This window comes from Flectobacillus major DSM 103 (assembly GCF_000427405.1).
In the GTDB taxonomy this organism is placed as follows: domain Bacteria; phylum Bacteroidota; class Bacteroidia; order Cytophagales; family Spirosomataceae; genus Flectobacillus; species Flectobacillus major.
In genome coordinates, this window is the sequence record NZ_KE386491.1 from 1,220,073 (window position 1) to 1,277,743 (window position 57,671).

44 protein-coding genes and 1 tRNA gene (2 of these 45 cut by a window edge) are annotated in these 57,671 nt (G+C 37.6%); 40 read left to right on the forward strand and 5 right to left on the reverse strand.

Annotation, left to right across the window (positions count from 1 at the left end):
• The 10 genes from nanU to FLEMA_RS0106945 all read left to right on the forward strand — a co-directional run.
• Nucleotides 1–1,143, forward strand: the 3' portion of a protein-coding gene (gene nanU, locus FLEMA_RS0106895) for a SusD family outer membrane lipoprotein NanU (RefSeq protein WP_044171030.1). It extends 393 nt beyond the left edge of the window; 1,143 of the gene's 1,536 nt are visible here — the last part of the coding sequence; its start codon lies off the left edge, out of view; the stop codon is at nucleotides 1,141–1,143.
• Between the two features lie 111 nt (nucleotides 1,144–1,254).
• Nucleotides 1,255–2,184: a dihydrodipicolinate synthase family protein gene (locus tag FLEMA_RS0106900; RefSeq protein ID WP_026994831.1), complete on the forward strand. Its 930-nt coding sequence runs from the start codon at nucleotides 1,255–1,257 to the stop codon at nucleotides 2,182–2,184.
• 3 nt (nucleotides 2,185–2,187) lie between these two features.
• Nucleotides 2,188–3,330 carry a Kelch repeat-containing protein gene (locus FLEMA_RS0106905; protein ID WP_026994832.1) on the forward strand — a complete coding sequence of 381 codons (1,143 nt, stop codon included), beginning with the start codon at nucleotides 2,188–2,190 and terminating at the stop codon, nucleotides 3,328–3,330.
• 529 nt (nucleotides 3,331–3,859) lie between these two features.
• Nucleotides 3,860–5,080: an MFS transporter gene (locus tag FLEMA_RS0106915; protein WP_026994834.1), complete on the forward strand. Its 1,221-nt coding sequence runs from the start codon at nucleotides 3,860–3,862 to the stop codon at nucleotides 5,078–5,080.
• A gap of 101 nt (nucleotides 5,081–5,181) precedes the next feature.
• The gene (locus tag FLEMA_RS0106920; protein WP_218918519.1) at nucleotides 5,182–6,378 is read left to right on the forward strand and encodes an AGE family epimerase/isomerase; all 1,197 of its coding nucleotides are present in this window, start codon (nucleotides 5,182–5,184) and stop codon (nucleotides 6,376–6,378) included.
• A gap of 30 nt (nucleotides 6,379–6,408) precedes the next feature.
• Entirely contained in the window at nucleotides 6,409–7,563 is a 1,155-nt protein-coding gene (locus FLEMA_RS0106925) for a sialidase family protein (RefSeq protein WP_026994836.1), read from the forward strand.
• On the forward strand, nucleotides 7,554–9,509 hold the full coding sequence (locus tag FLEMA_RS0106930; RefSeq protein ID WP_026994837.1) for a family 20 glycosylhydrolase: 1,956 nt from the start codon (nucleotides 7,554–7,556) through the stop codon (nucleotides 9,507–9,509). The genes FLEMA_RS0106925 and FLEMA_RS0106930 overlap by 10 nt, the downstream gene beginning before the upstream one ends.
• 5 nt (nucleotides 9,510–9,514) lie before the next feature.
• The gene (locus FLEMA_RS67780; RefSeq protein WP_052353998.1) at nucleotides 9,515–11,056 is read left to right on the forward strand and encodes a sialate O-acetylesterase; all 1,542 of its coding nucleotides are present in this window, start codon (nucleotides 9,515–9,517) and stop codon (nucleotides 11,054–11,056) included.
• 45 nt (nucleotides 11,057–11,101) lie between these two features.
• Nucleotides 11,102–11,785, forward strand: a complete 684-nt coding sequence (locus FLEMA_RS0106940; RefSeq protein WP_026994838.1) for a GDSL-type esterase/lipase family protein — start codon at nucleotides 11,102–11,104, stop codon at nucleotides 11,783–11,785.
• A gap of 125 nt (nucleotides 11,786–11,910) precedes the next feature.
• A complete protein-coding gene (locus FLEMA_RS0106945) occupies nucleotides 11,911–12,540 on the forward strand; it encodes a YdcF family protein (RefSeq protein ID WP_026994839.1) in 630 nt (209 codons plus the stop codon).
• Between the two features lie 116 nt (nucleotides 12,541–12,656).
• On the opposite strand, the gene FLEMA_RS67785 is transcribed toward FLEMA_RS0106945, so the two are convergent.
• Genes FLEMA_RS67785 through FLEMA_RS0106960 form a run of 3 tightly spaced genes read right to left on the reverse strand, consistent with a single transcriptional unit; the run spans nucleotide 12,657 to nucleotide 20,420 of the window.
• Nucleotides 12,657–15,662, reverse strand: coding sequence for a PA14 domain-containing protein (locus tag FLEMA_RS67785; protein ID WP_081681271.1), 3,006 nt, complete (start codon nucleotides 15,660–15,662; stop codon nucleotides 12,657–12,659).
• An 11-nt stretch (nucleotides 15,663–15,673) separates the two neighbouring features.
• Nucleotides 15,674–17,401 (reverse strand): RagB/SusD family nutrient uptake outer membrane protein, encoded by a 1,728-nt coding sequence (locus FLEMA_RS0106955; protein ID WP_026994840.1) that lies wholly within the window; start codon nucleotides 17,399–17,401, stop codon nucleotides 15,674–15,676.
• Nucleotides 17,402–17,423: 22 nt separating this feature from the next.
• Nucleotides 17,424–20,420 carry a SusC/RagA family TonB-linked outer membrane protein gene (locus tag FLEMA_RS0106960; protein ID WP_218918520.1) on the reverse strand — a complete coding sequence of 999 codons (2,997 nt, stop codon included), beginning with the start codon at nucleotides 20,418–20,420 and terminating at the stop codon, nucleotides 17,424–17,426.
• Between the two features lie 250 nt (nucleotides 20,421–20,670).
• On the opposite strand from FLEMA_RS0106960, the gene FLEMA_RS0106965 reads away from it, so the two are divergent.
• From FLEMA_RS0106965 to FLEMA_RS0106990, 7 genes are all read left to right on the forward strand, one after another.
• Nucleotides 20,671–24,642 (forward strand): hybrid sensor histidine kinase/response regulator transcription factor, encoded by a 3,972-nt coding sequence (locus FLEMA_RS0106965; RefSeq protein ID WP_026994842.1) that lies wholly within the window; start codon nucleotides 20,671–20,673, stop codon nucleotides 24,640–24,642.
• Nucleotides 24,643–24,963: 321 nt separating this feature from the next.
• Entirely contained in the window at nucleotides 24,964–26,400 is a 1,437-nt protein-coding gene (locus FLEMA_RS0106970) for an NADP-dependent isocitrate dehydrogenase (RefSeq protein ID WP_026994843.1), read from the forward strand.
• A gap of 10 nt (nucleotides 26,401–26,410) precedes the next feature.
• Nucleotides 26,411–26,653, forward strand: a complete 243-nt coding sequence (locus FLEMA_RS0106975; RefSeq protein WP_026994844.1) for a hypothetical protein — start codon at nucleotides 26,411–26,413, stop codon at nucleotides 26,651–26,653.
• 95 nt (nucleotides 26,654–26,748) lie between these two features.
• The gene (locus FLEMA_RS0106980) at nucleotides 26,749–27,033 is read left to right on the forward strand and encodes a hypothetical protein (RefSeq protein ID WP_026994845.1); all 285 of its coding nucleotides are present in this window, start codon (nucleotides 26,749–26,751) and stop codon (nucleotides 27,031–27,033) included.
• 2 nt (nucleotides 27,034–27,035) lie between these two features.
• Nucleotides 27,036–27,218, forward strand: a complete 183-nt coding sequence (locus tag FLEMA_RS77195) for a hypothetical protein (protein WP_229359370.1) — start codon at nucleotides 27,036–27,038, stop codon at nucleotides 27,216–27,218.
• Nucleotides 27,219–27,225: 7 nt separating this feature from the next.
• Entirely contained in the window at nucleotides 27,226–27,870 is a 645-nt protein-coding gene (locus FLEMA_RS67790) for a DUF6671 family protein (protein ID WP_229359372.1), read from the forward strand.
• 7 nt (nucleotides 27,871–27,877) lie between these two features.
• Nucleotides 27,878–28,831, forward strand: coding sequence for an L-threonylcarbamoyladenylate synthase (locus tag FLEMA_RS0106990; protein ID WP_026994846.1), 954 nt, complete (start codon nucleotides 27,878–27,880; stop codon nucleotides 28,829–28,831).
• Nucleotides 28,832–29,131: 300 nt separating this feature from the next.
• Here the strand turns inward: FLEMA_RS0106990 and FLEMA_RS0106995 are convergent, their stop codons facing one another.
• A complete protein-coding gene (locus tag FLEMA_RS0106995; protein WP_026994847.1) occupies nucleotides 29,132–31,648 on the reverse strand; it encodes a M14 metallopeptidase family protein in 2,517 nt (838 codons plus the stop codon).
• A 280-nt stretch (nucleotides 31,649–31,928) separates the two neighbouring features.
• On the opposite strand from FLEMA_RS0106995, the gene FLEMA_RS0107000 reads away from it, so the two are divergent.
• The 21 genes from FLEMA_RS0107000 to FLEMA_RS0107120 all read left to right on the forward strand — a co-directional run bounded on the left by FLEMA_RS0107000 (nucleotide 31,929) and on the right by FLEMA_RS0107120 (nucleotide 56,192).
• A tRNA-Glu gene (locus FLEMA_RS0107000) sits at nucleotides 31,929–32,000 on the forward strand.
• 294 nt (nucleotides 32,001–32,294) lie between these two features.
• Nucleotides 32,295–32,945: a phage integrase SAM-like domain-containing protein gene (locus tag FLEMA_RS0107010; protein ID WP_159102659.1), complete on the forward strand. Its 651-nt coding sequence runs from the start codon at nucleotides 32,295–32,297 to the stop codon at nucleotides 32,943–32,945.
• Nucleotides 32,878–33,477: a site-specific integrase gene (locus FLEMA_RS0107015; RefSeq protein WP_144080052.1), complete on the forward strand. Its 600-nt coding sequence runs from the start codon at nucleotides 32,878–32,880 to the stop codon at nucleotides 33,475–33,477. Before FLEMA_RS0107010 ends, FLEMA_RS0107015 begins: the two co-directional genes overlap by 68 nt.
• Before the next feature lie 49 nt (nucleotides 33,478–33,526).
• Complete coding sequence (locus tag FLEMA_RS0107020; RefSeq protein ID WP_026994850.1) at nucleotides 33,527–33,970, forward strand: helix-turn-helix domain-containing protein; 444 nt, start codon at nucleotides 33,527–33,529, stop codon at nucleotides 33,968–33,970.
• A gap of 38 nt (nucleotides 33,971–34,008) precedes the next feature.
• Nucleotides 34,009–34,419 carry a hypothetical protein gene (locus FLEMA_RS0107025; protein WP_026994851.1) on the forward strand — a complete coding sequence of 137 codons (411 nt, stop codon included), beginning with the start codon at nucleotides 34,009–34,011 and terminating at the stop codon, nucleotides 34,417–34,419.
• Between the two features lie 7 nt (nucleotides 34,420–34,426).
• Nucleotides 34,427–34,624 carry a hypothetical protein gene (locus tag FLEMA_RS0107030; RefSeq protein WP_026994852.1) on the forward strand — a complete coding sequence of 66 codons (198 nt, stop codon included), beginning with the start codon at nucleotides 34,427–34,429 and terminating at the stop codon, nucleotides 34,622–34,624.
• A gap of 486 nt (nucleotides 34,625–35,110) precedes the next feature.
• Nucleotides 35,111–41,884 carry a DUF6443 domain-containing protein gene (locus FLEMA_RS0107035; protein ID WP_026994853.1) on the forward strand — a complete coding sequence of 2,258 codons (6,774 nt, stop codon included), beginning with the start codon at nucleotides 35,111–35,113 and terminating at the stop codon, nucleotides 41,882–41,884.
• The gene (locus FLEMA_RS0107040; RefSeq protein WP_044171033.1) at nucleotides 41,826–42,392 is read left to right on the forward strand and encodes a hypothetical protein; all 567 of its coding nucleotides are present in this window, start codon (nucleotides 41,826–41,828) and stop codon (nucleotides 42,390–42,392) included. Before FLEMA_RS0107035 ends, FLEMA_RS0107040 begins: the two co-directional genes overlap by 59 nt.
• Before the next feature lie 523 nt (nucleotides 42,393–42,915).
• On the forward strand, nucleotides 42,916–43,812 hold the full coding sequence (locus FLEMA_RS75970; RefSeq protein ID WP_052354000.1) for an RHS repeat-associated core domain-containing protein: 897 nt from the start codon (nucleotides 42,916–42,918) through the stop codon (nucleotides 43,810–43,812).
• A gap of 12 nt (nucleotides 43,813–43,824) precedes the next feature.
• The gene (locus FLEMA_RS0107055) at nucleotides 43,825–44,232 is read left to right on the forward strand and encodes a hypothetical protein (RefSeq protein ID WP_026994856.1); all 408 of its coding nucleotides are present in this window, start codon (nucleotides 43,825–43,827) and stop codon (nucleotides 44,230–44,232) included.
• Nucleotides 44,233–44,568: 336 nt separating this feature from the next.
• On the forward strand, nucleotides 44,569–45,138 hold the full coding sequence (locus tag FLEMA_RS0107060) for a hypothetical protein (RefSeq protein WP_044171035.1): 570 nt from the start codon (nucleotides 44,569–44,571) through the stop codon (nucleotides 45,136–45,138).
• A 12-nt stretch (nucleotides 45,139–45,150) separates the two neighbouring features.
• The gene (locus FLEMA_RS0107065) at nucleotides 45,151–45,741 is read left to right on the forward strand and encodes a DUF4304 domain-containing protein (RefSeq protein ID WP_026994858.1); all 591 of its coding nucleotides are present in this window, start codon (nucleotides 45,151–45,153) and stop codon (nucleotides 45,739–45,741) included.
• Nucleotides 45,742–45,978: 237 nt separating this feature from the next.
• Nucleotides 45,979–47,661: an RHS repeat domain-containing protein gene (locus tag FLEMA_RS0107070; RefSeq protein ID WP_026994859.1), complete on the forward strand. Its 1,683-nt coding sequence runs from the start codon at nucleotides 45,979–45,981 to the stop codon at nucleotides 47,659–47,661.
• A gap of 5 nt (nucleotides 47,662–47,666) precedes the next feature.
• Nucleotides 47,667–47,954, forward strand: coding sequence for a hypothetical protein (locus tag FLEMA_RS0107075; protein ID WP_026994860.1), 288 nt, complete (start codon nucleotides 47,667–47,669; stop codon nucleotides 47,952–47,954).
• A gap of 52 nt (nucleotides 47,955–48,006) precedes the next feature.
• Complete coding sequence (locus FLEMA_RS0107080; RefSeq protein WP_026994861.1) at nucleotides 48,007–48,528, forward strand: hypothetical protein; 522 nt, start codon at nucleotides 48,007–48,009, stop codon at nucleotides 48,526–48,528.
• Between the two features lie 309 nt (nucleotides 48,529–48,837).
• Nucleotides 48,838–50,547 (forward strand): DUF3238 domain-containing protein, encoded by a 1,710-nt coding sequence (locus FLEMA_RS0107085; RefSeq protein WP_026994862.1) that lies wholly within the window; start codon nucleotides 48,838–48,840, stop codon nucleotides 50,545–50,547.
• 481 nt (nucleotides 50,548–51,028) lie between these two features.
• Complete coding sequence (locus tag FLEMA_RS76520) at nucleotides 51,029–51,964, forward strand: RHS repeat-associated core domain-containing protein (RefSeq protein WP_262486531.1); 936 nt, start codon at nucleotides 51,029–51,031, stop codon at nucleotides 51,962–51,964.
• Nucleotides 51,964–52,416: a hypothetical protein gene (locus FLEMA_RS0107100; protein WP_052354001.1), complete on the forward strand. Its 453-nt coding sequence runs from the start codon at nucleotides 51,964–51,966 to the stop codon at nucleotides 52,414–52,416. The genes FLEMA_RS76520 and FLEMA_RS0107100 overlap by 1 nt, the downstream gene beginning before the upstream one ends.
• A gap of 191 nt (nucleotides 52,417–52,607) precedes the next feature.
• Nucleotides 52,608–54,350 carry an RHS repeat domain-containing protein gene (locus FLEMA_RS0107105; RefSeq protein WP_026994865.1) on the forward strand — a complete coding sequence of 581 codons (1,743 nt, stop codon included), beginning with the start codon at nucleotides 52,608–52,610 and terminating at the stop codon, nucleotides 54,348–54,350.
• Nucleotides 54,351–54,942: 592 nt separating this feature from the next.
• Nucleotides 54,943–55,854, forward strand: a complete 912-nt coding sequence (locus FLEMA_RS0107115; protein WP_262486532.1) for an RHS repeat-associated core domain-containing protein — start codon at nucleotides 54,943–54,945, stop codon at nucleotides 55,852–55,854.
• 5 nt (nucleotides 55,855–55,859) lie between these two features.
• Nucleotides 55,860–56,192, forward strand: coding sequence for a DUF7668 domain-containing protein (locus FLEMA_RS0107120; RefSeq protein ID WP_026994868.1), 333 nt, complete (start codon nucleotides 55,860–55,862; stop codon nucleotides 56,190–56,192).
• 210 nt (nucleotides 56,193–56,402) lie between these two features.
• Here the strand turns inward: FLEMA_RS0107120 and FLEMA_RS0107125 are convergent, their stop codons facing one another.
• The gene (locus tag FLEMA_RS0107125) at nucleotides 56,403–56,975 is read right to left on the reverse strand and encodes a hypothetical protein (protein ID WP_044171039.1); all 573 of its coding nucleotides are present in this window, start codon (nucleotides 56,973–56,975) and stop codon (nucleotides 56,403–56,405) included.
• Between the two features lie 354 nt (nucleotides 56,976–57,329).
• On the opposite strand from FLEMA_RS0107125, the gene FLEMA_RS77340 reads away from it, so the two are divergent.
• Entirely contained in the window at nucleotides 57,330–57,410 is an 81-nt protein-coding gene (locus FLEMA_RS77340; protein WP_081681273.1) for a DUF4113 domain-containing protein, read from the forward strand.
• Nucleotides 57,411–57,663: 253 nt separating this feature from the next.
• On the forward strand, nucleotides 57,664–57,671 hold the start of the coding sequence (locus FLEMA_RS0107135) for a class I SAM-dependent methyltransferase (RefSeq protein ID WP_044171041.1). Its footprint extends 1,249 nt past the window's final position; only the first 8 of its 1,257 coding nucleotides appear in the window; the start codon lies at nucleotides 57,664–57,666; the stop codon falls past the right edge of the window.

Here is a 57,671-nt window from a genome sequence, read left to right on the forward strand (position 1 = left end):
ATCGTAAGTACTACCAACAAGAATTACTACTTGGGAATAGCCTACGGTATGCGTGCCTATTACTACTTTCATTTGTATCGTACATGGGGTAACGTAGTGATTCAGACAGAGCCAGTGTTGTCTATTGATATTGCCAACTTGGCGAAAGAGGCTTCTCCAGAATCGGCAGTGATGGATTTGATAAAATCAGATATTGATAAATCTATTGCTAGTTTTGGTAGTGATTATTCTTTCAGAAATAACAAAGGCTATTGGTCAAAAGCCGCATCATTGATGCTCAAAGCAGAAGTATCATTATGGAATAGTCAACGAGGTGGTGGCGTAGCCGATGCCACAACGGCATTGAATGCTTTGAACGAAGTCAGAACCAATATCCCAAATCTTACGCTGTTACCAAGTTTTAGCAATGTTTTTGCCTCAAATAATAAAGGTAATAACGAAATCATTTTTGCCATTCGCTATGTATTGAATGAAGCAAGTATGGGTTTTGTATCGAGTAGCTTTGTTCCGCAAACAGGTTTGATTGCAAACTTTTATGACTTGAATGGCTCTCGCCAGTTCAACGTGAATACCGATAACTGGAGTGGCTTATTACGTGCTCCTGTGCGTATTGCCACATTCAAAAAGTTTGATGAAGCCGATACTCGTCGCTTATCTTCAATTCAGCCAGCTTTTGAAAAGCGTAGCACAGGTTTTGAGTTGGTAGGTTGTTTTACCAATAAATTCCAAGGCGAGCAAAATGCAGGCTCACGTGTATATACCAACGATTATCCGATTTATCGTTTTGCTGATTTGCTATTGCTTACTGCCGAGGCAAAAATACTATTAGGTCAAGACCCTTCTACCGAAATCAATCAGGTTCGTGCTAGAGCTTTTGGGGCTAATTATGTGGCTAGCAAATACGGCTTTCCGAATCAAGCCAGAGATAAAGACCCTAAAAATGCTATATTAGATGAGCGTTTGTTTGAGTTTATTTTTGAAGGAAAACGTTGGTACGACCTTCGTAGATTTGGCAATAGTTATGTTTTTGCCAATACAACTTTATCAAGCAACGAAGCTTACAAAGTGCTATGGCCAATCGACCGTAATTCCCTGACTAATAACCGTTCGTTGGTACAAACAGCAGGATATCCAAGCTTTTAATTTGAATTAAGTAAACTAAAATATAGGCAAGAGGTACAAGTGAAGAAGATTTTAGTGTAAAAATTTGTACCTCTAAGCCTTTGATTTATTGTCCCTAAAATAAATAATAATATGAAAATAGCTCATCTTCAAGGACTTATTGCTGCTCCTTTTACTCCTATGCACTCAGATGGAAGTTTGCATTTGGAATTGATTGAAGAATATTACCATTTGCTCAAATCTAATGGTGTGACAGGGGCCTTTATCTGTGGCTCAACGGGCGAAGGGGTTTCGTTGACGCATACCGAAAAACGAGCGGTTGCACAGGCATGGGCAAAGGCAACAGTAGGTGATCCAGATTTTAAAGTAATGCTCTTTTTGGGTGGTACAAGTATTGCCGATTGTAAAGAGCTAGCGCTATATGCTCAAGAATTAGGCTTGTATGCTATTTCGTTTACCTCGCCATTTTATTTTAAACCAAATTCTGTAGAAAAGCTCGCTGAGGCTTGTCTGGAAGTGGCTTCTGTAGTGCCAGATATGCCTTTTTACTATTATCATATTCCTGTGTTGACTGGCGTTAACTTTGCCATGTATGATTTGTTGAAAGCCATAGATGGAAAAGTGCCCAATTTTGCAGGAATCAAATATACCCACGAGGATTTCATGGATTATCAGTCGTGTTTAGAATTTCAAAATAGGAAATATGATATGCTTTGGGGGCGTGATGAAAATATGCTGGCAGCTTTGAGTTTAGGAGCCAAGGGTGCTGTAGGAAGTACTTTCAATTATGCCGCGCCTTTATACCATGATATGATAGAGGCTTTTGAAAAAAATGATTTACCCAAAGCCAGAGCTTTACAAATGCAATCTATCGAAGTGATTCGTTTGTTGGGCAAATATGGAGGAATCGCAACAGGAAAAGCCTATATGAAATTGGTTGACTTGGACTGCGGAACGTTTAGACTACCCGTTAGAAATATGACAGATACTCAATTCGAACTTTTCAAGAAAGATGTCGAAGCATTGAATTTCTCTGTATTTTGTTCAAAAATGCACGCTTAAACTATGAAAAATTTACTTATGTCTACGATTATTTCTTGCATAGGATATACCAACGATATGTCGAACGATGTGCCACCTCAACTTCAATGGTCGGTATTGCATTCATTGCCAGTGGCTAATGGACATACCAAACAAGCAGGCTTGGCTGGTCCAATCGTTGGCGTATCTCAAAATGTGTTGATGATAGCGGGTGGAGCTAATTTTGAAGATGCTTTGCCTTGGGAGGGTGGAAAAAAGAAGTATTTCGATGACATTTATGTATTACACAAAAATACTAACAAGGCATTCTTCTGGCATTCTCAGACTTTTCGATTGCCTCAAAAAATGGCTTATACAACCACTGTTCAGTCTGCACAAGGGCTGATTTGCATCGGTGGCGAAGACCAAGAAGGTTATCGAAAAGAGGTTTTTATCCTTAAATGGAATCCGAAGGAAGAACAACCAGCCATAGAACCTTTGCCTGATTTACCTCAAGGCATTAGTAATGCTGCCGCAACCATTGTACATGATTCGGATATTTACTTGGCGGGTGGCGAAACCAAAACTGGTGTTTCGAATCAATTACTCAAATTGGATTTGAAACATATATCGCTTGGTTGGCAACTCGTTGCGGAACTTCCTGTGAGCCTTTCGCACGCTTTACTGTTTAATCTCAACCATCAATTATATCTAGTTGGCGGACGCCAAAGGCAAGCCAACGGCATTAGCGACTTTTACAATTCTTGTTATGCTTTTGATGAGAATAAAAAAGTCTGGACTACGCAACAATCTTTACCTTATGCTATTTCGGCGGGTACTGGTGTAGCGATGGGTAAGCATCAATGTATGTTATTTGGCGGTGATAAAGGCGAAACTTTTCATCAGGTAGAGATTTTGTTGGCACAAATCGCCCAAGAATCTGACCCTGAGAAAAAGGCTAAACTTATTGCCCAAAAGAATCATCTACAAGTTAATCATCCTGGTTTTAGTCGAGAAATTTTACTTTTTGATTCCCAGAAAAATACATGGAAAAAGCTTGGCAAAATTCCTTTTATTGTACCTGTAACTACTGCGGCCATTATTTGGGACAACAAAATAATTATTCCTTCTGGTGAAATAAAAGCAGGCGTAAGAAGTGTAGAAATATTAGTAGGAGAAATAAAATAGGGTTTTAGCCATTGGCGCTCGACCAGAGGTAAGTGTTAGTGCTGAGTTGTGAATTTAAAATTAGTACTCTAAGAAAGTTGAGCTTTATCATTAAAATAAAATTGGTGTAGCGGTAACTCTTGCAGTTACCTCATTCAAAATGGCAACCGCAAGGGTTGCACCTACACCCCAAAAAACAATAAATAAGAACTCTGTCGAACAAAATAAAAACCTTCGTACAGTACTAGCTTTAAATATAGGATATTGATAATCAAAAGTGTAGCGGTAACGCTTGCAGTAACGCTTGGAGTTACCTCATTCAAAATGGCAACCGCAAGGGTTGCACCTACACCCCCAAAAAACAATAAATAAGAACTCTGTCGAACAAAATAAAAACCTTCGTACAGTAATGGTTTTAAATATAAAATATTGATAATAAAAAGTTTAAACTAAAAAATCAGCACTCATGCTTAATTCGTTTGTTCTGTTTTCATAGAACACAATACAGAGGTTGATATCCGCAATCTAAAATCCAAAATCACCAATCAAAATGTTATTTAATTCCAAAAACTATAAATGGCTCGTTGTAGCGCTACTTTGGGTGGTGGCCTTGCTCAATTACCTCGACCGACAGATGCTTTCGACCATGAAAGCAAGTATGCAAGTGTCGATTGTTGAGCTTCAGACTGCTACAAATTTTGGGCAATTAATGGCCATTTTTCTTTGGATATATGGTCTTATGAGTCCTATCTCTGGACTGGCTGCCGACCGTATCAACCGCAAATGGATTATTGTCAGTAGTTTGTTTGTATGGTCTGCGGTGACATTATTGATGGGCTTTGCTCAAAATTTTACTCAACTGTTGGCTCTTAGGGCATTAATGGGCTTTAGCGAATCACTGTATATTCCTGCTGCGTTGTCACTTATTGCCGATTATCATGATTCCAAAAGCCGTTCAATAGCCATTGGTATCCACATGACAGGCTTATATATAGGGCAGTCGCTTGGAGGATTTGGGGCTACTATTGCGGCTTCTTTTTCATGGCAGGCAACTTTCCAATTATTTGGCTTTGTAGGCGTTGGATATGCTCTTTTATTAATGGTTTTATTAAAAGAAAATCGGAAAAAAGAAGAATATAATATCACTGAAGTGTCAGAAAATAAGATAGTTCATAATTTAAAAAGTCTGTTTGGCAATACTGCTTTTATCTTGCTATTGCTTTATTTTACGATTCCTAGTCTGTCGGGCTGGGGTATCAAAAATTGGCTACCTACACTTTTTTCTCAAAGTCTAAAAATAGATATGGCTCAGGCAGGTCCGCTATCTACCATCACTATGGCTTTTTCCTCTTTGGTTGGAGTTCTTGCTGGTGGATATTTCTCTGATCGCTGGATACAAACACATATTCGAGGACGAATTTTTGTGAGTACCATTGGTTTAGGACTTACGATTCCTGCCTTGTTTTTGCTCGGTTTTGGTACAGAAGTTTGGCATTTGGTAGGAGCTGCTATCTGTTTTGGATTAGGATATGGCATGTTCGACGCCAACAATATGCCTATTCTTTGTCAAATCGTTTCCGAAAAACAACGTGGTACTGCTTACGGACTTATGAATATGTGTGGGGTATTTGCAGGGGCATTGATTACCAATATTTTAGGGAAATCTACCGACCAAGGAAATCTGGGATATGATTTAGCGAGTCTGGGAGGCTTAGTTTTTATCGCCTTAGGGATTTTTCTGGCATTAATAAAACCCAAAATAGCAAAGTGAAAATTGGATAGTTATGGACAAAGGGAAGAGCGGTTGATTACCTGATGTGTACATGCTTCATCAAGGTAAGGCTCTCCCTTTTCTTTCAATTTCTAAAAAATATGCAATCCAAAATGGACATCCAACTACTTACAACATTAAGAGATTTTTATAAAAAACAATTACTAGAAGATACCATACCCTTTTGGTTTCCTCGAAGTATAGATTGGGAATATGGCGGTTATCTGCTCATGAGAGACCAAGATGGTTCGCTCATTGATGACGATAAAGCCGTTTGGATTCAGGGACGAGCCGCTTGGACACTTTCGACTTTGGTAAATACTTTTGGCGAAAATGAAATGTGGCTCAATGGTGCCAAAAATGGCATAGATTTTCTGAACAAACATTGCTTTGATACCGACGGACAAATGTTTTTTCACGTAACTCGACAAGGAGAAGGTATTCGAAAACGTCGTTACTATTTTTCGGAAACCTTTGCTGTAATTGCGCACGCTGCCTATGCCAAAGCATCGGGTGATGAGTCAGCGGCACAAAAAGCTCGTGAGTTATTTGGCAAATGTTTGGAATATGCCAGCAATCCAACTTTACTACCAGCAAAGTTTACGAATACTCGTCCAACACGAGGAATCGGTGTGCCGATGATTATGATGAACACCGCCCAGCAACTTCGTGAAACTATTGGCGATGAGCGCTGTGATGTTTGGATTGAAACTTGGATTCAGCAAATAGAACAGTATTTTGTCAAAGACGATATTCGTTGTGTGATGGAAAGTGTGGCACTCGACGGCAGTATTATCGACCATATCGACGGGCGCACCCTCAATCCTGGCCATGCGATTGAAGGGGCTTGGTTTATTTTGCACGAAGCCCAATATCGCAACAATGATCCTCATTTGATTGAATTAGGCTGTAAAATGCTTGATTATATGTGGGAAAGAGGTTGGGATAAAGAACACGGGGGTATTTTGTATTTTAGAGATGTTTACGACAAACCTGTACAAGAATATTGGCAAGATATGAAGTTTTGGTGGCCGCATAACGAAGCCATTATTGCCACTCTATTGGCCTATTTGATGACAGGAAATGAAAAATACGCCCAGTGGCATCAAATGGTGCATGACTATGCCTACCAGCACTTTCATGACCCTGTTAATGGTGAATGGTTTGGATACTTGCATCGTGATGGAAGTCTTGCACAAACTGCCAAAGGTAATTTGTTTAAAGGACCATTTCATTTACCTCGCCAAGAGTGGTATTGCTATAAAATTTTGAATGACTTTTTAGAAAAAAGAGGATAGAACATCAGCTTTAGATATTTAACTATAACTATGAAAAAAATACTAGGAATCATTCTGAATGTCTTGTTAACAAGTCAATTGTGGGCACAAGTACCTGTTTTTACCTCAGGACAAGAGGGGCATAAATCTTTTAGAATACCTGCCATAATCGGTTTACCTTCAGGCGAATTATTGGCTTTCGCCGAGGGGAGAGTCAACGGAAGTGGCGATTTTGGAGATATTAATATTGTTCTGAAACGTAGCAAAGACCAAGGAAAAACATGGGGAAATATAGAAGTTGCTATCAATTATGATTCTCTTCAAGCGGGTAATCCTGCGCCAGTCGTTGACCTTACCGACCCAAAGTATCCCCAAGGGCGTATCTTCCTTTTTTACAATACTGGAAATAACCACGAAGGAGAAATTCGTAAAGGACATGGGATTCGAGAAGTTTGGTTTGTGACATCCGTAGATGCAGGACACACTTGGTCGAAGCCACAGAATATCACCACGCAAGTGCATAGACCCAACCAACCGAAGATTAATCCAGCCTATCAGTTTCAAGAAGATTGGCGTTCGTATGCCAATACGCCTGGGCATGCTACACAGTTTTTGAAAGGCAAATACAAAGGTCGCATCTATGTGGCTGCCAATCACTCGCAGGGTGAACCACAGGCACATTTTGTGGATTATTATGCTCATGGATTTTATAGTGATGACCACGGCAAAACCTTTCATTTGAGCGAAACTATCAATATCGCAGGAGGCAATGAGGCTACAGCCGCTCCTTTGTCGGGTGATAAATTGATGTTTAATGCTCGTAATCAAAAAGGGGATATTCGCCAGCGAATAGTAGCGATTAGTAACGATGGCGGACAACATTGGCACGATACCTATTTTGACCCAAACCTTCCAGACCCTGTATGCCAAGGCAGTATTTTAAGCTTTACAGAAGGGAAAAAGACCATTTTGGCTTTTTGTAATGCTGCAGATACCAAAAATAGAGATAACCTTACATTAAGAATTAGTTATGACGAAGGAAAAACTTGGGTGAAAAATTGGGTCATAGACAAAGCTGAGGCAGGACATACACGCGACAATGCCGCCTATTCGGATATTGTGCAAGTGGGAAAAAATCAAATTGGGATTTTGTACGAAAAAGACAATTACAAACAAATCATTTTTCATACCGTGTCATGGAAGTAAAAGTATTAATGGTAGGTTTGTTAACATTTTTGAGTCATTTTTTTGCATTGAGTCAAACGCCAACTTATCCAAGTTTAATACCCTTGCCCAGACAACTTACATGGACATCACGAGCATTTGACTTGACTCAGGCAAGGGCCGTTTACTACAATGATAGACGTTTAAAATCCGAAGCAATTTTTTTACAGAAACAGCTTTCAAAAAAGGGATACAAGGTAAAAGTGCTTTTTCAGAAAAATGCTCCTCTACAAGGCATTAGTTTGAGTTTAGGTCAAGTTATTACCAGCCATTTACCTGAAGAAGCTTATCAACTTGAGGTGTTTTCTCAAAAAGTGATGCTGAAAGCTAATACCTCGCACGGGGTTTTTAATGGCATACAAACCTTTTTACAGCTACAAAAAAACAAGGAGATTCAGGGTTGTTCTATCAAGGACAGCCCAGCTTTTGCATGGCGAGGCTATTTGGTAGATGTTGGTCGAAACTACCAATCTATACCTCAACTCAAAGAGCAAATCGACGTGATGGCCAGTTATAAGCTCAATGTTTTTCATTTCCACCTGACCGAAGATGTAGCTTGGAGATTAGCACTAAAAAAATATCCTCAACTTACCGATGCAAACACAATGTTGCGTCAAAAAGGGAAGTTTTATAGTCATGCTGACATGATGCAATTGATAGACTATTGCAAAGAACGACATATCGAATTTGTTCCAGAAATAGATATGCCAGGTCATAGTCAGGCATTTGAACGAGCGATGGGGGTATCGATGCAGAGCAAAGAAGGTGTACAAATTGTCAAAGAAATTATCAAAGAAGTTTGTCAAACATACCCTATCAACTATTTGCATATTGGTGGCGATGAGGTAAAAATTACCAATCATGATTTTTTGCCAGAAATGACTCAATATGTCAAAAGTTTTGGAAGAAAAGTGATTGGCTGGTCGCCTGGGGGGAATTTGCCCCAGGAGACCATCAGACAATTATGGATGGGACACGAGTCTATTCCTGAGGGAGAAGTTTACATCGATTCTCGACATTTGTACATCAATCATATCGACCCGCTGGAGGTTGTTACGATGCTTTTTCAACGAAATATTGGCGACCGTTCACAATCAGACAAACAAGTATTAGGAGCAACCTTATGTCTCTGGCATGATAGAAATATTCGTCAAGAAAAAGATTTATTGACTATGAATGCCTTATATCCTAGTATGTTAGCTTTTTCGGAACGAACGTGGGTTGGAGGTGGACAAACTCAGTGGGTGACCAATATCGATGCAAAAGAGGTGGATGCAGTTGCTAAATTTGACAATTTTGAAAAAAGATTACTTGTACAAAAAATACAAAACTTTAAGGATAAACCTTTTCCCTATCACCCGCAAGGACATATCCGTTGGCAACTGTTTGGTCCATTTTTTAATCATGGAAAACTTGATAGCGCTTTTGTCCCAGAACAAACCCATTTTCTAAATCAAAACCCCATACCTAACCAAGAAGCACTAGGCGGTACTGTTGTTTTACGGCATTGGTGGTCACCCGTTGTAAAAGGAGTATTAGCTAATCCACAAGAAAATACCACTTGGTATACTATCCAAAAAATCTGGATGCCCGCCGATACCACTGCCTATTGCTGGATAGGATTCAATAATATTTCTAGGTCGATGGCTACCGCTGTTCCGCCTTCATCTCAATGGGACACCCGTGCAAGTAAAGTTTGGGTCAATAATCAACTCATACAAGCTCCTTCATGGGCGAATGCAGGGCAGAATCCTACCTTGGAACAGCCCTTAACAGACGAAGGATATGAATATCGTCAACCGATTAGGATACAACTACATAAAGGCTGGAATGAAATAAAAGTTAAAGCTCCTGTAGGTACTTTTAAAGGAAGCGATTGGCAAAATCCCGTGAAATGGATGTTTACAGTTTTGCCATTTTTTGAATAACAATCATGAAAAAATATCTTTTTACACTTCTAGGCAAATTGCTGTGCTTGAGTCTAGTGGCACAAGCACAGCTTGAATTACCCGCTATTTTTAGCGATAACATGGTATTGCAGCAGAAAATGGCTATCCCTGTTTGGGGAAAATCATGTCGAGGTTGTGAAGTAAATGTTTCGTTTGATGGATTTTCACTAAAAACTAAGACAGATAAAAATGGTAATTGGAAAATCAATATGCCTGCTCACACCGCAGGAGGGCCTTTTCAACTACAGGTTAGCTCTCAAAAACAGCGCCTAGTTTTTCAAAATATTCTAGTGGGCGAAGTGTGGCTTTGTGCTGGGCAGTCCAATATGGAATTTCGTTTGGAGCAAACCAAAAATGCTAAACAGGAAATATCACAAGCGGATAATGCTCAAATTCGATTGTTTCGCATGACACCCCGTGCTAGTGCTCGTCCCTTGGCGAAGGTGGTATTTAGTGATACTCTTTTATCTGATTTACAAGCAGGTAAGTTTTATGAGCCTACGAGCTGGCAACTATGTACGCCCGAAACGGCTGCTAAGTTTTCGGCGGTGGGTTATTATTTTGGGAAACAGTTACAGCAAAAGCTCAATGTACCAATTGGGCTCATTTGTAATGCCGTTGGTGGCACTACTACCCAAGCCTATATCGATTCGGCAAGTTTGGCTTCGCATCCTCAATTACGGCAGTTTGTGGATAAAGATTGGCTACAAAAAGCTCAGGATATTCATCCTTGGGTATTGGAACGAAGCAATGAAAATCTGGCTCTTGTGCTACAGGATGCTACGCCCAATCGTAAATTATTACATCCTTTTGCGGGTTCTTTCTTGTTTAATAATGGCATAAAACCTCTAGCTCCATTTGCCATCAAAGGCGTGATTTGGTATCAGGGTGAATCCAATGCCACACATCCCGAAATTCATACACCTTTGTTTGAGACTTTGGTAAAAAGCTGGCGAAAAACATGGAATCAAAGTGATTTTCCCATTTATACAGTCCAATTGCCCGCCATTGCTAATCGTTCTGGCTGGCCTGCTTTTCGTGCGAGTCAGTTTGAGTTGAGTCAAAAAATCAGTAACGTTGGCATGATTGTGAGTATCGATACTGGGGACTCATTAGATGTCCACCCGACTGACAAAAAGCCCATTGGCGAGCGACTGAGTTTATTAGCTTTAGCCAAAACCTATCAGTTACCTCTTGATTATTCAGGACCGATTTTTAAAGAATATCAGCAAAAAGGCAATCAAGTTGAGCTATGGTTTGATTTTGCAAGTAAATTACAAACCAACGATGGCCTAAATCCCAAAGGTTTTCTCTTGCAAGGATTTAATCTGGGTGGTACAGAAGCATCTTTCTTTTATCCAGAAAAAATAACGCTCTTTTCTGATAAAATAATCCTTACTTTGCCCTCGGATAAACAGGTTACGCAAATCAATTATGCTTGGTTACCCAATCCAAAATGCAATATTGTCAACGAAGCAAATTTACCCTTGATGCCGTTTAAGATAGCATTAAAAGGAAATTTTTAAAACGTACTTTACGGTAGCAAAAAACTCATGTTTAACATATCTTCTATGAAAATCAAATTTGCAATAGGCTGTGTATTCGGCCTATTTTTTGCCTTTATGGCACAAGCACAACAAGTAAAGTATCGTTTTCCAGATTCTTTATTTTCAACCTATTACCATCAAAGAGTGGCGCTTTTTAAGGTTTTACCCAAAACTTCAAAAGACATTATTATGTTGGGCAACAGTATTACTGATGGCGGAGAATGGGCAGAAATGTTTCAAAATTCTCATATCAAAAATAGAGGTATCAGTGGCGATATTAGCGCAGGGGTTTTGAACAGAATCGATGAAGTGGCTGAACGAAAACCAGCTAAGGTATTTTTGTTAATAGGGACTAATGATTTGGCTAGAGGAATTTCGCCAGACAGTGTGGTCAAAAATATACGCCAGATTGTGACCATTTTGCATGAGACATCTCCTAAAACGCAGATTTTTGTACAAAGTATTTTTCCTGTGAATGAATCTTTTAAGAAATTCGGAGGACATACGAGCAAAAAGCCTGAAATCATCCAAGTAAATCAATCTTTGAAAAATCTAAGCAACTCATTGTCATTTGTGTATCTCGATGTATATACAAGTTTGGTAGACGAAACAGGTCGAATGAATCCCAAATTCACTAATGATGGACTTCATTTATTAGGAGAGGGGTATTTGGCTTGGAAAAAAGTGATAGAAGAGTATCTTAATTAGAAATTAAAAATAGCTCATTTATAAGTAATCGTGCAAAATAAGATTTAATCAATTGAAGATGTAAGACATTGATAATTAAAATTTTATATTCACAATTCACCACTCATAATTCAGCACTAATACTTATGTTGCCCGAAGAGAAAATTTATAATTATTTAAATAAGTGTTGTGTACCTCAACATCCCGATTTTATTTTGGTATTGGGTAGTAGCGATTTGCGAGTGCCGAAGTTTGCGGCTGAATATTTTTTAGAAAATCCTGTAAGCTACATCGTTGTTTCAGGAGGTTTGGGCAAAGTCACCAATGAAATCTGGACGGAGACAGAAGCACAAAAGTTTTCCAAAGTCATGATAGATTTGGGCGTTCCATCTGAGAAAATTTATTTAGAAGAAAAGGCCTCTAACACAGGTGAAAATATACTTTTTTCCAAAAAAATTATTGAACAATATGACTTACCGCACCGTGAAGGTTTGTTGATTGCCAAACCTTACATGACTCGCCGAGCTTATAATACCGCTGCTCAACAGTGGCCTGAGGTAAAATGGTCGACCTCAGCCGAACCACTGACTTATCATGAATATTTAGAATTGGTAGACAATCAAGAAACCTTTATTCACTTGATTGTCGGTGATTTGCAACGTATAAAAGTATATGGAGAATTGGGCTTTCAGATTCCAGAACAAGTACCTACGGATGTTTGGGAAGCATATAAAGAGCTGGTTGATAGAGGATATAATCGGTATGTGATGGCGTAATATATGTCTGAGTAACAATATTTGAAATATCAAGGCCATCAATAACAAAATAGCTATCATAAAGAGCAACTTTTGCCTTCAACTATGATAGCCATTTTGTTATGTGCTGGTCTATATTATGGTAAAACATTCATCGTGTACCAAGCTTCGGTACTCCACAGATTATTGCCATTTTGACTGACAATCGTTTTTCGGTTCAAATGGATATAAACGACGTGTTTACTTTTCATGCCAGCCAATTGTAGCGTTACTTTCTTGCGGTCGCTAGATACATTTACTGATTTTACAGGTAAGCTTTCATTATCTAATTTAGGGCCACCATAATCGCCAGTTGGCTTAAACCACCATTGACGAATGTCATAGTCTGACGCTTTTTCGCCAACACCTTCCTTCAATGGTTCTGTAAATTCAATTTCTACACCATCCGATTTGGCACGTACTGCCAGCATTTCAAAAGCTATGTTATTATTGAAAGTGAGTTTTTGTAAACCATAACTAAGTTTTCCAGCGTGTCCCCAGTTGCCAGTTGAACCCACACCGCCAATATACAATGTGCCGTCTGGACTCCACACAAGGCGATTTACACCAGCTTCTAAACCTTGCGTAAATCTAAATACTGCACCTTGATACGTACCGTTTATTTTTTCGGCAAATACTCTTTTGATTCCTCCGTGGGTTACATCGCCATGAATCATTTGGTTTTGATAAGGGCCAATATTAAGTTTAGCTGGCTGGCTTGGCGAATTACCAATTTCGTCTTGTGTAAGCCACACTACAGGCAGCGTTTCTTGACGATTGGCAGTACCTTCAAAATCTACCGAACGAGAACCATACCAAGCACCTTCTTGTAAATGAACAATTTTGTTGGCAGGTAACCAGTCTCCTTGATTATCAGCGATAAAAATTTCATTATCTACGCCTAAACCTATGCCGTTAGGTGTTCTTAAACCCGAAGCTACAAACGAGAATGAACCATCTTTCTTTGAAATTTTGATGGCTTTTCCACGGTCAGGAATTTGTGGTTTGGTACTTGCACCACCCGGGTTAATGGCTGTAGCGAGTGTTCCGTAGAAATAGCCATCTTTATAAACTAGCCCAAAAGCAAATTCATGGAAGTTGGCCGAGACTTTCCAGCCATTACAAATGGTTTGGTACTCATCAATAATCTCGTCTTTATTTAAGTCAACTAGTTTGGTGAGTTCTTGCTTTTGCATGATGTAAATTTCATCATCCACCACTTTCAAACCCAAAGGTTCGGCAAGCCCATAGGCAATGCGTTTCACTTGAATATCACTTGGCGAAGCCGCATTGCGTCCGTCAATAATATACACAGAGCCCAGAGAATCCCAAGTACTCACAACCATTCTACCATCAGATAGAAAATCCATTCCACCTACTTTGGGCTGAAAATTGTCTGGTCTTGCCTGCGATAAAGTAAAGCTTGGATGCACAGCAACCAATGGTGATTGGTCGCCCGGAATATCATTTTTCTGAACCTTAATAGCTGTTTGTCCTGTATTTTTAATGGCAGATTCTTTATAAGTAAACACAGAAGGCGGTACTACTACAAAAGCCTTGCTACCGTAAGGTCGCCATTGTAACGAAAGCCCTTTGCCGTACAAACCTTGGTAATATTCTAATCTGAATGGATGTTTACCCGGTTTCAAAATAATTTCGCCATCGGTAGGTTGCAGGCCGTGATTTACACCATTATCGATAATTAGTTTGTTATCAATAAAGAGTTTACCGCCATCATCACAAACTAATCTAAAGTCAATATTGGTTGTTTTTTTGATGTTGATAAAACCGCTGGCATAAATGGCAAAGTTATCTTTCATGTCACCAAAATCTTGTTCATCTAAGTGCAAAGCATTGATAGAACCAGATTTTATAGGTAACATTTCATCATTTACTTCAGGGACTTCACCAATAGCATTGGCAAATTGATACACGTTGATGGCGATACCTTGTTTTTCGGTTTTAGCGGATTGGTTTGGTTTTTCTGCTTTGAGAATAATCTTGTAGGCAGGTCTTGGCATCAGTTTACTTGCAGCTTGTTCTCTTTCTTTGGCTGCATCGAGACTCATGATGTAAGAAACCATTGCATCAGCATCTTCCTTTTTTAAAGTAGGGTGTGGCGACATCGGGATTTGTCCCCAATTACCAGCTCCGCCTTTGATTACCTTGGCAATAAGCGTATTGCGGTTTTGCTCATTGTTTTCGTAACGTTCAGCGATGGCTTTGTACGATGGCCCCACCGTTTTTACGTCCTGATTATGACAGGTATTACAATCACTTTTGGCAAAAAGATTCGCAATCATTTCTGACCTGCTCATCGTTTGCGAAGCTAGAGGTTGTTCTGGTTTTGGTGTTAGGTGAATAGAAAAAGTAGTTGTACCCGTATTGTTTAGCGTCAGTTTTCCATCAATTGCTTTAAAAGCCTGATTTTGGCTTTGCTCATCACGTTGATTACTTATTGTAAATTTCCCATCCGTTGAATAATCAGTGGTAGCCAGTAGCGAAGCCAAGTGCATATTTACAGATACTTTAGCATCAGTGGGTATATTTTTTACCGTAAATACACGTTCGTAACCCGCTTTGCCATTTCCAACCTCAAAGTATTCTGGTTTTTCTTCTACTAAAATTCTCTGACCTTGATAGGCTAATTCGTATTTCAGGATAACCTGATTGTTCAGAATAGTGTGACCTTTGTAGTTAACTTCGGGTGTAACTTGTTTGCCGTTTACTTCGATGCGCCACGGGTTTTCGTCAGGTTCTTCCATGTAGGTAATACCCGTTGAAATGGGTTGTGGGCCATGCGAAGAAGTGTAAACGGGGCCATTGAAATTGATTTTTCCAGACCAAGCTTTGTACAATGAGGCTGTTTTAGTATTGTAAGCAATCCAAAGATTATTGTGCAAGGAGATACTTAAAACTCTGGTTCTTGAATCAAGAACAGAGCGTAAAACCCATGCTTCACGAGGACGTGGAGTAGGGGCGATAGTTGGTTTTGTGGATGGTTTAAAGCCAGTAAAAGTACTGCCTGAACCAAGACTGGCCGTACCAAGTACCGCACATAAAAATGCGGTACTTAGCACAGCCATGGGCTTGTAAGATTTCATTAAAATTATATTTAGTAACCAGGGTTTTGCTTTAATTGTGGCGAAGCATTCAATACATTTTGTCCGATTGGGAAGATGTCTGTATGGTTATCTTTATCAGGATTTTTATCCCACCAAGTACCAGTGCTAAACACACCCCAACGTACTAAGTCGGTTCTTCTACGGCCTTCAGCCAAGAATTCACGCATCCATTCGTCAAGCATTTCGCGGTCTGTAAGTTCGCTACCGCTAGCACTATATAAACTTGAAGAACCCTCTGGATAGTTGCGTTTGCGGACAGTATTTAGTAATACCGCAGCACCAGCTTTGTCGCCAGCTCTGTATTTACATTCAGCTAAAGAGTAATAAATTTCAGCAAAACGAATTTCTGCATAAGCCGAAGAGATTTTATTTTGGTCGCTGCTTGGGTAATAAGGGTATTTTACTGGATAAAGCCCTGAATTATTATCAGCATTGTTCATATTTGAAACCTTATCGGCAATTTTTGTTCCTGGTTTGGCATCTAAGAACCGACCAACTTGATCTCTAAAGAAAAGAGGATAAGGGCCTTTAAAGCCTCTTACTGTATCTTGTTTCCCTGCCGAATTGATATAAGGCAAATAGCCATACAAGAACATCCCTTCACGCTTGCTATTTCCTAGGTTTTTGTATTTTTTCAAACGAAGGTCATCTTTGTATTTTTGGAATTTGATAAAAGGCTTACCCAAAGTGAAATTATACTCTACACTATCCACATCAAGGCCGGGTTGCATAGCATATTTAGGGTTGGCATTACCAAAATCAGTAAATCCAAAATAGCTTGGAGCTAGGTTGGGCAACATCCAAAAATACATACCGCCATCATACTGCCAGTGTGTTAAGCTGAAACTTCCCGGAAAGCCGAAAATAGTTTCTTTAGAGGTAGGATTGGTATAGTCGAATGGTGCATCCCAGCGGCTTTCAAGAGCATAAGTGCCATATTGTCCGCTGATTATATCCTGAGCTACTTTGGCACAATCGGCAAAGCGGTCTGTGCCAGTATATACTTTTGCATTCAAATAAAGCCTTACTAATAGTGCGGCTGCACCGCCTTTTGTCCAGCGTCCAGCTACGTTATTACCCAAAGTAGTATTGGTAGAAAGTTGTGGAATTGCATCTTTCAGTTCTTTTTCAATAAAGTTGAAAGCTTCCTGTGGAGGTACTTGTAGTCCACCAGCACTTTGTCCTTTTACTTTGGTAACGATTACGATATTTCTGTAAAAATCCAGTAAACGGATATTTAACCATGCACGAAGTACTTTTAGCTCGGCAATCATTCCGTCTAATTCGGCACGTGTCATCTCGAATTTGGCGGGGTCAGTGATACCCTCCAAGTCTTCAAGCGAATTCGTTGCTAGTGTTATACCGCCGTAAAGGGCATTCCAAGGGTCGCTAGTGAAGCCGTCGTTGGGTGTCCAAGTATGGTAGTGTACACGTTGAAACTGACCACCATCAAACCAGTCGCCTTGGCGGTTGGGTGTCATCATTTCGTCGGAGCTATTTTCTTGTAGCATAAATGTATTGCCACCTTGAATACTCCAATAACTATGCTCAAATGCACGCAAGAAATCTCGTGTTACGTCATCACGTGTTTGTAGGAAGTTTTCAGAAGTAATTCTATCGAATAATTCTTCGTCCAGATTGGTACAGCCTACCGTCAACGAGAGAATCGCACAGGCCGTAAATCGAGATAGGTATTTTGAAATAAGATTCTTTTTCATGGTTGGAATTTTAATCAGGAAATTAAAAAGTAAGTTGTAACCCCAGCAACAGTTGTGTTGTAGAAGGGTAGTAGTTCAACGAACTATTGACCCCTGGATATAGCCCGTTTACTTGTACAAGGTCAGGGTCGCCGCCTGTGTATTTCGTGAATGTTGCTAAATTTCTAGCAGTCGCATAAATACGTGCCGACTGTATAGCCTTGAGCTTTAGGGGTTTGGTATAGCTTAGTGTAACGTTATCAATCTTCAAGAATCCTCCTGGTTCTAAAAAGTAATCAGAAAGCGATGAATACGTTGAGGTGCTAGTCAGTTTTGAATATTTGCTACCATCATAAGCCGAAGAAAGTACATTGGCATTTTCCTGAGTGGCTGGAGTACCCAGATAAAAGGCATAAGTATTGAATAATTTATACCCAAATGCACCACGTAGGAATACACTCAAATCCCAATTTTTGTATTTGAAGGTATTTGAAATACCTGTTGTAAACTTAGGAAGACCATTTCCTACAAACTGCTTGTCATCGTTGTTGGCTTGGTTAGCAGGTATAATTTCACCTTTTTTGTTATACACCAACAACGCTCCGTTTTCATTCACTCCTGCAGATTTGAGTGCGTAAAAGCTTCCGATTCGTCTGTCTTCTTGCAAACGCTGAATCGTTCCTGGACTTCCTGGAGCGGGCATTCCTACGACATCAATGTAAGTCTGGCCTTTGAACAATTCATTAGAAAATGAAACAAATTTATTTTCATTATATGCACCTACTACGCTAAGGTTATAGCTAAAGTCGCCTTTGTTTAATACTGCGGCACTTAATTGTAATTCAATCCCTGTGTTTTTCATAGTACCCACATTGGCAAATGTACTTCCCTGAATATTGGGTGGATTAGGTACATTATATGAACCCAACAAATCTTTGTTGGTACGCTCGTAGTAGTTGATGCTACCGCTGATTTTGCTATCTAATAGCTCAAAGTCAACACCTGCATTGAAGTTGATAGCCTTTTCCCAGCGTAGGTTGTAGTTGGTATTCTGGTTAGGCCCCCAAACCTGAAAGGATGTTCCATTATAAGGATAATAACCATAGCCTCCGTAGGTGTCTAACGACAAGTAATTCCCAAAATCCTGATTACCTGTTTCGCCATAATCTGCACGTATCTTCAGTTCGTTGAGCCAAGAAATATTTTGCATGAATTTTTCTTGTGTCAAACGCCACGCCGCCGATGCCGCAGGGAAATAGCCCCATTTGTTGTCATAGCCAAACTTGGAAGAGCCTTCTCGGCGAAGACTTACTGAAAGGTAATATTTCTGGTCAAAATCATAATTGAGTCGGCCGAAGAAGGCAACTAATTTTGAGCTGTTTTTGTAAGAACCGACATTGTTAATACCTTTTTCTAAGTTCCATAAGCCCGTACCGAGTGAATTGTAGGTAAGTACATTGGATGGGAATTTTTCATTGGCAGCACTAAAACCCGATGATGTGAAATACTGGAATGAGTATCCAGCTAGCAACTTCAACGAATGCTTACTTATATCTAACGAATAGTTGCCAAGCCATTCTAAACTTTTCTGGTCGTTTTCGTCTAGCGATTGCGATGCCGTATTACGTCCACTACCATTAATTACAGGGGTAATGTTGGAAGGCGTGAAGTTCATGTTACGATACGAAGAGCTTACCTCTCCAAAAGTTACGCTAGTGCTAAGGTTATCAAGAATATTCAACTTAGCTGAACCATTGAAATCCAATAACTTAAATTCTTGGTCGGCCAAAATAGTATTGGCAGTTTCAACGGGGTTATTAGCAAAGAAACCCGACGTAATATAGTTGTATTTACCTGCTGCATCTCTAACCGAAAGGGTAGGGTTGAGCGTTAAAGCATAATTAAATCCGCTATAATCTGCTCTCTTTGTTTTGGCATAACGTGGTGCTGCATTGAATGTCAACGTAACCAAGTTGTTGGCAGTGGTATGGTTAATATTTACACGACCACCATATTCTGTTTTTGCCGAACGAAGATCAATTCCGTTTGCATCACGATAATCTATTGAGGTGAAGTAACTTGTTTGTCCATTCCCTCCCGAAAATTGTAAGGTATGCTTGTGTGAAAACGAAGGCTCACGACTCACTTCTTTCATCCAGTTGGTATTTCCGCCAAGGTCTACACCACGTTTGTTGGCCAAAAACTGGTCTTTAGAAAGAACCGATAATTGGTTGGCTAGGTAGTCAAAAGTGGTGTAGCCATCGTAGAATAGACGAGACTCGGACGAGCCTTTTTTAGTAGTGATTACGATAACCCCGTTACTACCACGTGTTCCATAAATTGCCGAAGCCGCACCACCTTTTAGTACGTCGATAGATTCAATTTCGTTTTGGTTGATGTTGTCGATATTTCCTCCAGGAATACCATTGATTACAAACAATGGGCCAAGGCCTGCACTACGTGAAGATGCCCCACGAAGCTGAATACTTGGCGAAGAGTTAGGGTCAGCACTTGCGGTATTGGTTACTGAAAGCCCTGCTACTTTTCCTTGAATAGCCATCAATGGGTTGTTACCGCCCACACGCAATAAATCTTTTGACCCTAAGTGGGTAATAGCACTAGAAACCTCTCGTTTGTTGAGCGAGCCATAACCGATTACCACTACTTCATTGAGGGTTTTCTGGTCTTCTTCTAGCGTAATTTCAATGGTTGTTTTGTTTTTTACATCTACATCTTGTGTAAAATAACCCACATGAGAAATGGTGAGTACCTTAGCTCCAGCCGAAAGCTGTAAGCTGAATTTTCCCTCCGAATTAGTAGTTGTACCGTTGCTAGTGCCTTTTTCTACTACCGAAACACCAGGTAAAACGCCTTGCTTGTCAGCCACTTTTCCCGAAATTAAGATGCCCTTCTGGGACTGGGCTACTCCTGATATAGCCACAAGCATACTTAAAAGCATAGCTATGGTCGTTGTGTTAGACCATTTCATCAGCGTCGACTTTTTTGCATCTTGTGCCAGTTTGTACAAGTTTTTTTTCATCAAAATTGTTGTTTAAACGGATTCTTTACATCCATTATTTGTTACTATTTGATTAAATTATTGGATTAATTTGAATTGGATACGAAGTTCAGGCTTTGTTAATTAATGGAATAATCTCTGAGTCTCAATTTTCAATCAAACTGTCTCAATCTTGCATTTTGTTAATAAACAGAGATTTTATAGAGATATATTTACAAAAGTTATTATGAAACTCCAGACTAGTATACAGAGGTCTGTTTGAAATAATTCAGTGAAAAATCTTCTTACTACGCTTAGTGGTTTACTACTTTGTCTGGCTTGTATGGGGCAGGCTGTTCCGTATTATTTCAAAAACTACAAGGTTTTGGATGGCCTATCGGGCAATGCAACCCATGATATTATTCAGGATAAAAAGGGCTTTATTTGGATTGCTAGTCGCAATGGACTCAACCGTTTTGATGGTAACTCTTTCAAAATCTTTAGAAATAAGCAAGGCGATTCGACTAGCCTAGGTAGTAATTCGGTAGCTTCATTGTATGAGGACGAACAAGAAACGTTATGGATTGGTACACATAAGGGGATTTATCTTTATAATCCTATCTCAGACCGATTTGCTCCCTTCAAGCCGATTCCGTCGGGGGATGTTCGTATGATTCGTGGAGATAAACAAGGAGGAATCTGGGTTATTTCCGATTATCAGCTATACCGATTTGATAGAAATACTGGCAAAGTTCAGTTATTTCCTTGGGGTAATAATATCGTTTCGGTTCATATTTCTCAACTTGGTAAGGTGTGGATTGCCACTAACAATGGTATTATGAGGTGTTATAACTCAAAAACAGACAGCTTTTTGGAGTATAATATTTCGGGCTTGACGGGTGGAAAAGAAATATTTACCAATATGGTTATTCACTCTGTTGCAGACTCAGCTATGCTAATCGGAAATATGAAGCGTGTTTGGCTATTTAATTACAAAACTGGTAAAATCGCTGATATTTCTGAGCAAACAGGACAAAAAGAGGGTATTCATCTTCATGCTATATTTGAAAACAATGGTCAATACTGGCTTGGCTCAGAATCAGGACTTTTTATTTTAGACCTTAAAAGGAAAAAAATGAATTATATTACCAAAGAAAAATATAATCCCTATTCGATTACCGATAATATTATCAATGCCATATTTAAAGACAGAGAGGGCGGAATTTGGATTAGTACACAGTTTGGGGGTATTAATTATTATTCTTCTGAATTTAACCGTTTTCAAAAGTATTTTCCACAACCTACCAACAGCATTAGCGGAAACCTGATTCATGAAATTTGTATGGATAAGTATGGCAAACTTTGGATTGGTACCGAAGATGCTGGCCTCAATCAGTTGGATTTGAAAACAGGGAGATTCAAATCTTTTCTGCCAGATGGTAAAAAAGGAAGTATTTCTTATCGAAACTTGCATGGACTAGTAGCCGACGGCGATTATTTATGGATTGGCACTTACGAGCATGGACTAGATGTAATGGATTTGAAAACTAATAAAGTTGTTCGGCATTATACCGCAAACTCACCACATTCTTTTGGTAGTAATTTCATCGTAACGCTATACAAAACCCGCGAGTCTGATATTCTGGTGGGTACTTGGTCGGGCTTGTACAAATACAATCGCGATTCTGACGATTTTTCTCGAATAGAGTTTTTCAATACTCAAATCCAAAGTATTCATCAAGATTCACAAGGAACACTTTGGGTAGCAAGTTATGGACGAGGAATATTTTATTTTAACCCCAAAACTAACAAAAAAGGTAGAATACAATACATTGCGGGTAATACCAATGGGCTGTTAGACAACTATATCAATAGTCTGTATCAAAGTAAAAATGGAGATTTTTGGTTTTGTACCGAACACGGGCTTTCGAGGTACAATGATATGACAAGAAAATTCAAAAACTATCGTATCGAAAATGGGCTTTTAGATAATCAGGTTTTTCGTGTGCTAGAAGACGATATGGGTAATTTCTGGATATCTACATCCAGAGGTTTGTGTATGCTAGATGACAAAACAGGAAAATTTACTTATTATAATGAAGCCAACGGACTTCCCAGTGAGCAGTTCAACTACAATTCTTCTTACAAAAATAAAGATGGCATGTTGTTTTTTGGCACTGTAGCAGGAATGATTAGTTTTAAACCCGATTCATTTGTCAAGAATACTTATATACCGCCCGTGTATATCACGGGGATTCAGGCCAATGGTCAAGGGCTTTCGATAGGAGATAAAAACTCGCCCCTCACTAGTTCACCGATTCATACAGCACGAATCAAGCTACCCCACGACCGTTCGAGCTTGAGCTTTGATATTGCAGCCCTTAGCTATGTTACTCCAACAATGAATAGCTATAAATATCAGATGGTAGGGCTTGATAATCAGTGGTATAATCTAACAAGCCAGAGGAAAATTTCGTTTTCTAAACTACCGCCGGGTCATTATGTGTTAAGAATTCAAGGGTCGAACAACGACCATATTTGGAATACCCGTGAAACAAGGCTGAATATCGACATTATGCCTCCGTGGTGGACATCTGTTTGGGCTTATATGTTTTATGTAACTTTTGCTGCTGTTATTACCGTTATTCTATTGAGGTATTACCATTTGGCAGTAGGTGAGAAAAGTAAACGAGAAATAGAAGCCATAGAAATTGGAAAAGAACGCGAGATTTATAATGCCAAAATAGATTTTTTTACAAACATTGCCCACGAAATTAGAACACCTCTAACATTGATTAAAATGCCGCTCGACAAGCTGCTGTCAGACCAAAGTGTTAACCCTGAAACATTTGCAAATTTGAATATGATTAATAAAAATGCCAATCGCCTTATTGACCTTACCAATCAGTTGTTAGATTTCCGAAAAGCAGAGGCGAACAATTTTAGTTTGAATTTCACCAAAACAGATATCAATGAGCTTCTTAGTGATGTTTTTGCTACCTTCAGGCCCGCAGCTGAACAGAAGAAGTTAGCCTATAAAATGGAACTTCCCAGAATAACCCTACATGCTTATGTAGATATTGAAGCCTGCAAAAAAGTTATCAGTAATCTAATCAATAATGCAGTTAAATATGCCGATAATACGGTTAAAGTAAAGCTTTTGCCTTTTAGTAGCGATGACCTGCTTTTTCATATTGAGTTTACCAACGATGGACTCATCATTGGTAACGAAAATAAAGACAAAATTTTTGAACCATTTTATCGATTAGATGCTAATCAAAAACAAGAAGGTACTGGTATTGGCCTTCCGTTAGCACGTTCGCTGGCCGAGCTTCATAAAGGTAAAGTAGAATTACATTATAGAAACGAGCAGCAGAATACTTTCCTGCTATCATTACCTATTCATCAGGATTATGAGATGGATTTGAAGGGCGATACCGATGATATTCCAACAGAAATCTTTCATAATGAAACCAATGACTCTGTAGATTCTGGAAAACCAATCATTCTGATTGCCGAAGATAATGTCGAAATCCTTAATTACCTGAGCCGTGAACTGAGTGTTTCTTACCATGTTATGCGGGCTTTGGATGGCAAGCAGGCCGTTGAGATATTGGAGCAAGAAAACGTACAGTTGGTCATTAGTGACATTATGATGCCTATCATGGACGGTATCGAACTTTGTAAAAGAATAAAAACGGATGTGCAGTTTAGCCATATTCCAATTATTTTTTTGACGGCAAAAAATTCTATCAATTCAAAGATTGAAGGATTGGAAGTAGGGGCAGATGCCTATATCGAAAAACCTTTTTCGCTCGACCACCTTGCCGCCCAAATCACAAACCTGATTAATAATCGAAATATTATTAAAGAGTTTTTTGCCCGCTCGCCACTGACACATATTAAAGGAATTGCATTTTCAACAGCCGATAAGCAGTTTTTGGAGCAGCTACACGCTATTATTGCCGAGCGAATTGCCGATACTAATCTGGACGTAGACTTACTGTCGTCTATGATGAATATGAGCCGCCCTACCTTATACCGAAAAATCAAGGGAATATCTGACTTGAAACCCAACGAGCTGATTAATTTATCTCGCTTGAAAAAAGCCGCAGAATTGCTGGCCGAAAATAAGTATAAAATCAACGAAGTGGCTGATATGGTGGGTTATAGTATTCCGACCAACTTTTCCAGAGATTTTCAAAAACAATTTGGCATTAGTCCGTCTGCTTATGTAAGTAAGCTACAAAATCAGACTCTATAATAATATTTACCATTCATGGTCTGAATCAATTAATCATATATTTCTCTTCATTGTTTTATTTTTGAGCTGTTCAAAATTGCTGCATTATTCATTAGCTAGCGAATTTATTCGCTAGCTAATACAAATTCTCCCAAAAAACGTCGTACTCGTAGTTTATCTAGCTTCCCTCAAGGTTTTTGTCTGAGCGATTTTTATCAATATCTGGATTTATTATTTTTTTATTTTATAAATTATATTAATGCTTTTCATTATAAATATAAATAAAAAATTATGAATAGGAATCCGCAACTTTGTGATGTTAATATAAAATCAAATATAAATATGACAAAAATAACAGTTGCAAAAGGCGATGGAATTGGTCCTGAGATAATGGACGCTACTTTGGAAATCATTCTGGCAGCAGGAGCCAAAATAGAAGTTGAAGAAATAGAAGTTGGCGAAAAAGTGTACTTGTCGGGCAACACATCGGGTATTGCTCCCGAATCGTGGGAAACAATCAGACGCAATAAAATATTCTTAAAAGCTCCAATCACAACACCACAAGGAGGAGGATATAAAAGCTTGAATGTTACTACACGTAAATTTCTTGGCTTATATGCCAACGTACGGCCTTGTACGAGCTTGCACCCTTTTGTAAGTACCAAACACCCAATCATGGATATTGTGATTATACGAGAAAACGAAGAAGACTTGTATGCAGGTATTGAACATCAGCAAACCGATGAGGTAGTACAATGTCTAAAACTAATAAGCAGACCAGGCTGCGAAAAAATTGTTCGCTATGCTTTTGAATATGCCAAACAACAAAATCGTAAAAAAGTAACCTGCTTTACCAAAGATAATATCATGAAACAAACAGATGGTTTGTTTCACCAAGTGTTTGATGAAATTGCGAAAGAATACCCCGAAATAGAAAACGAGCATTGGATTATAGATATAGGTGCTGCAAAAATGGCAGATACCCCCGAAGCTTTTGATGTGATTGTAATGCCCAACTTATACGGCGATGTACTCAGCGATGTAGCTGCTCAGATTACAGGTTCGGTTGGTTTGGCTGGTTCGGCCAATATTGGCGAAGAATGCTCTATGTTTGAAGCAATTCATGGCTCAGCACCAAGAAGAGCTGGACAAAATTTAGCAAATCCTTCGGGGCTGTTGCAAGGAGCTATTATGATGTTGAATCATATTGGACAAACCACCGTTGCAGAAAAAGTACAAAATGCGTGGCTCAAAACCTTGGAAGACGGTATTCATACCTATGATATTTTTAAGGAAGGAATTAGCCAGCAAAAGGTCGGAACAAAAGAATTTGCTAAGGCCGTAATAGCTAATCTTGGCAATAAGCCTGCTACTCTCAAGCCTGTTTCTTATGCCAATAATTCGGCCTTGAACCTACCAAAATACAAGCGTAAGCTCCCTGCCACAAAAGAATTAGTGGGTGTTGACCTATTTGTTCATTGGAATGGAACAGACCCAGACGAACTAGCAACCAAAATAAAAACTATTGAAAGCAATGGCGTTGAGCTCACAATGATTACCAATAGAGGTATTAAGGTATGGCCTGACGGATTCAAAGAAACATTTTGTACCGACCATTGGAGATGTCGTTTTAAGCCTAGCAAAAATACAACTATTCATAAAACCGATATTATTGAGCTATTGTCAAGGGGGGATGCCAACCAGATTGATATTATCAAAACAGAAAATCTTTATGCTTTTGATGGAAAAGCCGCTTACTCTTTAGGTCAAGGACAATAAATACACACTCATGAATATACAACTTATCCAAGGTGACTTTAGCTCTAGCGATGCACTAGAGCTAATCACCCAAATGGTACAATTAAAAATCAAGTATCACGAAAATGCTATCACAAAAGATGATACTGAAGAAACTATCAAATATAGTGAGTCAAAAATCAAACGCCTTCAGCAAGAACTTTTTGAGCTAAGAAACAGCATCAAGGCAAATCGTAAGAAGGTAACAGTCAAGGCCATTATTCATATAGGCTGATTTCTGAGAGTAGATATTAAGGTGTTGATAATAAATACTTTAAGTGTATTCCAAAAGTGCCATCCATATATTTATCCAGTAAAAAAACGAAAGCCATGAGCAAATTTGAAAAAGTAGAACTAATTGAAGGGATTTTTACACATGAAGATGCCAAAGAAATATTAATTAATATTTTCTCAACTAAAATCCAGTTTCATGAATTAAAAAACTTTAGTTCGCAAGAACGCTTTGGAGAGGACGATAAGGTAGCTCAAAAAAGAATCCCAGAACTAAAAAGAAGTGTTGGTAATATATTGAAAGTACTAGAAGAAGCTAAAAAACAAAATAAGTACTTAAAAATCACTTCTGAGATAAACATATCACTGATCGAACATCCCTAACAATGTTTCAAGGTAGGCGTTTGCTGATTGCGACTAAGCATCAAAAACAAAAAGTTATTGCTCCGATACTAGAAAAAGAATTAGGGGTAGTTTGTGTTGTCTTACCAGAGCTAGACACCGATAAGCTTGGTACTTTTACGGGCGAAGTCAACCGAAAAGACAACCCCTGCCACTGCCAGAAATAAATGTTTGATGGCAATGGAACTGGCCGATATTGATTTGGCAATAGCAAGTGAAGGTTCTTTTGGAGTACATCCATCGTTATTTTTTGTTCATGCAGATGATGAAATTTTACTATTTATTGACAAAAAGAATGGACTAGAAATTATTGTTCGAGAAATAAGTACCAATACCAACTTCAATAGGGCAACGATTACTAACCAAAAAGACTTTGAGTCTTTTGTTAATGTAGTACGATTTCCTTCTCATGGTGTCATCTTGAGAAAATCAGAACATGATTTTACTGACATAGAAAAAGGCATTTCAGACTGGAGTAGACTATGGCAGACTTACCACTATTTTATGAAGCAATATGGCAGCGTTTATGTCGAAACAGACATGAGGGCAATGTACAATCCTACCCGAATGACAGTAATAGAAAGTGCGACTCAAAAGCTTGTCTCTAAAATAGGCTCATATTGCCCCGCATGTGGCACCCCAGGGTTTGGTATTACCGATATTGAAGAGGGGCTTCCTTGCCAGCTTTGTCAATTGCCGACACGTTCTATTTTGAGTCATATTTATACCTGTCAAAAATGTTTTTATTCAAATAATGTCAAGTATCCCAACAACAGGTTTTTTGAAGACCCAATGTATTGCGATACCTGTAACCCATAATAGTAACATGATAACAACCGATATAAAACAAGCTGTACAATTACTCGCCAATAATGAGGTTATCGGTATTCCCACAGAAACGGTTTACGGTCTGGCGGGAAATGCCTATAGTAACGATGCCATCAAAAAAATATTTACCCTCAAAAATAGGCCTTTTTATAACCCTCTAATTGTACATATTAAATCTGTTGATTTTTTGAATGACGTAGCCTGCGATATTCCTGATATGGCTATCAAGCTTGCTGAAAAATTTTGGCCAGGCCCTTTAACTTTAATCTTAAAAAAACAGCCTCATATTTCCGATTTAATAACCTCAGGAAAAGAAACCGTTGCCATTAGAGTTCCCAATCATCCATTAACATTGGCTCTTTTAGCAAAAATACCTTTTCCATTAGCGGCTCCATCGGCCAACCCGTTTGGTTCTATTAGTCCTACAAGTGCCCAGCATGTTGCCAGCTATTTCAATGATAATTTAGCGATAATCCTAGATGGGGGTATCTGCGAAAAAGGTGTCGAATCTACCATTGTAGGTTTTGACAATAACCAGCCAATATTGTATAGACACGGAGCTATTGCTGTAGAAACCCTTGAACAAGTAGTTGGAAAACTCCAAACTCAAATCAGTAACGATACAAAGCCCACAGCACCAGGGATGCTCTCTCGGCATTATGCACCACATACACCAACTTTTCTAACCAACAATGTGGCCGAGCAATTGAGGGCGTTTTCAGGTAAAAAAATAGGTCTTTTATTGTTTGAAAAACAACATCTTGACCAACACGATATTCATCAAGAAATATTATCGCCAACAGGAGATTTGGAAGAAGCTGCCAAAAATCTGTATGCAGCTCTACATCGCCTCGACGGCAGTCGACTAGATGTTATTGTTGTTGAGGAATTTCCTGATAAAGGTTTAGGAAAAACAATCAATGACCGACTGAACAGAGCAACGAAAAAATAACATAGAACATCATTTTTGGAATCAGAATTTTAAGCATGATAGCGGTATAATACATCAGCTAGAAGGTGCATATTGAGGCAGAAGCTGGATTTTCAAAAAAGCGATCTTTAAAACCCAGATTCCGAATAGTATTTTAAAGAAGGAAGATTTATGATGAAAAAAGTTTAACTATTTCCATAAAAATAGCCAATCAGTGCCAAAATACATTGACACCGATTGGCTAAACTTCGCCCAAAACTTGAGATAAGCAATATGTTGATTATTAAGCGAATCTATTTGCTTATTTTTTTGGGCATTGATTTAGTTACCTACAACAAAAACTGCATTACCAAACAACAGTTTACCATTTTGCCAGAAACCTCTAAACAATGGATTATTGGCTAAATAAATGATATTACCACGTCCCATTTCTTGTGCTCCAAAAATCAAGGCGTTTTTGAGTTTTTCCTGAGCTTTTACACCCGCAAAACCCGCCACTAAATCTTTAGACTTGGTAACGCCTACATTCCAGCCATCAGAAAGATATTGATAGCCAGTACCTTCCAATACCAAACTAAAATAAGTGTTGCTATAACCAAAAGCCAAAGGATGCGTAGTGTCTAAAGTAACACGGTAAATACTACCAGGGGTATCTTCCGAAATAGATTCACGCTCGGCATTGCCATAGATTTTTAGTTTGCTTTCGTCAGACTCCTTCTTTTTATCATCCTCTTTGGTTTTTAGGTCAAAACCATCTTTTCCAGCCAAAGCCTTCAACGAAGTTTCGATAGCAATAAGCTTTCCACCAGCACGAATCCAATCTTTGATTTTATTAAGAGTACCATCTGTCAAGATTTTTCCATAATTGCCTGGAGCCAGAATTAATACATCAAACTGAGCCAAATTGGTATTGCCAAGGGTATTTTCACCCAAGACAGTGAGTGGATACTGAATTTGTTGGTCAAAGAAATGCCATACCTCGCCAAAGCCTGTTGTGCTAATACCTTCGCCAGCAATCGTTGCAATTTTTGGCATTTTCAAATAGGTAACATTTTCCGAGCCAAAATCTGACCCCTTGCTAGCCATACCCGTACTAACAGCCCCAAGATTTACCTGAAGCTTGGTAGCTTCCTCAACTAAAATTTGGTCAAACTTATCTCCGAGGCGTTCATTTCCTGTACGTGTAATCACTAGCGTTCCTGCGGGATACGTTTGGTTTTCAATTTCAAACGACTTGGCTGCATTACGTACCTTAATGCCCCTTTGCATGATATTCGATAAGAATTTTAGGTCTGCAAAAGACTGCCATCTAGCCAAATAAGCGTAAGGACGCTCGGCCTTGGTAATAGAATTAGCGAGATTTACTTTTCCATTAGGTGTTAATTTTTCTTTCAAAGCATAGGCCTTTAACCCATAAGCATACGGCAACGACCACGACGTAATATCGTAAGTCAAAGAATCTTCGACCATCGTTTTTGGTTCTAACAAGATTTTTAAGAACAAAGAACGAGGCTGATAAAGGTTTAAGACAACATCTTCAGGCTCGATTTTAAACGAAACAGCTTTGTCTTCAACATAGCTATAGCCATTGGCCAAATAGTCTTTTCCAGCAGTACCATATTGGAAGCCCTCTTTATCAAGATAAGCCAAAAACTCTTTTACACGAGCCTCTTCACCTTTGGTTTTGATAACATACGATTTATAAGGCCCTACAGGGCTTTTTTGTGTTTGCTCATGAAATTTATAAAACTCAGTAACCGCCTTGTCCGAATTGGCCGAGATAGCATCTAAACAAGCAAAAGACGTACTAAAATGATGGTCAATTCTTTGTTTAAGCGTAAGTGTATCGCCATCACGTTTGGCTATTCCCAAGCCAGCACGTCCCGAACCACCCTGTTCGTATGTCATACCAAAAGCACCATTATAAGTAGGGTAGGTGTCACCATAAGAAGGATAAAGTAAGTCAAAACGCTCTTTAGAGAAATATAACCAACCATTTTTATCAAAATCCTTTTTATTATAATCTCCAATAATCCTTTGGAACTCACGCTGCCAAGCTGTAATGTCCTCATGATAAGGCTTAGCTGCAGGCGAGAAATAATAAGGCGACTCTACCCCTTGCTCGTGAAAGTCGGCATGCAACTGTGGCATCCACTGACGATACAAAGCCATTCTTTCTTGCGATTCTTTTTGTACCTGCCATGCCCAGTCACGGTTAAGGTCAAAAATATAGTGGTTAAAACGTCCACCCGGCCAAGGCTCTTGATGTTCGAGAGCCGCAGGATTGGCATTAAACTTAGCACCTACCTTTTGGTTGTACCAGTTGGCATAGCGGTCGTAGCCATCGGGGTTGATAGAAGGGTCGAGAATCACGACAGTATTAGCCAAAATAGCCTTACTTCTAGCATTATTAGGATTAAGCAATTCATGAATTACAAACGGAGCGGTATTAGTACCACAAGATTCGTTACCATGCACATTGTAGCTCATCCAAGCAATAGCGGGTTGTTTTCGAGCAGTAGGTTTTCCATCGAGCAAACCAATAGCCTTCAAGTTATTGGTACGGATTTCTTCCAAAGCAGCAAAGTTTTCGGGCGAAGCCACAACCGCCGCCAACAAAGGACGGCCCTCGTTGGTAGCTCCATACTGAATAAGTTTCACTTGAGAAGGATTCTGAGCCGCCACATATTCGTAGTAGCTCACTACTTGGTGATGTCTTAGGAAACGTTCACCTTTTTTAAATTTCAAAAATTCCTCAGGCGACTGCGTTATTTGGGCTTGGAGGCCGCCACAAAGGAGCAGGAAGAACAAAAAGTTGATGAAAGTATTTTTTTGCATAATTAAAGCGTTTAATGTAAGAAACTCCAAAGATAAGGAATAAAGCCTATGAGAAAATCATTTTTTGGAGGGAAGTTTCTGCATCAATCAAGAAAATACAATACGGTTTTAGCTACTTGTAAATCAGGAAATTGTACAATATTTAGCACTAAAAAACAGAGAAAAGATAAAAAAAATCATAATTTTTTATTGAAAAGTTTGCTTAATAATAATAAACACTCTAATTTTGCATCACTAAAAACAAAAACAGCCTCAGTACTGTAGCAGTTTTTCCCCAATTGGTCCGTTCGTCTAGGGGTTAGGACACGTCCCTTTCACGGATGAAACACGGGTTCGATTCCCGTACGGACTACAAAATCTTTAGTTTTAAGCCATTTAGCACCATTTCAAAAGAAGTGGTGCTTTTTTGTTAGTAATGCACCTAAATAGTATGATTATGAAATGATTAAGTTGAAATTAATCCCTATTTTTTTGGGCTTTTTTTTGTCATTCTCCATTTCATTCTCCCTCATTCTCCAAAGGCCACCTCCATTCTCCATTTCTCAATCATGTGTATTTTTCATGAAGCAGAGTACGAATCTTCACTAAATAAATTTAGAGATTTGAATACTTCAACACCATGAATTCACACTATAACTTTAAAGTTATGGAAATCCGTTTCTGTCCAGATGGTAAGAAACCCAATGCCAAAGGACTCGTTAATTTAAAAGTAGGTATCCATTTAGAAGGCTTTAAGCCTATTTGGGCCGCAGCGGGTATACAAGTACCAGCCGAAACTTTTAATACCGATATTCAATTATGCTTAGAATCTAAGCATAATAAGTTAATGCCCCTTGGCCTCTACAATGATAAAATATCAAACGCTCGCAAAAAGCTAGAAGCAATAAAGATGGCTTTTGAATATGAAAGAGTAGAGTATTCACCAGAGGATATACTTGAACATTTCAAAAATCCATGTAATAAACCAATAACTTTTCTTGCATTAATAGAAAAAACCTTGAACGAATACTCTATTACACTAGAACCTAATACGCTTCGTAGTCATCAATCTACAGCCCGTAATATTAGAGAATACCTATTTACATCCAATCAATCAGCCATGCTAGCCAGTAAGATAAATAATGATTTTCTAAGGCGAATGGATTATTACTTTAGAAATGACCATGTACCTAAATCCTATACACATGGTGAAAAAATGAAATCCACCTCAGTAGAAAAAATTATCAAATTTGTCAAAAAGGTTATTGCCTTTGGAGTTGACAGCCAAATTTTACATTCAAAAAGTAGATACCAATGACGTATCGCATGATTATTCGCATTTAACACAAGATGAGCTTTTAAAATTAGAAGAGCTTTCCAATGTATCATCAGAAAAGTTTAGCCGCTTGATAGATGCCTTCCTTTGGATGTGTCATACAGGTCAGAGTCATGTTGATACCTCTGGCATGAGCGAAAGTCAGATCCATGCAATCGACGATATGATTATGCTTGATGGTAGACGAGGTAAGACCAAAATACAATACAATGTTGTTATTAACCAGAAGGCACTCGACCTAATTACAAAATACGACGGCATAGAGAATATTCCTTATATTCACCTCAAGGTTCTTAACGAAGAAATTAAAATAGCTCAGAAGATATTAGGTTTCAAGGTTAACCTCTCGACTCGTGTAGCCCGACGAACATTTGCCCAGTACTGGTACAAACATACAGATATACCAGACAAATTTGTGTCAAAAATGTTAGGCCATACCAAAGCAGATGCTTCAAAGAATTATACATTTGTAGGTATGGAAAGAAGGAGTCTCAAAAAAATGATAAAACATTAAATGCAATTATCCAATCTATTGATGGTATTAATATTAAAACTAGACTAACATGGAACACGTAAAAGCTTCTGGATTCTCTATTCAATCATATACAGATGAACATCGAGAAAAAATTGATGAGTCTTTAGTAAGTTTAAGGTTTATGAAAGAAGTAGACACCTTGCTAGATTATAAAAATCTAAGCAATAGGGATTTAGCTTCAAAATTGGGTTGCTCGGAATCTTATATAAGTCAATTGATGACTGGAGTAAAAAAAATAAATACTTCCTTCATTAATAAACTTGAGAAAAAATTAGATGTTAAGGTTGACTTTAGATTCTTTCTCAAGAAAGAAGAATGCTATTTACAGTCATTACCAAAGTCAGTTAACGTATCTATATCTTTAGATAAAGGCTTTCACCCAGCACAACCAATTGAATGCTTTGTATCAGTCAACAGCCCTACTACAGAAAGGGTTTTAGACTTAGATAGAGATACATATAAAAAATACTAGAGCTATATATGGATAATCCTAATTAAGTTATATTTCAGATGAGAATTTCTTCAATTCAAGTTCTTAGTTTTTCTCAATTTGAAATAGCAGGTCTTGACCCAATAGAGGATAGAGAAATAGAGTTTCAAACACAATATGACCTTCGACTTTTTGAAGAAACTAGTGAAATAGGGATAACGTCAGTTGTAGTGCTTAAGTTAATGAAGCGAAATGTAAATTATGCAGAAATGAAAACGCTTGTTAAGTTTAAGATAGACCCTCTGTCGTCAGTTATTCGGAAAGATTCTCCCAATTCCTTTGCACTACCTGATACACTTGTACTAAATTTAACTACAATAGTTACAGGTACTATCAGGGGTATATTGTCAGAAAGAATGAAAGGAACTGTTTTTCAAAATGAAGTATTTCCTTTAGTTGATTTAAATAGTATTTTACAACAACAAAATTAGATTAGGAATGACGCAAAGCATTTTGATTGCAGTATTCATAAAAAAACAGTCGGGCGGTGCTCCGCTTAGAAAAGCTATCAAAGCCTTTGATGATATTGTAGCTAAAATACGAGAAATCATAAGACCCAATAGAAGTTTACCCAGAAATCACAAGCCAAAAAAAGTATTACATGAAATACAAAAGGCTTTGATGGCTCTTAACTAAACGGCACTGGATGTAGAACTATATACTAAATAGCCCAATCGGTTTCTGATTGGGCTATTTTTTTGTTCTAAATTTAAAATCAAGGACGAAATATATTTACGCTTAAATTTACTTTTTGCTACCAAAATGGTGAGCCGTAGCCAACGGCCACAGTTGTATCGAAGTAAATTTTGCTACCTAAATCCATTTCCCAACGAAGAATTTCTACGCACAGACACCCAAATAGATGATCAAGGTCATTAATTTCAATAAAAATCAGGTAAATGTTTGATATTTATCTGATTAACCTATACTATTGCAGTATAAAATAACTAAATACATTCTGCAATCCATCAATACTTTTCTATGAAAAACATCTATTACGCCAGCCCTTTTGCTTTTCAAGATATTTACTATCTGTGTCAAATACCGTCGTAGCTATAGGCTATTGTCTGTCCATTATTCTTTACGCATCTGTTCTAATTAGTAGCCTTAATTTATCTACCGATGAAAACCCGTACTACACAAGTGATGAGGGTATTATTGTTTATACTACTTCATCCATTATTCAATTTTACACCCTTAGCTCAAATAGATTCTATCAAAGCCAAATTGAAGGAATTAAGAGCCAAACAAAATCAGGTTGAGCTTACCTCTCAAGATGTCCTCGAACCTAACCTCGTACCTCCTTCGCCTACGGCTGCTAGTTTAGGAAAATATACCGATTTCCCTGTAAACCTCTACAATGGCGTTACCGATATTAGTATTCCTATTTATGAGGTCAAAACCAAAACTGTTTCAGTACCCATTTCGTTGAGTTACCATGCTTCAGGGATTAAAGTTGGCGAAGTGGCTTCGTGGGTAGGTCTTGGATTTAGCCTGAATATTAGTGCTATCACCAGAAGTGTTCGTGGTTTGCCCGATGAGGAAACAGGCGGTTTTTTCTCAACCCGTTTGCATTACCCCAATCCTGACAATATTTCTTTTGCCACTACTAGCCCTTCTATTTGGCAACCCGAAATCGTTGGTGTAGCCAAAGGAACTATTGATTTTGAGCAGGATATTTATATGCTCAGTGCCATGGGGAAAAGCTATAAACTCCTTTTTAAATCTAATGGTACTATCCAAACGATTCCTCGGAGTGATTTAAAAATCACGGTTAATTTTAATACCAATACTTGGCAAGTGGTTTTGGAAGACGGCACAAGACTTGTTTTTGGAGGCGATACCGCCACCGAAATCACTGATGGAAGTAGCCTTGATTCAGCCCCCTTTGGTTCAACGTGGTACTTAAAAACCCTTACCTCGCACCAAGGAGATGTCATTACCTTTGTTTATAACAACTCGATTATACCAACAGATATAACCTTTAGCGAAAGTGACTTTATTAAGGTAATAGAACCGCCTTACAGTGGTGTCACCGATTCAGATAATAGTCGGATAACCCTCAAAACTCGCAATATTGGTATTAAACGTTTGACAAGAATTCTGTCGGATAACGTATCTGTTGAGTTTGTCCCAGAGCCTACCGAACGAGAAGACCTAGAAGGGGATTATGCTTTGTCTACTATCAAGGTAACGCCCAAGGGAGCTACCACCAGTACAGAGGAATATAAGTTTACCTATAGTTATTCTACAGCCGTAAGTAGTGTCGAGCATAATCCTAACAATAATACTACCTTTCGGAAACGACTCAAGTTATTGAGTATCGAAAGAAAAGTTGGCAGTACCCTATATCAGCCTTGGCGTTTTGAATACAACCCTGTAGGCTTACCTTCTCGACGAGCCTTTGCTCAAGACCACTGGGGGTATTTTAATGGAGCTGTGTCCAATCAAACTTTATTGCCCGACTACTACCTTGAGCTACCCAGTGTAGCCAATATAGACCCGATGAACTATGGTTTTTTTCCGCCCAAACACCGCATAGGCAATAAAGAGCCCGATGCAGTGGCCATGAAGGCCGAAATCCTTCAGAAGGTAACCTACCCAACAGGAGGCTATACACAGCTTTTTTATGAGGCCAACGCTTATACGACAACAGCTCCAGTCAAAACAGCTATGAGCCAAACGCTCAACCTCAATGCAGCTACGGTGACAGCTCTGAAATTACCCAATGGCGTTGAGGCTACCAATACCCTGTCTTTTTCTATCAATGATTCTCAATATATCAATTTGAGTTTTCAGGGTGAATTTAGTGCTGCGGCCCTAAGCGATGTCAATCCCACGAGTGTGGTAGCTACTTTGGCTTTAAGAAATACGAGTGGCACGATACTTTGGTCAATCAATTATCGTAAAAATCAGCTTGTCGACAACGCCTTTATTATGGGCTTGAAATATTTGAATATTCAGAATATTACCACTGCCCAAACATTTACTTTAGAACTCAGAACCAATATTATTCCACAAAATTCCAACGATTATAGTCTTAGCTCAACCGTCAAGTGGTATTCACTAGGTAACCCAACTCCCAAAATCCAGTTGGCAGGAGGCCTTAGAATGGCCAAAACCAAAACTTTTGATGGCTTAGGAGCAAAATCCTCTGAGAAGTTTTATCAATACGAAAACCCTTTTGTCATTTATCAAGCCTCTAACAGTGATTATTTAACCAACATAGACGACATTCAATTGGGAGAAGCAGGAGGCGTGAAAACGTCACATGCCTATACCCGCAACTCCAGTGCCAAATTCACCCTTGGCAGTATTCAGGGAGGCACAATTGGGTATGGAAAAGTCACGATTTTGTCTGATTCGCTAGGGGCTAATGGCAAAACGGTTTCTTCATTTCTCAACAATACCGATGAAGGGGTAGCAGAATCAAAGGTTTTTCCATTTCCACCCATCAATCCCAAAGACTACAAACGAGGCTTATTAACCCAACAAATAGATTATCGTAACGACGGTACAAAGGTCAGACAAATAGACAATACCTATTTGTTCGAGCCAAGTGCCAGTATTTCGGGTGTAAAAGCAGGTTATAATACTACTTACTGTAATACCTGTTGTACAAATGCTAATAACTATTGTGGTATTTTGTATTCAATCTATCTGTTGTCGGCCGACCAAGTAAAACAAGTTACCAGTGTCGAACAATCCTTTGAGCCAACAGGCCAATATGCCGTCGAAACCAAAACATCGTACTTTTACGATAATAGCAATTATACCCAAATTTCACGAACCCTTACCACCGAAAGTAAGGCCAAAAAGCTAACCATCAATTCGGTAGGGGTAGATAGCCGCAGCATCGAGACATCCATGAAGTATGCCTATGATTTTCCTTCCAATAGCGTATTGGCAGGAATGACGGCCAAAAATATGATTGCTTCACCCATAGAAAAGACTACCCGTTTGGTAATGGTAGCCGACAATGGTACAATCAGCTATGCCCCATTAAACTACCAGAAAACCAGTTATAGTCAATGGTCTTTGGGCGATTCGATGTATTATTTGCCTCAAAAGATAGAAACCCAGCTAGAAAATGGGCCACTACTTACCCAAATAGATTTTCTCAGCTATGATACCCGTACCAACCTGACTCGTTACCAGCTTCGCAATGGCATAAGTATGCAGCTAGCCTATTATACCACTACCGATGTAGGAAAAATAGATTTAGTCAAAACTCATACCATTGGAGGGGGCGTATTGGGCAATATTCTGGCCCGAACCAATACCTACAACTACTTTCCCCTTGTTGGACTAAGCTCTATCAACGACATCAATGGGTACAATACTACTTTTGGGTACGATAATTTCAATCGACTGTCTACCACCACCGACCATCAAGGGTATTTGTTGGCAGATTATTTCTATCATTACCCCAACGAATCAGCCCCCACCAACCGAGGAGTAAGCCCCACCAACACCATGGCTTACGTGATTAGTAGAACAGCCCGAACAGCACAAACGGGGAGTGTTTTAGACCCTGATATTACCAAAACCCATACCCAAGTTCAGTACATAGACGGTTTGGGTAAGCCTTTGCAAACCCTCAACTGGAAAGCTAGTCCAAGCAATGTTGATTTGGTAAGCACCAGTATTTTTTATGATAGCTATAGTAGAGTTAATACGACGGTTTTACCTTTTGCAAGCTCCCTTGCTACAGGACAGTTTGTGAGTAATTCGCTAGCCCAAGCCAATGCTTTTTATGCCGATACCTGTTCATTTAGCCGTTCTATTTATGAGCCAAGCCCCCTAAACCGTATAGGCAAACAATTTGGAGCAGGCCAAGCATGGCGTTTCAATGATAAGTTTACGGCTTATTCTTACCTAACAGCAGGTAATGAAGTGGTGATGTTTAATATCAATACCAACGGGAGTGTAAGTGCCAATACCCGTTATCCAGAAAGCTCGCTTCACAATACCCTATTAACCTCAGAGCGGGGTTTATGGACAATAGAAATAAAAGACAGACAAGCCCGAACCATTAGCAAATACCAACAATTAGAAGCAGGAACTTTTAATTTTGCCATAACGGCATACGTATATGACGACTTGGGTCGCTTACGCTATGTAGTTCCGCCCGAAGCCTACAAACTCTTTGATTCGGGGACAAAAACCACTTTTACAGAAACCGAAACGTTATTTTTGGAAGGCATCTACGGCTATCATTACGACAACCAAGGGCGTTTAACCGAAAAACATATCCCTGGCACAGGCTGGACACGCTATGTTTATGACAAACAAGACCGAATCGTCCTCGAAAACGATGACAAAGATGCCAATGCCAGTCCCAACTACTGGAAGTTTAGCCAGTACGATGCCTTGGGGAGGGTAATCCGAACAGGACTTATCAATAACATTGGTACGTATAGCCGTAGCCAATTACAAAGCGAGTTTGATGCCGTAAGCATTCCCTACGAAGAAAGAGGCTCAACCCTTTTGGGCTATACCAATCGCTCGTTTCCAAGCAGTTATACCCCTGCCGAGACCAACGTAAAAACGGTCAACTACTACGACGATTACACATGGCAAACAGAAACAGCCTACAACTTCCAGGCGGCCAACGCCTTCCATACACAAGCCAATACCAAAGGCCTCCAAACAGGAGCATTGGTACGAAACCTTGAAAGCAACGACTGGTACAAATCTGTCAATTATTACGATTATAAAGGGCGAGTTATTCAAGATTTCCAACAAACCATTCGGGGGAACATCATTAGAAAAGATTATCAATATCGTTTTAATGGCGAACTTCTAACAACGAGAATCACCAAAGGCTCAAACATTAAAATACTCAGCTATGAATATGACCATTTAGGCAGAAAAACTACATTTAGACATTCTTTAAACGGTAATGAAAAAACCATTGCCAAATATATCTACGATGAAATTGGACGGTTAAAAAGCAAACAATTTAGTCCTACATCGGCTATTGGGAGTTCTCAAACAGGCGATTGGACAAACTCCACTACATGGCAAGGAGGCAGTATTCCAAGCATCTCTGACAACGTCCGTATCAATACGGGGCATAATATCACCATTCCTACAGGCAAAATAGCCACCGCAGGAAGTTTATTCAATGCAGGTACATTACAGAATTATGGGACATTAAACTTAGGTAGTTTGTCGGTAAACACCAATACAGGAATATTACAAACTATTGATTACAAATACCATATCAGAGGTGGGCTAAAAGGTATCAATCTCGATGCCAATAACAACCTAACCAATAGCCTATTCAGCTACAAACTCGACTACGAAGAAGACGGTACATACTACGACGGAAATATCAGAAACCAATATTGGAAAAGCAATATCGACGGTATCCAAAGAGCCTACCAATACAACTACGACGGGGCTTCTCGTATCACCGCTGCCGCTTATGGAAGTACCAAAGCAGGAGAAAACTATGCCCTAAATAATGTAACTTATGATGCCAATGGCAATATCAAAACTCTTAGTAGAAATGGAGCAACGAATACCAATTATACCAGTTTTGGTAATGTCGATAACCTAAGTTACACCTATCAAACCAATTCTAATAAGCTCCTAAAAATTCAAGATGCCACCATTGGCAATCCAGACTTAGGCGATTTTAGAGATGCTACTAATACCGATAATGATTATGAATATTGGGAAGATGGTAGTCTGAAAAAGGATAAGAACAAAAAGATAGCCTCCATCACTTACAATTATCTCAAACTCCCCAAAACAATAACATTCGACAACGGAAGAACTATTACCACCCAGTATGATGCACAAGGCTCAAAACTCAAAAAAATAGATTCTAATGGCGAAACAACCGATTATGAAGAAGATGAGATTTATGTAAATGGTAGTCTCTACCAGATTTCGCACGACGAAGGGCGTATCAACGCACAAGGACAGTACGAGTATAATATCACAGACCATTTAGGTAATCTAAGAGTATCACTCAAAGACTCCGCAGGAATTGCCACACCTACCCAAAGTATTTTTTACGACCCTTGGGGTTTGTCGATGAAAGGGATGCAGATAAATAAAAATTATGCTAACTTTAACAAGCACCAGTATAATGGTAAAGAGTTTGACGAAGCTACTGAATTTATAGATTTGGGAAATAGAATACTAAATCCCACAATAGGTAAAATGATGTCAATTGATAGGTTTAGTGAAAAATATTATGGGATGAGTCCTTATCAATTCGCAGCAAACAATCCTATTACTTATGTAGATATAAATGGCGATAGTATTTCACTAAATAAAGACTTTAGTTCTAGTAAGTATGCAATGTCAGCATATAACACATTTATTGGTACCAATGCAGGAAAGCAGTTCTTAAAAGATTTTGGAATTGGAGGTAAATTTGAAAAAGTTAGTATTGTTTTTGGTCTAAAAAACATGTGGGCTACAGGAGGAACCAAACAATTTGCTATTGATAAAAATGGTTCTAAAAAAGAAATACGAAATGAAGATGATGGCTTGGGGAAAGGTGTAATAACATCATTACCAAGTAAAAGTACACTCGAATTCAACGTTAATTTACGATGGAGTTCATGGGAACAAGAAAGTGAGCAAGAAAATCCAGGGGAATTCTATAGTAACCTATCAAAGATTGATAGAGGGTTGGTACTGTTACACGAACTGCAACATGTTAGAATTAATACAGAGGCACTATTGTTTGGCAAGACAGCAATATCAGAAGAAAATCAACATAGATTAATGAAAGCTACAGATGGTTCATATTTTCAAGAAAGAGTGAACTATTATAATCAATTTAAAAACCAAATTCGTAGAATTTTTAAAAATGAAACAGAAACTAATAAGGTTATTCAGCAAAGGGTTAATGCTTTTGATATTAAGTAATGTTTTTATAAGCTGTCAACAAAAAGATAAACCATTCCTAATAGTAGATTTCCATGGAAATATTTTTGAGCTATACTTTAATAAAAAAGATACCATTGGTATATTAAAGGATGATAAACATAGTATTTTGCGTAGTGGTAAAAGTCACGTAATATTCAAAAAAAACACTATATACTTTACCTTGTTTGACTACCAGTTAGTATCCTATGATATAGCCAACCAAAAGGTATTATATCGCATTGAGTTAAATAATAAATTCAATATAGACATCAAACTTAGACAGATTGATAACAACTTTATTGGTTTAAGCTCAGATAATTCTATGTATATTTTAGATAGTACCTTAAACGTTATAATATCACCTTTGGATAGCATGTTTCGAGGCAATAGAAAGCTTAAAGAAACCTCAAAACCAGAATGGTACTATTACGTTTTAGAAAATCGGAATATCCAAATACATATACCTCAATTTAATGGGCAAGAAATCGTCAAAACTTTCAAGTTCTAGGTAATTAGGAATAATGTTTCATGTTATTCAAGGAGAAAAATAGACTATTGTCTCAATACAATAAGGAGTTGCTCCCTATTTTGTCTAATATAATTATTGATTGCTTTAAAAATGAAGTATATAATAGAGACTTGATATGTAAATTATTACTAAACAAGAACGTACTTTTATGGAACTGGGCTGAGTTTGGAGGACATATGATATTTCATAATTTTGAAGGTTGCCTTTTGAGTGAATATCTTAAAGCCTGTTTATCTGGGGTCTTCTATTAATGATATTCCACCGTGGTAATCTATAACCCTTTGTCAATACAACTGAGGCTATGTTATTGTAGCTTTGGTTGTATTTAGTAAAAAACTAAAGTCGTCTTGTAAACCATCAAGCCAAGTTTATCTGTTAAAAATAGATAGTCTTGGCTTTGTTTGTATTGGTGAAAAATCAGAAATAGAACATTCCTCACAATTAACTAGCCTAAAATATCACAGACCATCTAGGCAATCTAAGAATAGCGTTTAGAGATTCTTTGGGCATAGCCAAGATTACACAAGCTAATGCCTACGGTGTTTGGGGGGAAGATTTACCGACTCTGAAATACCTTAATACGCCTAAAATAAACAACTTTGGATACTTAAACCGTGAATTTCAATCTGAAACAGGATATACAGATTTAGTAAATCGCCAATTTGATAATATTATTGGAAGGTTCACAAGTCAAGACCCCGTAATAGAAGGACAAGAACACTTATCTTTATATCAATATAGTTGGAATAATCCGATTTTACGGTCTGATCCTGATGGTAAAGAACCATGTTGTGGGGGAGCGTCACCATCAAGTATTCTATGGTCATCAGCAGGATATACTCATAATCCAAATGAAGCTGAAAGTAAGCAGTTAGCAACAACTCTCTTAAAAGATGTAGGAAAAGGTTTGGCCACCGCAGCTTTAATACTTATGCCTGTGGAAGAACTTGCTGTAGAAGGGTTAGCTTTGATTGGTTTAAAAGTAGAATCAACGATATTGAAAGATGCAGCAGCTTCGCTTTTGAAAAGTGAAAGTACAATAGTGAAGGAAAGTGTTACAACTGAAAAAATAACGAAAGCTTATGAAAGACCAAACAGTGCAACCACTAAATCTGATGGATATGCTCCAAAAGAGGCGTTGCCCAGAAATACAGATGGTACGCCAAAGGCAGATCCAGAAGCTTTAGGACGACCACATACTCAGTTAGGAACAAAGGGTGGAAGTAAAGGCGATTATAGGCAAGCAAGAGAATTTGATGGAAATGGCAAACCTATTAGAGATATTGACTTTACAGATCATGGAAGACCACAACAAGGTCATACTAATCCACATCAGCATAGATACATTCAAAATGAAACGGGAGGTACAGCGAAAAGAGGTAAAGCTGAGTCTCTATAAATAAAAAATAAAATGAATGATTTAATAAAGCTTATTGGTAACGATGATTTTTACTTATCTGTAAAATTGTCAGATATCTTGCAAAAGATAAATAATGGTCAAAATTACCAATGGAAAATTATGCGTTTAGAAGCTATAATGAAGAATAATTCTTTTTATCACATTGTTGAATTGGAGGAAGAAATAAGTAATTCAATTTCTGGCTATATAATGCAATGGGAAGAATTAGTTGAATTATCAAACCAAATTTTTCAAACAATAGAAATTTTATTAGTTGGAGATAAGGATTTTAAAAATAACTTGACTGAAGAGGAAATGAGAGTTACTTATAACTATTATATAGAATTAATAGATTCTTCTTTTTGGGAAATTAGTAGTAACGACTTCCTTTTTTTAGAGAAGGTAAAGCAATTAGACTAATTAATACCTCTCACTTGGCTTAGAGTTCGCCAATCTCATTGTATGTTATTAACCCTTCTTGGGCTGAGTGTAGCGTAGCGGAACGAAGCCCAAGAAGGGTGTTTTCAATTCCTAAATAGGGAAACGCAATTTGAAACAGGCATCGACTTGATTCACAGGCAATTTGCCCCCCAAACGGGACGTTTTACCTCTCAAGACCCCGTAATAGAAGGACAAGAACATTTATCATTGTATCAATATAGTTGAAATAATCCGATTCTCAAATCTGACCCTGATGGTAAAGAACCATGTTGTGGAGGAGTAATAGATTTTGTTTCAGGAACTATAGACGCTATCATGGAAAACAATATTCCATTAGCGACAAGTTATGTAAACCCCAACGGTTCTAGCTCTTACCGTGCAGGAGCAACAACAGGTCATATACTTTCAATGATTGGAGCAACAGCCGAAATCATCACAGGTATAGGTGGCGATGCAACAGCAGCGGTAGGAGAAGTCGTGACATTAGGGGGAGCCACCCCAGTAGCAGTACCATTGGCAACAGGCAGTACAACAATGATTTTACATGGTGGTTCTACGTTTGCAAAAGCAGCTTATAATCTTAATTCCGAGGGAAAACACCCTAATTCAAACTCCACGAGTGGAAACAATAATGCTGCTCAAGTTGGAAAACAAAAACATAAAGAGCTGTCAGAAAAAGTGCTAAAAAAAGATGGATGGGAATCAGAGCCTGCATTGAAAGGTAAGGATGGCAAAATATATAAGCCAGATGTTGTAACTCCTAGTGGCAACATGCTTGAATATAAACCTAATACGGCAAGAGGAAGGTCAAGAGGAAAATCCCAAATGAAGAAATATGAGGAACAGACTGGTAGAAAAGGGCGTGTAATATATTATGAACCGTAAAATATAAAAACCATGAAAGATCTGATAAAGAGATTGTTCAAAGAAACAACTATACCTGGTTATAATAAATCTAATCTTACTTTCTTTAAAAGAAAGAATAACTTCACTTATATTATCAATATCCAACCCAGTAGAAACAACATAAAGGGGGAAGAATATTTTACAATAAACATAGGTGTATACTGTCCAGAAATCCATCAATTGATATGGGAAAAAGTGTCTAAAATTCCAGTCGAAACGGAATGTACATTTAGAACGAGAGTTAATTATTTTTTAAATTCAAAAAAAGATTTTTGGTTGGAATTATCTAATGACAATGAGGTATTTTATAAAACACAAAATTTTATTACATCATTAATAGAAGAAAAAATTAACCCTTTTTTTGATTTTGTAATTGATTATAATGCACTAAGAAAAATAATGATTGATTGGGAAGGTAGCGATTCTCAATATCCACTTTTTAAAATACAACTTGCGGTAATTGATTTTTTATGTAACGATCAGAGAAAGGCATTTGAAGCATTACAAAAAATTTCAGTTGATAAAGTGTGGGGAGAAAAAGCTATTAAAGTTATCAGTAATTTGCAAAAATATGTTCCGTAAGGCTATGAATATAGAGTTTAAAAATTGTCAATGACACTACAATATTCAAATAAACAATAGATTAGCCTTAAAGAAACCCATAGCTCGAATAGCTCAATTAAAAAACGATTGAGCTATTTTTATTCTGAATTTATGATTATACATATATGATACGAAAAATGGATTAGTATCGAGAATACCCAGTTACCATAAATTTTATATTTATGTACGATTATACCAACCCTATTGCTATAGGATGTGACACAAACTCCTGAGCAGACTTACCGTCTTTTTGACCATATACACTTCTACCTTGATTACAAATACCATATCAGAGGTGGGCTAAAAGGTATCAATCTCGATGCCAATAACAACCTAACCAATAGCCTATTTAGTTATAAACTCGACTACGAAGAAGACGGTACATACTACGACGGAAATATCAGAAACCAATATTGGAAAAGCAATATCGACGGTATCCAAAGAGCCTACCAATACAACTACGACGGGGCTTCTCGCATCATCGCTGCCACTTATGGAAGTACCAAAACAGGAGAAAACTATGCCCTAAATAATGTAACTTATGATGCCAATGGGAATATCCTTAGTCTTAGTAGAAATGGGAAAATATCGCCAAACTCTTGGGGAGATATAGACCAGTTAGCCTACACATACAATACTAATTCTAATAAAATAAAAGCTGTTAATGATGCTTTGTTACTCAATAACCCAAATGTAGGTGATTTTAGAGATTCCTCTAGTGCCGAAAATCAATATATTTATGCTCAAGATGGTAGTTTGATTTTTGATGATAATAAGAAAATTTCAATAGATTGGTATTATTTAAAGCTACCTAAAAAAATCACCAAAGCCAATGGTCAGTGGAAAGCATTCATCTACAACGCACAAGGGAAATTGTTACAAACTCAAACCTCTGAGGGCTTACGCTTAGATTATGTTGGTAATCTGATATATGAAAATAATACTCTCTATCAAATTAACCATGAAGAGGGGCGTGTTACAAATGGAAGTTATGAATATGACATTAATGATCAGGCAGGAAATTTAAGGCTAAGTATTAAAGATAGTTTGGGACTTGCCAAAATTGTCACCAAATTAGATTATGACCCATGGGGAATGCGGTTAAAAGGTTTGGATTATTATAATCCTGGAACTTACAATAAATTCAAAACCTTTTCTGGAAAAGAATTACATGATACTTTTGGTTTTAACCTATTATCTTATAAATATCGGTTTCATGACCCAATTTTAGGACGCTTTATTTCAGTTGACCCACTCTCAGAACAATATTCCTACAATTCACCTTTTGCTTTTGCAGAAAATAAATTAGGATTGGGAGTCGAATATGAAGGGTTAGAGTTAGTCCCTTATAATTTAGGAAATACTTTATGGAAAGAAGCAGGTTTTTCACATAATCCTAGCCAGGAAGAGAATGTAGATATGGCTCACAAGGGAGCTGTTTATGCTGCAAAAACTACGGTTAATGTATTAGCTACAGCAGTTTTGGCAGAAGTTGGCATAACACTCCTTCGTCCACTTTTGTCAGGAACAGTGGTAGGAGAAGTATTAGGAGTTGCTACTGAAACTAAAAATGTTTCTAGGGCCTTAGATGCAGTTGAAAAACTCCCAGAGGAAATTTCTCAGAGGAGTATGTACTCAAAAATGGGAGAAAAAGAACTCCTTAGTTCTCAAAAAAGCTATACTAATCTAGTAAAAGAACATCAAATTAAATTGGAAGAGTTTAAAGCAGACCCAATTGGCAAAACAAGTCCTGAAAAAATGGCTCAGGCTCAAAAAGGGGGAGATAATGCGATAAGAAAAGTTATAGAGGGGCGTATAAAGTCGTTAGAACAACAGATTAGAAAACAAGAAGGTGAATTAAAAAAGATAAATCAAGAAATTGAAAACAGAAAAAAATAGAAATTATGACAATAGAAACAAACGCTATAAAAGAAATATCTAGTAAGGTATTAACATTCATAAATGATAATATTTCGCAAGTAGATATTGACAAAGATTACTACACTATTATTAGTAGTGATGAATGGTATAATATAAATACTGAAAAATATACTTTAGTCGTAGGATCATTATCTGAAGACTTAGAATTCCTAAAGCAAATTATAGAGGATAATAGGACTGTCTCTATTTCTGATTTAGATCGACTTTCTGCTATATTCCGAGCAATAAGTCAAGCAATTAACCCCATTTAATATAAATAGTAATATGTTAGATACCAAACCTTAGAATAATCTTATAAAGAAGATGACGCAAAAAACAGGTCTTATATGCATTAGTATCTTATCTACTCTTTGTATCGGGTGCGTAACTGATTTTGATGAGCATGAAAACAATATATTAGAACAAAAAATTGTAAAGGTTTTTGATGAAGCCCAAAAAATCAAACAAGGGGAAGCCTTTTTGTTTAGGATGGATACTCTTACTAATTTCCACTGGGACAAAATGTACGCCTTTGTACATCTTGATACAAAAAGAGATGTTGATCAGAAATTGGGATTTGATTGGAATTGCTACAACTTTCCATATCTTAATGAAAAAGATAACCTTTTTATCTTTGTCAAAGACAATAAAGTAGTTTCATACGTATTTTTTGAAGCTAATAATTATGACAAAAAAGATTTGTACTTTCAGTCAAAACTACATAATGAAAAATATTATACCCCTCAGAACTCATTATTTAGGATAAGGAAGATTTATTCTATGGGGGGACCATTAGCATTGGATGGATTTGGCATAGTACACTCTGGTCAGCGTAGTGTCCAATAAAAGGTGAAAAATGTTGTAAGTATATTAGCCGTGTCAGGTGATAACACCTTGCACGGCTAATAAATTTACGATGCTATAGGACGGTTAAAGAGCAAACAATTTAATCCAACATCAGCTATTGGGAGTTCTCAAACAGGTGATTGGACAAACTCCACTACATGGCAAGGAGGCAGTATTCCAAGCATCTCTGACAATGTTCGTATCAATACAGGGCATAACATCACCATTCCTACAGGAAAAATCGCCACAGCAGGAAGTTTATACAATGCTGGTACACTACAGAATTATGGGACATTAAACTTAGGTAGTTTGTCGGTAAACACCAATACAGGAATATTACAAACCCTTGATTACAAATACCATATCAGAGGTGGGCTAAAAGGAATCAATCTCGATGCCAATAACAACCTAACCAATAGCCTATTTAGCTATAAACTCGACTACGAAGAAGACGGTACATATTACGACGGAAATATCAGAAACCAATATTGGAAAAGCAATATCGACGGTATCCAAAGAGCCTATCAATATAGCTACGACGGAGCTTCTCGTATCACCGTTGCCACTTATGGAAGTACCAAAGCAGGAGAAAACTATGCCCTAAATAATGTAACTTATGATGCCAATGGGAATATCACCAATCTATCAAGAAACGGATGGAAAGCTAACAATACCTTTGGGCTAATTGATAATCTCAATTATACTTATAATACCAACTCCAACAAAATACTAAAGGTAGATGATGTTTCAGGAGAAGAGTCAAGTTTCAAAGATGTATCAGGGAATGATTACACCTACTGGCAAGATGGTTCTTTAAAATCAGACAATAACAAAGGCATTACGCTTATTGAGTATAATTATCTTAAATTACCTAAAAGGATACAATTTGCAAACGGTAATTGGATAAATTATGAATATAATGCAAGTGGAACAAAGTTAAAAAAGACTTTATCAACGGGTAAATATACGGATTATGAGGAAGATGATATTTATGAAAATGGTATTTTATATCAAACTACACACGACGAAGGTAGAATCGTAAACGGAGAATATGAGTACAGTATCACAGACCATTTAGGAAATTTACGAGTTGCGTTTAAAGATTCACTAGGAGTTGCCAAGATTACACAAGCTAATGCCTACGGTGTTTTTGGGGAAGATTTACCAACTTTGAAGTATGTAAATTCTTTAAAGAGTAATAGGTTCACTTTTCAGGAACAGGAATTACAAGGTGATTTTGGATTAGGATGGTATCAATTTAAATGGCGAATGGAAGACCCTATTTTAGGGCGTTTTATTTCGGTTGACCCAATGGCGGAAAAGTATTCACATTGGACACCTTATGCTTTTAGTGGTAACAGAGTTATTGATGCAAGAGAACTTGAAGGCTTAGAGCCATATATAGTTACTGGACGCTCTTTCATACCCAACAAAACAGTAGCAAACCCGCTTGCTCCAGTTTCGAATACAAAATCGTTTAAAGGTGACGACAGACAATCATATCAGTCAAATGCAACATCTTTTAGAACCGAACAAAAAGTCCGAGTTGATTTTGATAATAAAAAAGTGACGACTTTAAATAATGTAGCGGCCGGGTCTGCTGGTCTTAATAGCCAGGGTAAAATAGTAGAAACATCCCAAGCTTCAAAAGCAGGTCCAAATCCCACTTATGATAAGACTTCGCTTGAAAAAAGCAATTCTACAACAATAAATATGCAAGTTGATGCGTCAAATAAACTTGTTTCAGGAGCTCCAGCAATTAATTACGACGTAAATATTACAATAACTCCTCAAAGTGACGGGTCTGTTGATTATAAAATTAGTGGTTATACTGATGGTTTCCCTGCATATGAATTTTTTATTACTAATGAAGCTAATGGACAATCCACTTTAATATATGGGAGTAATCCAAACCAAACAGGTAATTCTCCTAACTCATTATTCCCTCCGATGGATAAAAAAGTTGATAATTCAGGAAATACTAATGATAAAAAGAAAACCCACAACAAAAATAATTAATTATGAAAAACAAAAATTTGATGCTTAGGTATTTCGGCTTGACCTCTTTAATTATTGGAGTTGTTCTAAATATAAAAATGTATTTGTATCAAGAATGGCCAACATACTTATTCTATGTACTGTGCTTTATTGGGATAGTGCAAACAATACTGTCTTTTACGCTAAAAGACATAAAAAAAGGCTGGCAAGTATTTTGGATACTAATCCCTTTCATTTTGGTTTTTGTGTGTTTTCGTGGAAACTAATAGTAAAGTAAAAAGACAAGGATAGCACATTTTCGCAAGTTGGTGAGGCAGAAGGACCGAAACTAAAAGACTTTATCGATAGGTAATATGAGGAAGATGATATTTATGAAAATGGTATTTTATATCAAACTACACACGACGAGGGTAGAATCGTAAACGGAGAATATGAGTACAATATCACAGACCATCTAGGCAATCTAAGAGTAGCCTTCAAAGATTCACTAGGAATAGCCAAGATTACACAAGCTAATGCCTACGGTGTTTGGGGGGAAGATTTACCAACTTTGAGTTATCAAAATAACTCGAACTTAAATAATTTTAAGTTTACAGGAAAGGAAAGCTTACAAGGAACTGGCTACACAGATTTTGGAGCAAGATGGTATGATAATATTGTGCCTAGGTTTATCACTATTGACCCACTGGCGGAAAAATTTACCCCATATTCACCGTACAGTTTTAGCTTTAATAACCCTGTTAGATTCATAGACCCTGATGGTCGTGCACCAGTTGATATTACCCTTTTAGGAGCGAACAATTCAAGTGTTACGGTAAAAACTGATTTGGTAGATTTAAAAATAAATGCCAGTGGTTTAGGTGTAGATTTTGGTGGAAACTATACACTTTCGGGCAATGACATTTTACAAGCTGCCGTAGATGTTGGAGGTGTTTTTGACCCTACTCCAACCTTAGATATTTTAGGGGCTTCACTTTCTGCTAAGAGTGGCGACTATTGGGGAGCTGCAGCCAGTGGTTTAGGTGCAGCTTTGCCATACGTTGGAGATTTAGCGAAAAGTGGCAAAATTGCAAATGGTATTCACAAAATTGAAAATGCTATTGAGGCAGCTCAAACAGGCTTAAAAGAAGGTGATAAATTAGCAGGTACTTCAAGAGCGGCACGACGTGAAGCTATGAGAGATGCAGGAATTCCAACAAGTCAACAACCTCTTTCACAATCAAAAAATGCGTCAGGGCGTGAATATACCTATGAAGTTCCTAAAAATGGCGGTGGTAAGCAGACCAAATCGGTTCAACAACAAACATTAGATAGTAGTCATCCAGGTCAAAATCATTGGGAAGCAGGTAAAGTTAGAAAAGATGCTGATGGAAATGTTAAGATGAATAACTATGGAAGACCAAGATTAGACAACGAAAAATCAAAAGTGAACTACTGATGGAAACAAACGAACAAAAAAAACGAAGATTATACGGAAAACAAGATTTACCTCTTTATTTAGGGGAACTTCATAAAATTCTGAAAAAGGAAATAACAGCTTCTATGTTATTGTCAATTATAGAGACTGATAAGATTCGTGAACAAAATCAGGCTAAACAATTAAGATATTCTTCAAAAATCCTTTTTACTGATAAGGATAAGTTAGAAAATATACTTTTAGAAGACCTTGACGAAGTAAACAACAAGTACTATGTATTTACCTCATATTCCAAAGATTGTGGAACTATTTTAATAAACTTACTTCGAGAGTTTAATTTTGACTTTTCTTTCAAAGATGTTCCTTCGGGAATTATAACGCTTACAAGAGAAGATTTACTAAAAGAAATAGTTTTAGACTTTTACGAGGAAAATAAAATACAATATTTAGATATTGAAATTTTGCATAAATAATAAAAAAGCCCCTATTTGGGGCTTTTTATTGACAAATATATCCAAAGTGGTAGGATAAAATTAACCAAAAAAAATTATTGAGCGACTGCCAAATTTTGTTCAAAGAAACTTTGGAAACGCTGTTTAGTGAGCATAGTATCAATAATATTCATTACAATATCTATCTCTAAGCCTATGCAGGAGCATTGGTAATGAATGCCAATAACAACCTAACCAATAGCCTATTCAGCTATAAACTAGACTACGAAGAAGACGGCACATACTACGACGGAAATATCAGAAACCAATATTGGAAAAGCAATATCGACGGTATCCAAAGAGCCTATCAATACAACTACGACGGGGCTTCTCGCATCACCGCTGCCACTTATGGAAGTACCAAAGCAGGAGAAAACTATGCCCTAAATAATGTAACTTATGATGCCAATGGCAATATCCTTAGTCTTAGTAGAAATGGGGCAACAAATACCAATTATACCAGTTTTGGCAATGTCGATAACCTAACTTACACCTATCAAACCAATTCTAATAAGCTCCTAAAAATTCAAGATGCCACCATTGGCAATCCAGACTTAGGCGATTTTAGAGATGCTACTAATACCGATAATGATTATGAATATTGGGAAGATGGTAGTCTGAAAAAGGATAAGAACAAAAAGATAGCCTCCATCACTTACAATTATCTCAAACTCCCCAAAACAATAACATTCGACAACGGAAGAACTATTACCACCCAGTATGATGCACAAGGCTCAAAACTCAAAAAAATAGATTCTAATGGCGAAATAACCGATTATGAAGAAGATGAGATTTATGTAAACAACGTTTTATACCAAACCTCCCACGACGAAGGACGAATTGTCAATGGTGTGTATGAATACAATATCATAGACCATTTAGGCAATCTAAGAGTATCACTCAAAGACTCCGCAGGTATAGCCGTGCCTGTTCAAAGCCTATTCTACGACCCTTGGGGACTTTCCATGAAGGGTATGCAGATAAACAAAAATTATGCTAACTTTAACAAGCACCAGTATAATGGTAAAGAGTTACAACTAGAAACAGGATGGAATGATTTCGGAGCAAGGATGTATGGAGCTGCAGAAGGACGCTGGTTTGTTCCTGACGCTTTGGCCGAGAAATTTACTGCTTGGTCGCCATACAATTACGCCCTAAATAATCCTGTTAATATGCTTGATGAGGATGGAAATTTGCCAATCCCATTTTTTATTATTAATTATTCCAATGGGAAACCAACTTTTGCAAGCTTATCTAACATTGGGGCTGGATTTGTAGCTGGTGCTACAGGAATATCAAGAGCGCAACTAATGCAAGTAAGGTGGGTGAACCATACTTGGAATCAAGGACGTGCGACTTTCCCTTTTTCGGCAAAAAGTCAAAATGCAATGACTCTTTCCAATGACAAAGTAGTTTATGATGGGAATCTAGAAAATGCCTCTGTAACCTATTGGGCATCACTTGCTGGACATGAATCAATACATACCCTCCAGTACAGCAATTACGGAACTCTACCATTTTTAGCAAAATATATATATGATTACCTAGATTCTGAAGAAAGTGGGTATGAAGCTTACTTTAGTATTCCTTTTGAAAAACAAGGACATGAAATGGAAGATGATATTACCCAATTTTTTAAATCAAATAGTGAAATATTCAATTCAATCTATAATAACTCAAGCTTAAGTAGTAACCAAAAAGCTGATAAGCTACAAGCATTGGCTATTAGAGAAGTTGCGATTACCAGACTCCATAGAACAAAAGGGGTAATAAATGATGCTTTGAATAGACTTAGTGCAGATAGAAGTTATGCTCGCCGTCAAAGAGGTATGCTTTCTAAGGTACTGAGAGGTTTAATAAATAAAATAGATGATGAAATTAAAACCAAAGAACGTGAAGCTAATGAACTTGACTAATAATGTTTCCAAAAGAATATACCTCTTATTGTTCGTTGTAGGAGCATCAGGATGCTTTAATTGCGAAGACCATATAAATAATGATATAAAACCAATGTTTTTAAGGGCAAAGATTACAGCAATCGACACAATAGAATATCGTCCATTAAAATTATATTTTTCTTCACAAAAACTTGGAGAACGAAGTATCCAGTTCAATGGCTGCAGTTATCTTGATGTTTTTCAAATAACTGATAAAATTCAAATCGGTGATAGCTTGATTAAAGAAGTTGGAACTGACACATTCAAAATAAAACAAAATACAAATAAAATATACTCTATAAGATACCATTGTTGTGTTAGATAGAATTGTTACGATTTAAAAGTTAAAAATTAGTGAGAATATCTAACTTTAAAAACGTAATATGAAACGAAGAGCCAATTTAGCCCAACCGGAATTGCCAAATATGTAAATGGTAGTCTCTACCAGATTTCGCACGACGAAGGGCGTATCAATGCACAAGGACAGTACGAGTATAATATCACAGACCATCTAGGTAATCTAAGAGTATCACTCAAAGACTCCGCAGGAATTGCCACGCCTACCCAAAGTATTTTTTACGACCCTTGGGGTTTGTCGATGAAAGGGATGGCAATTACACGAAATCCTACTAATTTCAATAAATTTCAATTCCTAAATAGGGAAACGCAATTTGAAACAGGCTATATAGACCTGATTCACAGGCAATTTGACCCTACTATTGCAAGATTCATAAGTCAAGACCCTGTAATAGAAGGACAAGAACACTTATCTTTGTATCAATATGGGTGGAATAATCCGATTTTACGATCTGACCCCGATGGTGATTGTCCTTTTTGTCCGAACTTGATAGCAGAGGGAGAGACTCAATGGAATGCTTTAAAAACAACAGTCTCTAAAGTAGCAAATGATGTTGGTGATATTATTGAAAAGGCTTTAACTTTTACTGATGTAAATGATGCTACGGTTTTAGTAACCTCTCTCACAAGAGGTAAAGATGCTATAAATATTGACGGTCAAAAAGCGACAACAGGCGATAAAGCCATGGCTGGTGTAGGAATAATAGTACCTATAGTTAGCGGTAGTGTTGCAAAGAAAAGCATAAGTTTCATTAGCGACAGAGCAGTTGGAGCGTACAAGTCACTACAAGGTAAATTTAATGAGGCTCATCATATTATTCAAGATGCAGCAGTCAAAGATATTCCAACATATAGCAAACGAGAAGCCCCCACAATTCATTTAAATGGTTCTTCAAAAACAAAAGGAACTGAACATAATTTAGCAACACAGGCTCAAAATAATAGGAGACAGTTAGGAGATGGTGGAACTTATGGAGCGGAGAGAAGAATTGCCTATCGTTCTCTAAGAGCAGCAGGATTAACTCAAAATGAAGCAAAAGAAGCTATAAAGCAAGCAGATACATATTTTCAAAGTTTAGGTGTGACAACGAGTACAACTACTCGTATTCCATATAAGAGACCATAATTATAATGAACATAGAAATGATTAAAAAAGTGATTAGGGAGTTGCTAGAATCTCTAATAGAAGGACATTTTGAACAAGTCTTTAAGAAAGATTTTGTAAAAAAAATATCAATTGAAGATATAAAAGATGAAATTTTAGCATATCCAGGAGTATTGACTCTTCCTCCAATTGAAAAACTAAACAATTTAGATTTATATGATACCAATTTTGAGAACCAACTTTGGGTTGACATTCCTCTTTGGTTTAACAATGAGGAAAGCGATCTAACGTTGAGTTGTTTAGTATATAATATTGATAATGAATATCATTACTCTATTGAGGATATTCATGTACTTTAGCAAGTGTTACACATATACAAACAAAACATACTAAACTACAAGTACTTGGAGAACTCAAACGATTTACAATCAAACAGAAAACCTCTTTTCCGTTCAATATGGCTCAATAAAAGAAGGAATAATCTGGCTATATTCTTACAGAGTGAATACCCTTGACTCCTAGCAGGTCAAGGGTTAAAAGTGAACGAACTTGTACTAGGGTTTAATGTGCTACCATTGATAATAATTCCCTTGTTTATAGACAGGTGTGCCATCATATAAGTATCCATACTCAGTGGTCTTGTTAGTATCCATTTTATAAGCATAGATGTCATTGCCTGCATAAACAGCTAAAACCGTATTGGTATCTACTCCATATTCATTGTAATTGTACATATATGATGCAGAAAATGGTTTTGTATCGAATACCCAGTCATCATAAATTTTGTATTTAAAGACGATTTCACCATTTTCTAAAAAGCCTATTGCCATAGGATGTGATACAAACTCCTGAGCAGACTTACCATCTTTTTGACCATATACACTTCTACCATTCCAATCATCGACTACAATTGCCGTATTAACTCCATACTGATTTGTGGTGTTGATAGTATCATCATTTGGCGCATCTAGGTTTCGTTTTTTCGTTGTTAAATCCGTCACTTTTTTAAGCGAAGACGTAAATTTATTCTCCTTTGTGGTGGTTGATGATGAGGCTACACTCCACCATCCTTTTGCTTTTCCGATGAAATATAGTATAGTGACTACTATAGCCAATACGACTACTCCAATATATTTTTTCATGTTGTTATTGTATCTGTATATGTCCCTTATCATAGTCGGTTGCCAACTTTGCGGCTGCTTGTGCTTTTAAGCTTCTCAAACAGCGGAGTGTAGCTAATTTCATTCAGGTGTTTGTTATCACAAATCAGTTTGCAAAGAATGAAAAACAATACTTCAACTCAATCACAATCACCCTACCCGTTGCGGATAGCGATTCACAAATAATAAAAAAAACGCCTTATTGGGATTATCAAAAATATATAAAGATTATTATAAATATAAAAAGCTGGAGTAATAGTATAGGGTATCGTGCCAGAGGATGAGTATCAATTATCTCTGTTTTCTCCCAATCCTGATAATAATGCAAGAAAGGTCATGCAAGTATTGGATGCCATAAACCATTCGAATGGAAGAAACAAGTTGAAGTTAGCTGCTCAGGGTTTTGATAGAACATAGAGGGTGAAAAATGAGAGGCTGTCACAGCGGTTTACTACACGATTTGATGAGTTGTTGGTTATAAAAATTTGATGCTAACCTAATTCAATTATTTCTGTTTCATTATATTTAAACTCAGTAGTTCTGGTATTAAAATAGTAACTTTGTAAAAACTTTATTTTAATAAAATAAAGGGATTAATTTTCATATTATTCAAATTTAGTTGTTTAATAGCAATTAAAAACAATAAGTAAAACTATAAATCAATAATAGAATGACGAA

What these genes read in the sequence shown, in the direction of transcription:
- FLEMA_RS0106925 (WP_026994836.1), top strand. Translation starts at nt 6,409, where the DNA reads ATGAAAAAAATACTAGGAATCATTCTGAATGTCTTGTTAACAAGTCAA.
- FLEMA_RS0106960 (WP_218918520.1), bottom strand. Translation starts at nt 20,420, where the DNA reads ATGAAAAAAAACTTGTACAAACTGGCACAAGATGCAAAAAAGTCGACG.
- FLEMA_RS0106990 (WP_026994846.1), top strand. Translation starts at nt 27,878, where the DNA reads ATGATAACAACCGATATAAAACAAGCTGTACAATTACTCGCCAATAAT.
- FLEMA_RS0107120 (WP_026994868.1), top strand. Translation starts at nt 55,860, where the DNA reads ATGAACATAGAAATGATTAAAAAAGTGATTAGGGAGTTGCTAGAATCT.
- FLEMA_RS0106970 (WP_026994843.1), top strand. Translation starts at nt 24,964, where the DNA reads ATGACAAAAATAACAGTTGCAAAAGGCGATGGAATTGGTCCTGAGATA.
- FLEMA_RS77195 (WP_229359370.1), top strand. Translation starts at nt 27,036, where the DNA reads ATGTTTCAAGGTAGGCGTTTGCTGATTGCGACTAAGCATCAAAAACAA.
- FLEMA_RS0106945 (WP_026994839.1), top strand. Translation starts at nt 11,911, where the DNA reads ATGTTGCCCGAAGAGAAAATTTATAATTATTTAAATAAGTGTTGTGTA.
- FLEMA_RS0107100 (WP_052354001.1), top strand. Translation starts at nt 51,964, where the DNA reads ATGGAAACAAACGAACAAAAAAAACGAAGATTATACGGAAAACAAGAT.
- FLEMA_RS0107040 (WP_044171033.1), top strand. Translation starts at nt 41,826, where the DNA reads ATGAAACAGAAACTAATAAGGTTATTCAGCAAAGGGTTAATGCTTTTG.
- FLEMA_RS0107075 (WP_026994860.1), top strand. Translation starts at nt 47,667, where the DNA reads ATGACAATAGAAACAAACGCTATAAAAGAAATATCTAGTAAGGTATTA.
- FLEMA_RS67785 (WP_081681271.1), bottom strand. Translation starts at nt 15,662, where the DNA reads ATGAAATCTTACAAGCCCATGGCTGTGCTAAGTACCGCATTTTTATGT.
- FLEMA_RS0106975 (WP_026994844.1), top strand. Translation starts at nt 26,411, where the DNA reads ATGAATATACAACTTATCCAAGGTGACTTTAGCTCTAGCGATGCACTA.
- FLEMA_RS0106920 (WP_218918519.1), top strand. Translation starts at nt 5,182, where the DNA reads ATGCAATCCAAAATGGACATCCAACTACTTACAACATTAAGAGATTTT.
- FLEMA_RS0106930 (WP_026994837.1), top strand. Translation starts at nt 7,554, where the DNA reads ATGGAAGTAAAAGTATTAATGGTAGGTTTGTTAACATTTTTGAGTCAT.
- FLEMA_RS0107125 (WP_044171039.1), bottom strand. Translation starts at nt 56,975, where the DNA reads ATGAAAAAATATATTGGAGTAGTCGTATTGGCTATAGTAGTCACTATA.
- FLEMA_RS0107105 (WP_026994865.1), top strand. Translation starts at nt 52,608, where the DNA reads ATGAATGCCAATAACAACCTAACCAATAGCCTATTCAGCTATAAACTA.
- FLEMA_RS0107030 (WP_026994852.1), top strand. Translation starts at nt 34,427, where the DNA reads ATGACGCAAAGCATTTTGATTGCAGTATTCATAAAAAAACAGTCGGGC.
- FLEMA_RS0106995 (WP_026994847.1), bottom strand. Translation starts at nt 31,648, where the DNA reads ATGCAAAAAAATACTTTCATCAACTTTTTGTTCTTCCTGCTCCTTTGT.
- FLEMA_RS0106900 (WP_026994831.1), top strand. Translation starts at nt 1,255, where the DNA reads ATGAAAATAGCTCATCTTCAAGGACTTATTGCTGCTCCTTTTACTCCT.
- FLEMA_RS0107035 (WP_026994853.1), top strand. Translation starts at nt 35,111, where the DNA reads ATGAAAACCCGTACTACACAAGTGATGAGGGTATTATTGTTTATACTA.
- FLEMA_RS0107020 (WP_026994850.1), top strand. Translation starts at nt 33,527, where the DNA reads ATGGAACACGTAAAAGCTTCTGGATTCTCTATTCAATCATATACAGAT.
- FLEMA_RS67790 (WP_229359372.1), top strand. Translation starts at nt 27,226, where the DNA reads ATGGCAATGGAACTGGCCGATATTGATTTGGCAATAGCAAGTGAAGGT.
- FLEMA_RS0107065 (WP_026994858.1), top strand. Translation starts at nt 45,151, where the DNA reads ATGAAAGATCTGATAAAGAGATTGTTCAAAGAAACAACTATACCTGGT.
- FLEMA_RS0106905 (WP_026994832.1), top strand. Translation starts at nt 2,188, where the DNA reads ATGAAAAATTTACTTATGTCTACGATTATTTCTTGCATAGGATATACC.
- FLEMA_RS77340 (WP_081681273.1), top strand. Translation starts at nt 57,330, where the DNA reads ATGCAAGTATTGGATGCCATAAACCATTCGAATGGAAGAAACAAGTTG.
- FLEMA_RS0106940 (WP_026994838.1), top strand. Translation starts at nt 11,102, where the DNA reads ATGAAAATCAAATTTGCAATAGGCTGTGTATTCGGCCTATTTTTTGCC.
- FLEMA_RS0106955 (WP_026994840.1), bottom strand. Translation starts at nt 17,401, where the DNA reads ATGAAAAAGAATCTTATTTCAAAATACCTATCTCGATTTACGGCCTGT.
- FLEMA_RS67780 (WP_052353998.1), top strand. Translation starts at nt 9,515, where the DNA reads ATGAAAAAATATCTTTTTACACTTCTAGGCAAATTGCTGTGCTTGAGT.
- FLEMA_RS0107025 (WP_026994851.1), top strand. Translation starts at nt 34,009, where the DNA reads ATGAGAATTTCTTCAATTCAAGTTCTTAGTTTTTCTCAATTTGAAATA.
- FLEMA_RS0107055 (WP_026994856.1), top strand. Translation starts at nt 43,825, where the DNA reads ATGAATGATTTAATAAAGCTTATTGGTAACGATGATTTTTACTTATCT.
- FLEMA_RS0106980 (WP_026994845.1), top strand. Translation starts at nt 26,749, where the DNA reads ATGAGCAAATTTGAAAAAGTAGAACTAATTGAAGGGATTTTTACACAT.
- FLEMA_RS0107060 (WP_044171035.1), top strand. Translation starts at nt 44,569, where the DNA reads ATGGAAAACAATATTCCATTAGCGACAAGTTATGTAAACCCCAACGGT.
- FLEMA_RS0107080 (WP_026994861.1), top strand. Translation starts at nt 48,007, where the DNA reads ATGACGCAAAAAACAGGTCTTATATGCATTAGTATCTTATCTACTCTT.
- FLEMA_RS0107010 (WP_159102659.1), top strand. Translation starts at nt 32,295, where the DNA reads ATGGAAATCCGTTTCTGTCCAGATGGTAAGAAACCCAATGCCAAAGGA.
- FLEMA_RS0106915 (WP_026994834.1), top strand. Translation starts at nt 3,860, where the DNA reads ATGTTATTTAATTCCAAAAACTATAAATGGCTCGTTGTAGCGCTACTT.